The sequence below is a fragment of the Marinomonas hwangdonensis genome, from assembly GCF_003721245.1.
Lineage (GTDB): Bacteria > Pseudomonadota > Gammaproteobacteria > Pseudomonadales > Marinomonadaceae > Marinomonas > Marinomonas hwangdonensis.
Genome location: NZ_RIZG01000002.1, coordinates 1 through 57,671, shown reverse-complemented (window position 1 = coordinate 57,671; position 57,671 = coordinate 1). Strand labels below are relative to the sequence as shown.

The 57,671-nt window shown below is 44.9% G+C and carries 53 protein-coding genes, 4 tRNA genes and 1 other RNA gene (1 of these 58 running past the window's edge); 52 read left to right on the top strand and 6 right to left on the bottom strand.

The window, feature by feature from the left end; genetic code table 11:
- A protein-coding gene (gene secF / locus EBI00_RS03280; RefSeq protein ID WP_123094513.1) for a protein translocase subunit SecF crosses the window boundary here: on the top strand, nt 1-665 show its 3' portion. It extends 250 nt beyond the left edge of the window; only the last 665 of its 915 coding nucleotides appear in the window; its start codon lies off the left edge, out of view; it ends in the stop codon at nt 663-665.
- Nucleotides 666-818: 153 nt separating this feature from the next.
- Nucleotides 819-1,808, top strand: a complete 990-nt coding sequence (locus EBI00_RS03275; RefSeq protein WP_123094512.1) for a serine hydrolase domain-containing protein — start codon at nt 819-821, stop codon at nt 1,806-1,808.
- 148 nt (nt 1,809-1,956) lie between these two features.
- Here EBI00_RS03275 and asd read toward each other — a convergent pair whose 3' ends face one another.
- Both asd and EBI00_RS03265 read right to left on the bottom strand, forming a co-directional pair.
- Nucleotides 1,957-2,817: an archaetidylserine decarboxylase gene (gene asd / locus EBI00_RS03270; protein ID WP_123094511.1), complete on the bottom strand. Its 861-nt coding sequence runs from the start codon at nt 2,815-2,817 to the stop codon at nt 1,957-1,959.
- A 25-nt stretch (nt 2,818-2,842) separates the two neighbouring features.
- On the bottom strand, nt 2,843-4,336 hold the full coding sequence (locus EBI00_RS03265) for an HDOD domain-containing protein (protein ID WP_123094510.1): 1,494 nt from the start codon (nt 4,334-4,336) through the stop codon (nt 2,843-2,845).
- A 111-nt stretch (nt 4,337-4,447) separates the two neighbouring features.
- Between EBI00_RS03265 and motA the strand changes: the two genes are divergently transcribed.
- Nucleotides 4,448-5,302, top strand: a complete 855-nt coding sequence (gene motA, locus EBI00_RS03260) for a flagellar motor stator protein MotA (RefSeq protein ID WP_123094509.1) — start codon at nt 4,448-4,450, stop codon at nt 5,300-5,302.
- A gap of 32 nt (nt 5,303-5,334) precedes the next feature.
- On the top strand, nt 5,335-6,243 hold the full coding sequence (locus EBI00_RS03255) for a flagellar motor protein MotB (protein WP_123094508.1): 909 nt from the start codon (nt 5,335-5,337) through the stop codon (nt 6,241-6,243).
- On the opposite strand, the gene rsgA is transcribed toward EBI00_RS03255, so the two are convergent.
- On the bottom strand, nt 6,240-7,274 hold the full coding sequence (rsgA, locus tag EBI00_RS03250; RefSeq protein ID WP_123094507.1) for a small ribosomal subunit biogenesis GTPase RsgA: 1,035 nt from the start codon (nt 7,272-7,274) through the stop codon (nt 6,240-6,242). The two genes, EBI00_RS03255 and rsgA, sit on opposite strands and share 4 nt — an antisense overlap.
- 74 nt (nt 7,275-7,348) lie before the next feature.
- On the opposite strand from rsgA, the gene orn reads away from it, so the two are divergent.
- The 33 genes from orn (at nt 7,349) to mutT (ending at nt 44,401) form a co-directional block, all read left to right on the top strand.
- Nucleotides 7,349-7,897, top strand: coding sequence for an oligoribonuclease (gene orn / locus EBI00_RS03245; protein ID WP_123094506.1), 549 nt, complete (start codon nt 7,349-7,351; stop codon nt 7,895-7,897).
- A 76-nt stretch (nt 7,898-7,973) separates the two neighbouring features.
- On the top strand, nt 7,974-8,444 hold the full coding sequence (gene tsaE, locus EBI00_RS03240) for a tRNA (adenosine(37)-N6)-threonylcarbamoyltransferase complex ATPase subunit type 1 TsaE (protein ID WP_123094505.1): 471 nt from the start codon (nt 7,974-7,976) through the stop codon (nt 8,442-8,444).
- Nucleotides 8,445-8,530: 86 nt separating this feature from the next.
- Nucleotides 8,531-9,862 carry an N-acetylmuramoyl-L-alanine amidase gene (locus tag EBI00_RS03235; RefSeq protein ID WP_123094504.1) on the top strand — a complete coding sequence of 444 codons (1,332 nt, stop codon included), beginning with the start codon at nt 8,531-8,533 and terminating at the stop codon, nt 9,860-9,862.
- A gap of 75 nt (nt 9,863-9,937) precedes the next feature.
- Nucleotides 9,938-11,872: a DNA mismatch repair endonuclease MutL gene (mutL, locus tag EBI00_RS03230; RefSeq protein WP_123094503.1), complete on the top strand. Its 1,935-nt coding sequence runs from the start codon at nt 9,938-9,940 to the stop codon at nt 11,870-11,872.
- Nucleotide 11,873: 1 nt separating this feature from the next.
- Complete coding sequence (gene miaA, locus EBI00_RS03225) at nt 11,874-12,806, top strand: tRNA (adenosine(37)-N6)-dimethylallyltransferase MiaA (RefSeq protein ID WP_123094502.1); 933 nt, start codon at nt 11,874-11,876, stop codon at nt 12,804-12,806.
- 90 nt (nt 12,807-12,896) lie between these two features.
- Complete coding sequence (gene hfq, locus EBI00_RS03220; RefSeq protein WP_123094501.1) at nt 12,897-13,142, top strand: RNA chaperone Hfq; 246 nt, start codon at nt 12,897-12,899, stop codon at nt 13,140-13,142.
- Between the two features lie 35 nt (nt 13,143-13,177).
- A complete protein-coding gene (gene hflX / locus EBI00_RS03215) occupies nt 13,178-14,476 on the top strand; it encodes a ribosome rescue GTPase HflX (RefSeq protein ID WP_123094500.1) in 1,299 nt (432 codons plus the stop codon).
- 31 nt (nt 14,477-14,507) lie between these two features.
- The gene (hflK, locus tag EBI00_RS03210; RefSeq protein WP_123094499.1) at nt 14,508-15,752 is read left to right on the top strand and encodes an FtsH protease activity modulator HflK; all 1,245 of its coding nucleotides are present in this window, start codon (nt 14,508-14,510) and stop codon (nt 15,750-15,752) included.
- Nucleotides 15,752-16,636 carry a protease modulator HflC gene (hflC, locus tag EBI00_RS03205; protein ID WP_123094498.1) on the top strand — a complete coding sequence of 295 codons (885 nt, stop codon included), beginning with the start codon at nt 15,752-15,754 and terminating at the stop codon, nt 16,634-16,636. The genes hflK and hflC overlap by 1 nt, the downstream gene beginning before the upstream one ends.
- 260 nt (nt 16,637-16,896) lie before the next feature.
- Complete coding sequence (locus EBI00_RS03200) at nt 16,897-18,075, top strand: ATP phosphoribosyltransferase regulatory subunit (RefSeq protein WP_123094497.1); 1,179 nt, start codon at nt 16,897-16,899, stop codon at nt 18,073-18,075.
- Nucleotides 18,076-18,112: 37 nt separating this feature from the next.
- On the top strand, nt 18,113-19,411 hold the full coding sequence (locus tag EBI00_RS03195) for an adenylosuccinate synthase (protein WP_123094922.1): 1,299 nt from the start codon (nt 18,113-18,115) through the stop codon (nt 19,409-19,411).
- Nucleotides 19,412-19,619: 208 nt separating this feature from the next.
- Nucleotides 19,620-20,318, top strand: coding sequence for a response regulator transcription factor (locus tag EBI00_RS03190; protein WP_123094496.1), 699 nt, complete (start codon nt 19,620-19,622; stop codon nt 20,316-20,318).
- A gap of 6 nt (nt 20,319-20,324) precedes the next feature.
- Nucleotides 20,325-21,632, top strand: a complete 1,308-nt coding sequence (locus tag EBI00_RS03185; RefSeq protein WP_123094495.1) for a sensor histidine kinase — start codon at nt 20,325-20,327, stop codon at nt 21,630-21,632.
- A 75-nt stretch (nt 21,633-21,707) separates the two neighbouring features.
- Nucleotides 21,708-22,056, top strand: an RNA gene (rnpB, locus tag EBI00_RS03180) — RNase P RNA component class A.
- 206 nt (nt 22,057-22,262) lie between these two features.
- Entirely contained in the window at nt 22,263-22,718 is a 456-nt protein-coding gene (gene mraZ, locus EBI00_RS03175) for a division/cell wall cluster transcriptional repressor MraZ (protein WP_123094494.1), read from the top strand.
- Complete coding sequence (gene rsmH, locus EBI00_RS03170) at nt 22,715-23,653, top strand: 16S rRNA (cytosine(1402)-N(4))-methyltransferase RsmH (RefSeq protein ID WP_123094493.1); 939 nt, start codon at nt 22,715-22,717, stop codon at nt 23,651-23,653. The genes mraZ and rsmH overlap by 4 nt, the downstream gene beginning before the upstream one ends.
- Nucleotides 23,646-23,921, top strand: coding sequence for a cell division protein FtsL (gene ftsL, locus EBI00_RS03165; RefSeq protein ID WP_241556934.1), 276 nt, complete (start codon nt 23,646-23,648; stop codon nt 23,919-23,921). Before rsmH ends, ftsL begins: the two co-directional genes overlap by 8 nt.
- The gene (locus tag EBI00_RS03160) at nt 23,918-25,681 is read left to right on the top strand and encodes a peptidoglycan D,D-transpeptidase FtsI family protein (protein WP_123094492.1); all 1,764 of its coding nucleotides are present in this window, start codon (nt 23,918-23,920) and stop codon (nt 25,679-25,681) included. The genes ftsL and EBI00_RS03160 overlap by 4 nt, the downstream gene beginning before the upstream one ends.
- Complete coding sequence (locus EBI00_RS03155; protein ID WP_123094491.1) at nt 25,682-27,148, top strand: UDP-N-acetylmuramoyl-L-alanyl-D-glutamate--2,6-diaminopimelate ligase; 1,467 nt, start codon at nt 25,682-25,684, stop codon at nt 27,146-27,148.
- A complete protein-coding gene (locus EBI00_RS03150; protein WP_123094490.1) occupies nt 27,138-28,484 on the top strand; it encodes a UDP-N-acetylmuramoyl-tripeptide--D-alanyl-D-alanine ligase in 1,347 nt (448 codons plus the stop codon). Before EBI00_RS03155 ends, EBI00_RS03150 begins: the two co-directional genes overlap by 11 nt.
- Nucleotides 28,485-28,498: 14 nt before the next feature.
- The gene (gene mraY / locus EBI00_RS03145; RefSeq protein WP_123094489.1) at nt 28,499-29,581 is read left to right on the top strand and encodes a phospho-N-acetylmuramoyl-pentapeptide-transferase; all 1,083 of its coding nucleotides are present in this window, start codon (nt 28,499-28,501) and stop codon (nt 29,579-29,581) included.
- Between the two features lie 9 nt (nt 29,582-29,590).
- A complete protein-coding gene (murD, locus tag EBI00_RS03140) occupies nt 29,591-30,955 on the top strand; it encodes a UDP-N-acetylmuramoyl-L-alanine--D-glutamate ligase (protein WP_123094488.1) in 1,365 nt (454 codons plus the stop codon).
- Entirely contained in the window at nt 30,952-32,151 is a 1,200-nt protein-coding gene (ftsW, locus tag EBI00_RS03135) for a putative lipid II flippase FtsW (RefSeq protein WP_123094487.1), read from the top strand. Before murD ends, ftsW begins: the two co-directional genes overlap by 4 nt.
- Nucleotides 32,148-33,227, top strand: coding sequence for an undecaprenyldiphospho-muramoylpentapeptide beta-N-acetylglucosaminyltransferase (murG, locus tag EBI00_RS03130; RefSeq protein WP_123094486.1), 1,080 nt, complete (start codon nt 32,148-32,150; stop codon nt 33,225-33,227). Before ftsW ends, murG begins: the two co-directional genes overlap by 4 nt.
- Complete coding sequence (gene murC, locus EBI00_RS03125) at nt 33,217-34,638, top strand: UDP-N-acetylmuramate--L-alanine ligase (protein WP_123094485.1); 1,422 nt, start codon at nt 33,217-33,219, stop codon at nt 34,636-34,638. Before murG ends, murC begins: the two co-directional genes overlap by 11 nt.
- Before the next feature lie 4 nt (nt 34,639-34,642).
- A complete protein-coding gene (locus EBI00_RS03120; RefSeq protein WP_123094484.1) occupies nt 34,643-35,608 on the top strand; it encodes a D-alanine--D-alanine ligase in 966 nt (321 codons plus the stop codon).
- A gap of 3 nt (nt 35,609-35,611) precedes the next feature.
- On the top strand, nt 35,612-36,292 hold the full coding sequence (locus tag EBI00_RS03115) for a cell division protein FtsQ/DivIB (protein ID WP_123094483.1): 681 nt from the start codon (nt 35,612-35,614) through the stop codon (nt 36,290-36,292).
- A 75-nt stretch (nt 36,293-36,367) separates the two neighbouring features.
- Entirely contained in the window at nt 36,368-37,639 is a 1,272-nt protein-coding gene (ftsA, locus tag EBI00_RS03110) for a cell division protein FtsA (protein WP_123094482.1), read from the top strand.
- A gap of 38 nt (nt 37,640-37,677) precedes the next feature.
- Nucleotides 37,678-38,907, top strand: a complete 1,230-nt coding sequence (gene ftsZ / locus EBI00_RS03105) for a cell division protein FtsZ (protein ID WP_123094481.1) — start codon at nt 37,678-37,680, stop codon at nt 38,905-38,907.
- Between the two features lie 106 nt (nt 38,908-39,013).
- Nucleotides 39,014-39,931: a UDP-3-O-acyl-N-acetylglucosamine deacetylase gene (lpxC, locus tag EBI00_RS03100; protein WP_123094480.1), complete on the top strand. Its 918-nt coding sequence runs from the start codon at nt 39,014-39,016 to the stop codon at nt 39,929-39,931.
- 141 nt (nt 39,932-40,072) lie between these two features.
- On the top strand, nt 40,073-42,775 hold the full coding sequence (secA, locus tag EBI00_RS03095) for a preprotein translocase subunit SecA (RefSeq protein WP_123094479.1): 2,703 nt from the start codon (nt 40,073-40,075) through the stop codon (nt 42,773-42,775).
- 16 nt (nt 42,776-42,791) lie between these two features.
- A complete protein-coding gene (argJ, locus tag EBI00_RS03090; protein WP_123094478.1) occupies nt 42,792-44,012 on the top strand; it encodes a bifunctional glutamate N-acetyltransferase/amino-acid acetyltransferase ArgJ in 1,221 nt (406 codons plus the stop codon).
- Nucleotides 44,012-44,401, top strand: coding sequence for an 8-oxo-dGTP diphosphatase MutT (mutT, locus tag EBI00_RS03085; protein WP_123094477.1), 390 nt, complete (start codon nt 44,012-44,014; stop codon nt 44,399-44,401). The genes argJ and mutT overlap by 1 nt, the downstream gene beginning before the upstream one ends.
- Nucleotides 44,402-44,520: 119 nt before the next feature.
- Here the strand turns inward: mutT and EBI00_RS03080 are convergent, their stop codons facing one another.
- Nucleotides 44,521-45,318: a response regulator transcription factor gene (locus tag EBI00_RS03080; protein WP_123094476.1), complete on the bottom strand. Its 798-nt coding sequence runs from the start codon at nt 45,316-45,318 to the stop codon at nt 44,521-44,523.
- A gap of 133 nt (nt 45,319-45,451) precedes the next feature.
- On the opposite strand from EBI00_RS03080, the gene EBI00_RS03075 reads away from it, so the two are divergent.
- The 4 genes from EBI00_RS03075 to EBI00_RS03060 all read left to right on the top strand — a co-directional run bounded on the left by EBI00_RS03075 (nt 45,452) and on the right by EBI00_RS03060 (nt 48,308).
- Entirely contained in the window at nt 45,452-45,730 is a 279-nt protein-coding gene (locus EBI00_RS03075) for a peptidylprolyl isomerase (protein ID WP_123094475.1), read from the top strand.
- A gap of 23 nt (nt 45,731-45,753) precedes the next feature.
- Nucleotides 45,754-46,182 carry a protein tyrosine phosphatase family protein gene (locus tag EBI00_RS03070; protein WP_123094474.1) on the top strand — a complete coding sequence of 143 codons (429 nt, stop codon included), beginning with the start codon at nt 45,754-45,756 and terminating at the stop codon, nt 46,180-46,182.
- A 123-nt stretch (nt 46,183-46,305) separates the two neighbouring features.
- The gene (locus EBI00_RS03065) at nt 46,306-46,917 is read left to right on the top strand and encodes a helix-turn-helix domain-containing protein (protein WP_123094473.1); all 612 of its coding nucleotides are present in this window, start codon (nt 46,306-46,308) and stop codon (nt 46,915-46,917) included.
- Between the two features lie 44 nt (nt 46,918-46,961).
- Nucleotides 46,962-48,308, top strand: coding sequence for a class II 3-deoxy-7-phosphoheptulonate synthase (locus EBI00_RS03060; RefSeq protein WP_123094472.1), 1,347 nt, complete (start codon nt 46,962-46,964; stop codon nt 48,306-48,308).
- An 86-nt stretch (nt 48,309-48,394) separates the two neighbouring features.
- On the opposite strand, the gene EBI00_RS03055 is transcribed toward EBI00_RS03060, so the two are convergent.
- Together EBI00_RS03055 and EBI00_RS03050 are read right to left on the bottom strand one after the other, a co-directional pair.
- Nucleotides 48,395-49,093, bottom strand: coding sequence for a GIY-YIG nuclease family protein (locus EBI00_RS03055; RefSeq protein ID WP_123094471.1), 699 nt, complete (start codon nt 49,091-49,093; stop codon nt 48,395-48,397).
- A gap of 93 nt (nt 49,094-49,186) precedes the next feature.
- Complete coding sequence (locus EBI00_RS03050; RefSeq protein WP_123094470.1) at nt 49,187-49,813, bottom strand: O-methyltransferase; 627 nt, start codon at nt 49,811-49,813, stop codon at nt 49,187-49,189.
- 239 nt (nt 49,814-50,052) lie between these two features.
- Between EBI00_RS03050 and thrS the strand changes: the two genes are divergently transcribed.
- From thrS to EBI00_RS02995, 11 genes are all read left to right on the top strand, one after another.
- Nucleotides 50,053-51,990 (top strand): threonine--tRNA ligase, encoded by a 1,938-nt coding sequence (gene thrS, locus EBI00_RS03045; RefSeq protein WP_123094469.1) that lies wholly within the window; start codon nt 50,053-50,055, stop codon nt 51,988-51,990.
- 8 nt (nt 51,991-51,998) lie between these two features.
- Nucleotides 51,999-52,532 carry a translation initiation factor IF-3 gene (gene infC / locus EBI00_RS03040; protein ID WP_123094468.1) on the top strand — a complete coding sequence of 178 codons (534 nt, stop codon included), beginning with the start codon at nt 51,999-52,001 and terminating at the stop codon, nt 52,530-52,532.
- A 92-nt stretch (nt 52,533-52,624) separates the two neighbouring features.
- Complete coding sequence (gene rpmI / locus EBI00_RS03035; RefSeq protein ID WP_123094467.1) at nt 52,625-52,819, top strand: 50S ribosomal protein L35; 195 nt, start codon at nt 52,625-52,627, stop codon at nt 52,817-52,819.
- Nucleotides 52,820-52,866: 47 nt separating this feature from the next.
- Complete coding sequence (gene rplT / locus EBI00_RS03030) at nt 52,867-53,223, top strand: 50S ribosomal protein L20 (protein WP_123094466.1); 357 nt, start codon at nt 52,867-52,869, stop codon at nt 53,221-53,223.
- Between the two features lie 129 nt (nt 53,224-53,352).
- A complete protein-coding gene (gene pheS, locus EBI00_RS03025) occupies nt 53,353-54,348 on the top strand; it encodes a phenylalanine--tRNA ligase subunit alpha (RefSeq protein ID WP_123094465.1) in 996 nt (331 codons plus the stop codon).
- A gap of 22 nt (nt 54,349-54,370) precedes the next feature.
- Nucleotides 54,371-56,755, top strand: coding sequence for a phenylalanine--tRNA ligase subunit beta (gene pheT / locus EBI00_RS03020; protein ID WP_123094464.1), 2,385 nt, complete (start codon nt 54,371-54,373; stop codon nt 56,753-56,755).
- 4 nt (nt 56,756-56,759) lie between these two features.
- Nucleotides 56,760-57,056 (top strand): integration host factor subunit alpha, encoded by a 297-nt coding sequence (locus EBI00_RS03015; RefSeq protein WP_123094463.1) that lies wholly within the window; start codon nt 56,760-56,762, stop codon nt 57,054-57,056.
- Between the two features lie 209 nt (nt 57,057-57,265).
- Nucleotides 57,266-57,342, top strand: a tRNA-Pro gene (locus EBI00_RS03010).
- Between the two features lie 14 nt (nt 57,343-57,356).
- A tRNA-Thr gene (locus EBI00_RS03005) sits at nt 57,357-57,432 on the top strand.
- A gap of 41 nt (nt 57,433-57,473) precedes the next feature.
- Nucleotides 57,474-57,549 (top strand) — tRNA-Thr (locus tag EBI00_RS03000).
- 44 nt (nt 57,550-57,593) lie between these two features.
- Nucleotides 57,594-57,669, top strand: a tRNA-Thr gene (locus EBI00_RS02995).
- Nucleotides 57,670-57,671 lie beyond the last annotated feature (2 nt).

Below are 57,671 nucleotides of genomic sequence, written 5' to 3'. Positions count from 1 at the left end.
TGGTTCGTTTGGCAAATGCTTATACACCCACTTTGGGTGATGAGGTTCTGTTAACTCTGCAAGATGGCGCTGACACTCGTGTCACCCTAAAACGCTCTGAGTTTGTGGGCGCTCAGGTAGGCGAAGAGTTGCGTGAACAGGGTGGTCTGGGCATGTTACTCGCCCTGGCTGTGGTAATGATATACGTCGCTGTACGCTTTCAGTTTAAGTTTTCATTAGCGTCTGTAGCGGCTTTGGCCCATGACGTCATCATCACCTTGGGGTTCTTTTCGCTTTTCGAGGTGGAGTTTGATCTGACGGTGTTGGCTGCTTTGCTAGCAGTAGTAGGTTACTCCCTAAATGACACCATTGTTGTGTGCGATAGGATTAGGGAAAACTTTCGCGTCATGCGTGACATCGAACCCTATGATTTGATCAATGAATCGATTAACCAAACGCTAGGTCGAACCTTGATTACGTCGTTAACAACTATTTTTGTGTTATTGGTATTGTTTCTTTTTGGTGGGGAGGCAATTAACAGTTTCTCGCAAGCACTCTTGGTGGGCATAGTGATCGGGACTTACTCGTCAGTGTTTGTCGCAGCTAACTTATTGCTGGCGTTAAATATTACCAGAGAAGATTTAATACCCGCACCGAAAGAAGAACTTGAAGACGAAACACCATAGTGGATTGTTTAAACTTGAATGTTTGAAAAAGACGCGTAAAGATAATAAAAGCCCGCTTTGTGCGGGTTTTTTATTGTCGTTTTGAATTTATTATACTGTATGGGTGTTTATTGCTTAAATTGAGTAAGTGGTTTAAATCTTAGGTGGGTTAGTATGCGTTGTTTAGAACTCGGTTTGTGTGCGTTATTTGTCAGTGTCGAAGCTAGCGCTTTAGATCTAGGTGCTATGGACAAAACGGCGGAAGGGTTTTCTAATATCAAAACGATCCATGTCGCCCATAAGGGGGAATTAGTGTGGGCAAAGGCGTATAACAAAGCCGATATTAATGAGCTAGCTAATATCAAGTCTGCGTCAAAATCACTGATGTCCGCACTTGTAGGTATAGCCATTGATCGCGGTATTCTGGAGGGCGTTGATCAGCCAGTTGTAGCGTTATTGGCTGATCGCTTACCCAGTAACCCAGATTCGCGCTTAAGTGACGTAACGATTGGTCACTTACTTTCTATGCAAGCGGGATTGGAGCGAACATCTGGCCGAAACTATGGGCGATGGGTGACGAGCGATGACTGGGTGAAGTCAGCACTTTCAAGGCCCTTTGTCGAAGCGGTGGGCGGTGCTATGCAGTATTCAACGGGTAATACGCATTTGCTATCTGCCATTATTATGCGACAGAGTGGTCAGCACACTTATCGATTAGCCAATCAGTGGCTTGAAGGGTCTGGTGTGTGGGTGCAAAGTTGGGAGACAAGTCCGCAAGGTATTCCAATGGGAGGCAATCAAGTCGGTATGACGCCAGCTTCTTTGTTGGCTTTTGGTGAGCTGTATCGTCGAGGTGGTATTACTAAGACAGGTCAGCGCCTCATTTCTGAAGACTGGATAAAAGAAAGTTGGACGCCAAGAACGCAGTCTCGTTTTCATCGGGGGGAGTATGGATACGGATGGTTTATTCAGTCGTTTTCGGGGGTGCAGGGTTACTATGGATGGGGGTACGGTGGGCAAATGGTTTATGTATTGCCGTCACTAGAATTAACCATCGCCATCACGTCAGAAGAAAACTTGCCATCGGGACGAACAGGGTATCGGGATTTGCTTCATGACATGGTGAGTCGTGATATTGTGTCTGTACTTAAGGCGGAGGATTAGAATTATTATTGATCGTGATCTATCTTACTTTTCTGGTTTAGGTCGTGTATCACTAGATGTGTAGCTTAAGTGCCCCCCAATAGCTGGCTGACCAGGATTGGAGGGCTTTTTTATTGCATTTTTTATTGCATGAATGCGATGGTTGGTATTATTTTTCGACAATGCGGCCAAAGTGCATGCCCATTTTAGTGGGGGTTTCTGCTTGCAGAGATTCTTCCCAGTTGATGGCGTCTTTACCGAATAGAACAATGGCGGTTGAGCCCAATTTAAATCGCCCCATTTCTTCGCCTTTTTTGAGCTCTATATTATTTAGCGCGTCGTAGTTCCAGGTGACAACCTGTTTGTTAAAAGGAGTAACTTGTCCTGCCCAGACGGTTTCAATGCTTGCAACAATCATAGCGCCGACTAATATCACCGCCATTGGTCCTGCTTCTGTATCAAACAAACACACTGTGCGTTCATTGCGAGCAAAAACATTGGGGATTTGTTCTGCTGTGACTTTATTAACCGAGAATAGCTTGCCCGGAATGTGGATCATTTTTGTCAGTTTGCCCGTCAGTGGCATGTGCACGCGATGGTAATCTTTGGGTGAAAGATACACGGTAGCAAAAGAGCCGCCTAGAAATTGATTTGAGAGTGACGCATCTCCTCCTAACAAATCGGTCAGGCTGTAATTGTGTCCCTTGGCTTGGAAAAGAGTGCCATATTCGATGTTGCCAAGCTGGCTGATAGCGCCATCAGCAGGGCAGGCAATACCGTCGTCTTGATCGCAAATCGGTCGAAGCTCTGGACGAATAGCGCGAGTAAAAAAATCATTAAAATTACGATAAGACAAAGGGTCGCTGTTTATGGCTTCCGACATGTCAACCTGATATTTTTTAACGAATTGACTAATAAAAGTATTTTTGACCCAGCGGTTTTCACACTCTGCTATTTTGCCAATGGCGCGCGAAAGTGTTTTTTGTGGTGTGATGTGTTGAGCAAAAGCAAAAAGTTGATCTTTGGTCACGTTTGTTATCCTGATCTAAATGTATTTATTGAGTGTTGTCACTGATAAGAGACACAATCTGTTTAAGGTTTTTAAAATCGATTTCAGTAAATTCGTTGCGCGTTTCTAGCCAAAATAACAGCATTTCAGTTGCTGAAGTGTGTGTGGACACGAGCATGAGGTGGCTGGTGTTATCAATAATTTGGTCCGTGTTGTCAGGCAAGTCTTTTAAAATGCGAGTGAGTTTTTGGCCTGATAAGTGATTGGCGGAGCGTTTTCGTGACATAGTGTTGAAAACGACAGAAGGGGCATTCCACTTAATGGCTTTGATGGTTTCTAAGTTATAACCGTATTGGTAAGCTGGCAAGGTTTTTCCATTAGCGTGCTTAAAAATAATCGTATGCAATGCGTTGGGAATGGCAAGCTTAATGGTTTTTAGCGCCAGCTGGGCTTTTTGTTTGGTGTCTAGAATGCCGGCTTTTTTGACAGTCTTTTTTAGGTCGGCTATTGGTGACAAGGCGGCAGCGACCTTTTTCGTCTGCTTAGTTCTAGGGTCAGGTTTGCTTGTAAAAAGCGTCGTATCTAACAGTCTTTGAGCAAGTGAAGGAGTCTCGCTTATACGGTATTTTTTTGCGGATTCAACGCACGCGAGGTGCGCCATTTGGATGACCTCACCAATTCTGCGGTGCATAATGGTTGCCACAACGCGATAATAAAAAGGCAGGTTTCTAGAGTCCCACCTCATTAAACTGGCTTCATGAGCCACTTTGCTTGCGCAATATGAGAAGACCAAAGGATTATTGATAATCAGTGTCAGGCGCTTATCTTCGGTAAAGCCAGGTAATTCATCAGGGTGATGCGCCAGATGGGCAAGCACCTGTAATTCTTTCGCATTTGGAATGTGCTTCTTTAGGAATGAATCAATGATTTTTTGTGGGGTATGCCAGTGAGTGCAAAGGTGAGCTGTCAACTCGTCTAAACGGCACCCTAAAATACTTAATTCTGCTTGACTCGATTTTTCACCCTGTTGGATTTTTTTTTGCAGCGCTTGCATGACAGGGCTGGCATAAAACCACATTAACCATCGAGCGGTATCTCTAAAAAGTGTGGTCCAAAAAATATCATCTTCGTGACTAGTCAGCTTACCAATCGCCCAACTTCTTGCTATGGAGGCGGCTTCGTAACTGACTTGGACGTTTTCTAAAAAAGCGCTTATATGAGGTGTTTTTTGCTTTTTATCTTCATAAGGGGCAAATTGCGGTAAAAGCTTTTCAAGACCATTCATCCCCACCATGGTAGCAGCATGAAACGGTGTTTTAATGTCAGTACTCTTGTTGGGAAGAATTCGATTGGCTTCATTGAGAATGGCAAACGCTAAGAACGGGTCTGAGGCGATATTGGCTTGCATATTTTCTAAGGTGTCGTCAGCGCGTTTTACTTGAGTTTTGAGGCGAATCAAAACGCTGGCTTTGACAGGAAGCTTTTTATTTTTTAGAAAATGTAGCCATTCATTAAGGCCAAAGGGTGACTTGTCTATCATAGCTGGTTACATTAGTGGCTCGGAAGTTAGTATGCTCTTGTTTGTATAAACAATTTAATCATACTTGATAATGCAAACAGAAAATACGTTGTTGGTTGTAAGGAAGAGAATATGTTCGCTTTTGCTGGTTTTTTGGTGGTCATTGTCAGTGTGGTTACCGGTTATTTGGCATCGCATGGAAGTCTGCTGGCGTTATGGCAGCCCTTTGAAGTCGTTATTATTTGTGGCGCTGCACTAGGGGCTTTTATGGTGGCTAATCCATTTTCCGTGCAAAAGAAAGTGTTTGCTATGTTGCCGCAAGTGTTTTCTGGGAGTCGACACAATAAGCATTTTTATGCTCAGTTGCTTGGGTTAATGTACTGTTTATTTCAAAAAAGTCGTCAAAATGGCTTCTTGTCCATTGAAGAAGACATAGAGTCACCGCTGACCAGTGAATTGTTTAATCGTTTTCCAGAGGTCTTGCGGGACCATGAGGTTGTCCATTTTTTGACCGATAATTATCGTATTTTCACCTTAACAGGTCTGCCAGCGTATGAAATTGAAGCCATCATGGACAATGAAATTGAGCAAATTCAAGAAGAGTTGGCGGCGCCGAGTCACGCTATGACAAGAGTGGCGGAAGGGTTGCCAGGTTTTGGTATCGTGGCAGCGGTTTTGGGTATTGTGATTACTATGGGATCTATTGGCGGTCCAATTGAAGCAATAGGTGTGCACGTTGCAGCTGCCTTAGTAGGGACGTTTTTGGGGATTTTCCTTGGTTACGGTTTTGCGGGTCCGGCGGCCTCACACATGGAAAGCTTAGGGGCTCATGAGCTGAAAGCGTATTTGTGTGTTAAAGCCAGTTTGAGTGCCATCGTGTCTGGGTATGCCCCTCCTGTTGCGGTTGAAACGGGACGAAAACTGCTTCCTCCAGATATGCGCCCAAGCTTTATTGAGCTTGCTGATGATCTCAAACAATATCGATAAGCGCCTCTAACTTATTACACAGGAGAAAGTAGATGGCATTGGGTTCCAACTCGCTTGTTATTCGTCGCGTAAAAAAAGTAAAAAAAGGCGGGCATCATGGCGGTGCATGGAAAATTGCCTTAGCGGATTTTGCGTTGGCCATGATGGCGCTTTTTTTGGTGCTTTGGATATTGAGTGTGGCTTCTCCTGAGGAGTTGGCTAGTATCGAAGGGTATTTTCAGGATCCTATGGGTCAGTCAACGGCGGGCTTTAGTGCTAACCCGATTGATTTGGGCGGAAGTCCAGCAAAAAGTCCAGAGAAGAAGCTTGATCTTCAGTTGCCTGAGTCGGGCAGTGCGGACGTAAGAAATACAGACACTAGGCTGGGTAACGGTGCCGAGTTGGCTGAGGCGAATAGTTTAAACGATGTGTTGAACGACGAGCTCAATAAGATGAACATCATGGTGTCAAAACAAAATAATCTGCGTATTGAGATTACACCCTTAGGTGTGCGTATTACTTTGTTGGATAACCCAGATGCGCCTATGTTTGAGCGTGGCAGTGCGCGCATGATGCCGGATATTGAGAATACCTTGCTGTCTATTGCCCCAATCTTTAATAAAGTGACTAACCCTATCGTCATTACGGGACACACAGACTCTTCGAAATTTATTGGTGCGGGCGGTATTGATAACTGGGATTTATCTGCTCTCAGGGCCAACGCCGCCCGTTACATTCTTGAAGAGGGTGGTATCAAAGATGATCGTATTGCTCAGGTGATTGGTTTATCGGATACGATTCCATATAATCGCTTTGATACGGACAGCGCTGAAAACAGACGCATCAGCATTACGTTATTGACTGATGATGCCTACAAGAAGTTACTAGATCAGAACCGTCAAAACTTTGGTAATCCGTTTCAGCAGTCTGATCAAGAGTTGGCGCCAAGTTCCGTTTTTTAAAAGGCGTTATTGTCGCGAATGGACTGCTTAATCCGAAGAAAGCTTTGGAAGCGATGCTCGGTAACGTCACCTTTTTCCAAAGCCGCTAGAATAGCGCAGCCAGGTTCTTTTTCATGGGCACAGTCGCGGAATCGACAGTAGCCAATGTGTGGTCTGAATTCGATAAAACCATTCAAGAGTTCATCTTCAGAAATGTGCCATAATCCAAATTCTCGTATGCCTGGTGAGTCAATGAGATCTCCCCCCTTTGGCATGTGAAACAAGCGGGCAGTGGTGGTGGTATGGACGCCTTTTTTGCGTTTTTGTGATAATTCGCCAACGCTAATATCTATTCCTGGAAGTAGGGTGCCGATAAGAGATGACTTTCCAACACCTGATTGCCCAACAAAAACACTGGTTTTATCCTGAAGAAAGTCGTATAGCACTTCCATCCCAGCTTGTTCCTTAATAGATGTTCTGATGATCTTGTAATTCAGATCTTCATAGGTTTTTAGCAGGCTATCCAGACCAGCTTGATTGCTGCTATCAATTAGGTCGCACTTGTTCAGCAAGATAACGGGAGGAATACCAACTGTTTCAGCGGCCACTAAATAGCGGTCAATCAAATTGGCGTGGGCAACCGGTTCTGCCGCGATGACCACAACAATATGGTCAATATTCGCTGCAACGGGTTTTAATCTACCGTGCATGTCCGGACGAGACAGTGATGTGTGTCTGGGTGTCGTTGCAACGACGACACCGCCTTCATTTTGTTTTGGACGCCAGACGACCTTATCGCCGGTGACCAGCTGCCCAAGGTTAGCGCGCAAATTACAGCGTGTCGAAATGCCGACAAACGGTGCTTGAGTGCCTTCCACTTCGACTTGAGTGCCAAAGTGAGAAATAATAATTCCTTCTGTTTCAGGGCCAAGATCTGAAGACTGAAGAAGTTCTTCGGCGATATCGCCACGTTTTTGAGTGCGTTCAACGCGCTCTTTGTGAATTCTTTCGATTCGCCAAGTTTGTTGTTTAGTAAGTTTTCGCTTCGACATTATATTCGTCTGGTCATAAAGTAAGGCGCATAGAGTATAATGCTTGGCATTGATAATAAAGGACTTGGAAGACTATGAGCTTAAATGAAGAAAATTTAATTTGGATTGATCTAGAAATGACGGGGTTGAACCCAGACACCGATACGATTATTGAAATTGCGACGGTTGTGACGGACAAGCATTTAAATGTCTTGGCAAAAGGGCCGAATCTGGTCATCCATCAAGAAAAAGCCGTAATGGATGCAATGGACGAGTGGTGTACGCAGCATCATGGTGACTCTGGCTTGACAGCCCGAGTCTTGTCCTCTGATATTAGTATGACGCAGGCTGAAGAAGAAACTATTCAGTTTCTGGCGCAATATGTGCCAGCAGGTAAATCGCCGATTTGTGGTAATAGTGTCGGGCAAGATCGTCGTTTTTTATACCGTTATATGCCTAAGCTTGAGGCCTATTTCCACTACCGTTACTTAGATGTGAGTACGGTAAAAGAGCTGGCCAAGCGTTGGAAGCCAGAAGCCTTAGACGGTTTTCATAAGACGGGTGCTCATTTGGCCTTGGATGATATTTTAGAGTCCATTGGAGAGTTGCAGCATTATCGACGGACTATGTTTGGTATGGACTGAGTTTCCGGCTGCGATCAATCGAATATTAGTGATGCTTGTACAGGCTTTGTTATTATGATTTTAAAGGTTTATGCAAATGCAAATTGATAAAGAAGTGTTTGGTGAGGAGGCTATGGAAGGTATGGGTGGTGTGATCGCGTCTGCGCTCACCTCAGGAGGGGTAATCTATCTTTCGGGTGACCTAGGGATGGGAAAAACCACCTTGGTGAGGGGGATGTTATACGGCTTAGGATACAAAGGGCCGGTAAAAAGTCCGACCTACACCATAGTAGAGCCTTACGAACTAACCAATTTTGATGCCTATCATTTTGACTTATACCGAGTTGCCAACGCAGAAGAGCTCGAGTTTATGGGGATTCGTGATTATTTTGCAGAAAATACTTTGTGCTTAATTGAATGGGCTGAAATGGGGCTAGGTGTGTTGCCAGAAGCTGACTTAATCATTAGTTTGAGCCTTATTCGCCAAGGTCGTCATGTTTCGATAAAGGCGCAAACACAGAAAGGTTATGCTGCTTTATCTGACTTGCAAAATGCCATGGTGCTCTAATGTATAGAAGTCTTTACGACTAGTAAGATTGAGATACATTTAATCAACGGTTATAGTGTGCAACATATACTAGCTAGCTGTCTGATATGCATACTAAATTTCGTTATTGTCTTTCTGTTTTAATAAGTCTACTTCTTGCTGTTGCCAGCTTACCTATTTTGGCAGCTGAAGTTCGAGACATTCGCGTTGCCCAGCAAGAAGGGGTGACGCGTTTGGTTTTTGAGTTGTCCGATAATTCAGACCATCGAATTTTTCCTCTCTCAAATCCTGATCGTATCGTGCTCGATATCGGTGGGGCAATACTGACCCCATCTGTTGTCAACAGTTTGTCCGCCTTGTCTTCTGATGTTCTGATGCGTGTTCGTTATGCGAGGCGGGATGACGGAGTGCGTTTTGTGCTTGATTTGGGACAGTCTGTTAAAGCCAAAAGTACGGTGCTTGCACCTAACGATACGTATGGGCCGCGAATATTGGTTGAGTTGGAATATGGTATTCGTAAGCCCGCTACGATTGTAAAAAGTCTTGCGGACTTATCAAAAGAGAAGCGGGATATTGTTATTGCTATTGATCCTGGTCATGGTGGGAGAGATCCGGGTGCGCTCGGGCAGTTTAACGTTCGTGAAAAAGATATTGTGTTATCCATAGGAAAAGAGCTCGCCAGTCGTATTAATGCAGTTGATGGTTTTAAGGCGGTTATGACTCGTTCTACCGATACCTATCTGCAATTGCGTGACCGTTCGCGGGTTGCTCGTGAAGCGAATGCCGATCTGCTAATTTCAGTGCATGCTGATGCGTTTACTAAGCCTAGTGCCAGGGGTGCTTCTGTTTGGGCTTTATCCTTAAGTGGTAAAACCTCGGAAATGGGCCGCTGGCTAGCGCAACAGGAAAATTCCGCGGATCTTGTTGGAGGAATATCCCTAGACGATAAAGATCAACTGTTGGCGGAAGTGCTGTTGGATATGTCGATGAATTCGACTATTCAAATGAGTTTAAATGTTGGTGAAAGTATTTTAGGCAACATGAAGAATGTGGCGGTTTTGCATAAAGACAGTGTTCAGCAAGCCGGTTTTGTGGTGCTGAAGTCACCTGATATCCCCTCTATTTTGGTGGAGACAGGGTTTGTTTCAAATAAAATCGAGGCAAAGAACTTATCAAGTAGGTCTTATCGCGTGAAACTAGCGGCGGCGATTTCCAAAGGTGTGATTGACTATTTCACTGAAAACGCACCGGATGGTACCTTGGTCGCTTGGAAACAAAGGGCCCAGTCTGATTCAATATATACCGTAAGTAGTGGGGATACCTTGTCAGAAATAGCCCGGCGAAATCAGGTGTCTTTGCCTTTGTTGCGGCAAGCCAATAAGTTAACCAATGACGTTATTCGGATCGGACAAAAGCTGGTGATTCCAGCAGGTGGTTGATGGTGTTTTTTGTGTTCAGCCTTTTGTTTGCTCGTTTGATAAACAGTACTTTGATGTTTCTTTGAAAGGTTTTTCATGCCAAAAATTAGTTTACTTTCACCGCGACTTGCCAACCAGATTGCTGCTGGTGAGGTTGTTGAACGGCCTGCTTCGGTGGTGAAAGAATTACTTGAAAACAGTCTGGACGCGGGTGCTTCTCAGCTTGATATAGATGTGGAGCAAGGGGGAGTGCGACGCATCAAGATACGTGATAACGGCACAGGCATCATGAAAGAGGACCTTTCATTGGCTTTGAGCCGTCATGCCACTAGCAAGATAGTGACATTGGATGATTTAGAAGCCGTTAGAACCTTAGGTTTTCGTGGTGAAGCATTGGCCAGTATCAGCTCTGTTTCTCGTCTGCATCTGACTTCTCAGGCAGAAAATGAAACAGAGGCTTGGCGTGTTGAGGCGGAAGGCAAAGACATGGAGACAGCCATACGACCGGCGTCTCACCCGCAAGGTACTACGATTGACGTGCGTGACTTATTTTTTAACACGCCTGCAAGGCGCAAGTTTTTGCGTACAGAAAAAACCGAATTTGCTCATTTGGAAGAAGTGGTAAAAAGACTGGCGTTGAGTCGTTATGAAACGGGCTTTCGATTGAGTCATAATGGAAAACAGGTTTACGACCTTCGGCCGGTTAATGATCAGCTTCATGCAGAGCATCGCTTGGCGACCTTATTAGGTAAGAAGTTCATTGAAAATTCTTTAACTCTCGATGTTGAAGCTGCTGGCCTGCGTTTGTGGGGTTGGATTGGTTTGCCGACGTTTTCTCGTTCTCAAGCAGATTTACAATATTTCTTTGTGAACGGTCGAGTTGTAAAAGATAAATTGGTCGCCCACGCTGTTCGTCAGGCCTATCGAGATGTCTTGTATAACGGCCGTCATCCGACTTTTGTTTTGTATTTAGAATTAGATCCAGCGACGGTGGATGTTAATGTGCATCCAACCAAGCATGAAGTGCGTTTCCGTGATGGGCGACTGGTTCATGACTTTCTATTCAGTCGAATTCATAAAGCCATCGCGGATGTGAGGCCTGAATCAGACTCTGCCCCGACGGAAATGCAGGCGGCAGTCAGTGACGTGTCTACGGTTTATGGGGCCAATATGACGGAGCAATCCGCTCTGCCTTTGTTGAATCGTCAGGCTACAGCAGAGATGGATTGGATGAAGTCGGCATCAAGTGCGCCGGGTGCTTCCCAAATTCGTGGGCAGCTTGATGGAATGCGTCGGCTTTCGGGTTACGCCCAGCAATATCCCCCCCAGACGGAAGTCATTGATCCTGATACCGGTGAGATAAAAGAATTTTCTCCACCTTATTCGATTGGTCGAAATGAAGGGGAAGATTTTCCCCAAGGTGATTCTAATGCGGTCTATCAGACGGTTCCTCCTTTGGGTTTTGCGGTTGCGCAATTACACGGTGTCTACATTCTGTCTGAAAGTGAGCAAGGACTGATTCTAGTGGATATGCATGCGGCTCATGAGCGTATTGTGTATGAGCGTATGAAAACAGCGTTTTATCAGAAGACCATCGCTTCACAGCCATTGTTGGTTCCTATCAATATTGCCGTATCGCAAAGTGAAGCGGATTTGGTAGAGGAGAGTGGTGATGTGTTTAGTGCGTTTGGTTTTTGTGTTGAAAGAACCGGTTTGGAAAGTGTCATGGTTCGTGAAGTGCCAGTCATCCTTATTCGAGGCGATGTAGAAGGGCTGGTGCGTGATGTTATCAGTGATTTGTCGACCAATGGTGTGTCGGATTTGATTGAATCGCGAGCCAATGAATTGATGGCTTCTATGGCATGTCATGGTGCCATTCGGGCGAATCGAAAATTAACCACGACGGAGATGAACAGTTTGCTGCGAGATATGGAAATTACGGAGCGCAGTGGGCAGTGTAATCATGGTCGACCGACTTGGGCGCATTTGAGTATGTCTGATCTCGATAAGCTTTTTTTGAGAGGGCGTTGATATGACAAAACCACAGGTTGTGTGTCTAATGGGGCCAACGGCTTCTGGAAAAACAGGGTTGGCGGTAGAGCTGGCACAACACCATAATTTTGAAATTATTAGTGTGGATTCGGCTTTGGTTTACAAGGGGATGGACATTGGCACGGCCAAGCCAGACGCTGAGTTACTCGCAAAAGCCCCTCATAGGTTGATTGATATTATTGATCCTACAGAGTCTTACTCAGCGGCAGATTTCGTTTTGGACGCGGTGGATCATGTGCAGGATATTTTGTCTAAGGGTAAAACCCCGCTTTTGGTAGGGGGGACCATGATGTATTTCAATGCATTACAAAAAGGTCTGGCTGAGATGCCAAATGCCAATGCTGAGTTGCGCGCCACTATAGAGCAAGAGGCGTTAGAAAAGGGTTGGGCCTCATTGCATGAAGAGCTGCAGAAAGTTGATCCAGCGGCCGCGTTGCGTATTCACCCTAATGACCCACAGAGGTTGCAGCGAGCGATTGAGGTATATCGTTTGACAGGCAAAACCATGACGCAATTTTGGTCTGAGCAAGAATCTGTTTCATTGCCATTTGACATGATCAATATGGCGGTAATGCCGAAAGAGCGCAGTGTGTTGCATGAGCGCATTGAACAGCGCTTTTACCACATGATGGATCAAGGTTTTTTAGCCGAAGTGGAAGGGTTTTACCAGCGAAGTGACCTATCCATTGAAATGCCCTCCATGCGCTGTGTTGGTTACAGGCAATTGTGGCAATATTTAAACGGTGACGATTTGCTAGATGATGCTATCTTTAAAGGTGTCGTCGCCTCTCGCCAGTTAGCGAAAAGGCAACTGACTTGGTTGAGAGGGTGGGAAGATTTGATGATTTTCGATAGTTTGTCAAAAGATCTCGTGCCAGATGCCTTGAATTACATGCAAAGCAAGATTATATAGGGGGAAATCGGGATAAAAATCGTGTAGTATCTGCCGTATTGTTGTATCAATAATTGTTTTATTATCTAGCGTTTACTTAAGGAGATTCAAATGTCAAAAGGGCAGTCTTTACAAGACCCTTACCTAAATATTCTACGCAAGGAAAGAGTGCCAGTATCTATCTTCCTTGTAAACGGAATCAAACTTCAAGGCCAAATAGAATCATTTGATCAGTTTGTGATTTTATTAAAAAATACCGTCAGTCAAATGGTTTACAAACATGCCATTTCAACGGTTGTGCCGTCTCGTACCATTCGCGTCCCGTCGCCTGATCAGCCTGAAGACGCAGTAGAATAGTTTGCTTTTAATCAAGCAAGCAGAGGGATTTAATATTGTTTTTTGAACGTCCTGACAGTGGTGAAATTGCTGTATTAGTTCATATAGATTTTCATGATCAAAATGAGTCTTATGGGCCAGAAGAGTTTGTAGAACTTGCTATCTCTGCTGGCGCGGATCCTGTTGCCGTTGTATCAGGGTCTCGTCAGCGTCCAGATGCCAGATATTTTGTTGGTACTGGCAAGTTAGCTGAAATCAAAGACATTGTTGATAGAGAAGAAGCGCAAGTGGTTCTTTTTGATCACGCTTTGTCCCCTTCGCAAGAGCGTAACTTAGAAAGTGTCCTGCAATGTCGAGTGCTTGATCGTACTGGGCTGATTCTTGATATTTTTGCGCAGCGAGCAAGAACACATGAAGGTAAGTTGCAGGTTGAGCTTGCTCAGTTGCAACACATGTCTACTCGTCTTATTCGAGGCTGGACTCACTTAGAACGCCAAAAAGGCGGGATAGGGATGCGTGGTCCAGGTGAAACTCAACTTGAAACTGATCGCCGTTTGCTTCGTGAGCGTATTAAGTCTATTCAGAAACGATTAGGCAAAGTAGAAACTCAGCGTGATCAAAGTCGTCGATCTCGTGATAGGTCAGCAGTACCAACAGTGTCTTTGGTGGGTTACACCAACGCAGGTAAATCAACTTTGTTTAATCGCGCCACAGGAGCGGATGTCTTTGCAGCGGATCAACTGTTCGCAACACTGGACCCGACACTAAGGCGTTTAGAGGTTGAGCAGATCGGAGCCATTGTTTTAGCAGATACGGTTGGTTTTATTCGTCAGTTGCCGCATAGGTTAATCAAAGCATTTCAGGCCACACTGAAAGAATCTTCTGAGGCAGATTTGCTTCTGCATGTTGTTGATGCAGCAGATGCAGCAAGAGATGACAATATGTCGCATGTCGACACCGTTTTAGAGGAAATTGGTGCCAACGAAGTGCCAATGTTAAAGGTGTTTAACAAAATTGATGCTTTGCCAGCAGCGGAACCTAGAATTGATAGAGATGCCAACGGGAACCCTTTCAGAGTTTGGTTGTCTGCTCGTGATGGTCAAGGTATTGATTTGCTAAAGCAGGCGATTGCCGAGCTGTTGGCGGTTGATGTGTTTGATGAAACGCTCACTCTTTCAAGTAGCTATGGTCGCTTACGAGCTATGCTTTTTGAACACGGCGCGGTAAAGGCAGAGCGTTATGACGAAGCGGGGCGTTTTGTTTTAGATGTAAAGCTTCCTAAAAAAGATTATTTGCAGATTTTGGCTCGCGCTGAGCTTTCTGAAGATCAGATTGAATCGGTGTCAGTAATTTAGAATCATTATTAAAACTGAGTGGAGATGTAGTATGGCCTGGAATGAACCGGGTAATAACGACAAAGACCCATGGAATCCAGACAATAACCGTAATAACGGTGCTGGACGTCCAGAAGGGGGTCGTGAAAAAGAAACCGAAAACGATCCTTGGGGTCGCAAACCTGGTGGAAAAGATCAAAGTCCGCCAGATTTGGACGAAGCGTTTCGTAAATTAATGGGTATGTTCGGCGGCAAGAAATCCGGAAATTCCGGCGGCTCCAGTAATGGTGGTCCGGGTTTTGCGGATAAACTTAGCGGCGGATTAATTGCTATTGTATTGATTGCTTTACTGGCTTTGTGGGCGGCGACTGGTGTTTATCAGGTTGACCAGCAAGAGCGTGGTGTTGTACTTCGTTTAGGTAAGTACCACTCCACTGTTATGCCTGGTCTGCATTGGAATCCACCTTTGATTGATAGTGTGACGAAAGTTAACGTGACTCGAGTGCGATCTCATGATCACAAAGCACTTATGTTGACTGTTGATGACGCAATCGTGGAAGTCGGCGTGTCGGTGCAGTATTCGGTTCAAGAGCCAAAAGATTTTTTGCTTAATGTTCTTAATCCAGAAGAATCCTTGAAGCAAATTACGGAAAGTGCTTTGCGTCATGTTGTGGGTAGCTCTGAAATGGATCAGATTCTGACTCAGGGTCGTGAGTTGCTGGCTTCTGAAGTGAAAATCCGTATCCAAGACTACAGTTCAGCCTACGGTACGGGTGTTTTGATTTCAAAAGTTAACGTTGAAAACACACAGGCGCCAAATCAAGTGCAAGAAGCGTTTGATGACGTAATCAAGGCGAAAGAAGATGAGCTGAGATTCCGTAATGAAGCTGAATCTTATGCTAATGGTGTTATTCCAGAAGCACGTGGTCGTGCTCAGCGTATACGTGAAGAGGCTGAGGCTTATCGCTCTGAAATCGTTGCTCGAGCCAGCGGTCAAGCTGATCGTTTCGATCGTCTCTACCGTGAGTATACAAAAGCGCCAGACGTTACTCGTCGTCGTCTTTATATTGAGACAATGGAGGCTGTATACAAAGACGTAAACAAGGTTGTGGTTGACACTCAAGGTGGTAACAACATGATGTATTTGCCTTTGGATCAGCTAATGAAGCAGCGTGCTGAGTCATCAACTGGAACGGGCTCAACGAACTCAGCTAACATAGGTGCATTGACAGACCAAGTGTTGGATGAAATTCGTAAGCGTCAAAGTGCAACCATTCGTAGAGAGGGCAGAAACTAATGAAAAGCTTTTCTTTTTCAGTTTTATTTGTCGTTCTTTTGGGGATACTGGCGGCGTCACAAACATTGTTTGTCGTTCAGGAAACTGAGCGCGCAGTTGTGCTTAAGTTTGGTGAGATTGTCCGCGAAGATGTTCGGCCAGGACTTCACTTTAAATTGCCAGTTGTGAACGATGTTAAGAAGTTCGACGCGCGTATTTTAACAATGGACTCTAACCCACAGCGCTACTTAACGCTTGAGAAGAAAGCGGTGGTTGTGGATTCTTACGTTAAGTGGAAGATCGATAATGTCGCTCAGTTTTATGAGTCGACTTCTGGTGATGTATTTGTCGCTAACCGTGTCTTGTCTTCGCGTGTAGATACTGGTTTGAGAAACAAGTTCGGTGAGCGAACCATGCACGAAGTGGTATCTGGTCAACGAGATGAGTTGATGACAGAGCTTCGTGATGATTTAAATGTTGTTGCTCAAAATGAACTGGGTATCTCTATCGTTGATATTCGTGTTAAGCGAATTGATTTACCGCCGGATGTTAGTGAATCGGTTTATCAGCGTATGAGAACAGAGCGTGAACGTGAGGCTCGTGAGCACAGATCTAAGGGTATGGAGCTTGCTGAAGGTATTCGTGCGGATGCTGATCGTCAAGGTGTTGTGGTTGTTGCTGAAGCTCAACGTGATGCTGAAATGATCCGAGGTGATGGTGATGCGAACGCTGCTGCTATTTACTCGAATGTATACACGCAAGATCCAGAGTTTTATGAGTTCTATCGTAGTCTTCAGGCTTACCGTGAGAGTTTCAACGGGAATAATGATTTGTTCGTGCTTGAGCCAGACAGTGAGTTCTTCAAATATTTGAATAGTTCAACCTCAAATAGTGCCGCGAAATAGGGTGTATATTCACCATTTATCGCCCATGAAGTCTATTTGTTAAAATAGGAAACATGGTACTATTACACAAACCGGGCCTAGCCCGGTTTTTTAATGGTCAAAATAAAGAAAATCTAGTTAGAAACCGTGGTAGGCACTCTCTGCTGGTGTCGATATCTAACATAAGTGTGCGCTTAAATGAATAAAGTGACTTGTGTTGTGATTGTGAGGTTTCTTAGATTGTCACTTCTTTTGCTGACACAAGCTAAGAGGATAATGTAATGACATTGGCAGATCGTTGGTTGCTTCCAGAAGGCGTTGATGAGGCGTTGCCTGAGCAAGCGGCTAAAATAGAACATCTTAGAAGAACTCTGCTTAATCTCCATGAAAAATGGGGCTATCAATTAGTAATACCTCCTCTCTTAGAGTATTTAGATTCGCTTCTTACGGGTGCTGGTTCTGATCTAGAGATTGAGACGTTTAAAGTGACTGATCAGTTGTCAGGTCGACTTCTAGGTATTCGTGCAGACTTTACGTCTCAAGTTGCGAGAATCGACGCGCATTGCCTGAAAGGGAATGCGGTTGAACGTTTAAGTTACTGTGGTAGCGTGCTAAGAACCATGCCAGCAGGCTTAGATGGTACTAGAAGCCCTATTCAATTAGGTGCCGAAATTTTTGGTCACGGCGGTGTAGAAAGTGACATTGAAGTCTTGTCTTTGATGCTACAAACCTTGTCGTTGGCCGGTTTGTCTAATGTTGTTCTTGATCTTGGGCACGTAGATGTTGTAACTGGTGTTCTGACGGCGTGTGACCTCAATAAGGATCAAGAAGAAAAATTGATTGATCTTTATAAAGCCAAAGATTTGCCTGAGTTAGACAGATATGTTGATTCTCTTACGTTGTTAAGTGCAACACAAAAGGAATGGCTGGTTACCTTGCCTCGTTTGTGTGGTAACAAGGATGTACTGGATAAAGCAGCCAACTTGTTCGGTACAATCAGTCCGTTAATACAAAACGCTATTACCCAGTTAAAGCTGATTAGCGCGGCAATATGCCATCGTTTCTCTGGTGTTGGTTTGCATTTTGATCTCAGTGATTTGGTTTCCTATAGTTACCACACTGGGGTGGTGTTTGCTGCTTACGTTCCTGGGCATGGTAATGCCATTGCCAGAGGCGGGCGTTACAATAATATTGGTGAAGTGTTTGGTCGTTCGCGTCCAGCCACGGGCTTTAGTACAGATTTAAAAGCGCTCGTTGCTTTGTCGGACGTGGTTGTTACTCACTCAAAAACCGTATTAATGCCAACATCGTCTTGTAATGATTTATGGCAAAAAGCTAACAGTCTGCGAGCAGAAGGATATCGCGTTGTTGAGTCTCTTGGGGTTAATGACAAAAAAACGGCAGATTTTAAGTTGGATTTCGTAAATGAGGCTTGGCAGTTAGTGCCAGTCCAAAGCTAGACTTTTTTTAAGAACTATCTAAATGAGACCTGAAAATATGGGTAAAAATGTTGTAATTCTAGGCACTCAATGGGGTGATGAAGGCAAAGGTAAAGTCGTTGACTTATTGACAGAAGACGTTGCTGCCGTTGTTCGTTTTCAAGGTGGCCACAATGCTGGTCATACTTTGGTGATTGATGGTAAAAAGACAGTTTTGCACCTGATCCCTTCTGGAATCCTACGTCAAGGCGTGCAGTGCATTATTGGTAATGGTGTTGTGCTGTCTCCTGCTGCTTTGAAGGCGGAAGTTCTCGAACTGCTTGAGCAAGGTGTGCCTGCTGTTGAGCGTTTGAAAATCAGTGCGGCTTGTCCATTAATTCTTCCTTATCACATTGCGCTTGATCAGGCTCGTGAGCTTGATCGCGGTGAGAAGAAGATTGGTACGACAGGGCGTGGTATTGGGCCAGCTTATGAAGATAAGGTGGCTCGACGCGCTATTCGTGTGGGCGATCTACTGGATTCTGAGCGTTTTGCTGCCAAACTTAAAGAAGTGCTTGATTATTATAACTTTGTGTTAACCCATTATCATAAAGTTGACCCGATTTCCTACGATGAAGTGTACGCAGAAGGCCTAGAAATGGCTAAGTTTTTGCGTCCTATGGTGGCAGACACTATCACTTTGCTGCATGATTTGCGCAAAGCAGGTGCTAACATCATGTTTGAAGGGGCTCAGGGCTCATTGTTGGATGTCGATCACGGTACATATCCTTATGTAACGTCTTCCAATACAACAGCGGGCGGTGCGCCGGCTGGAACGGGCTTTGGTCCTTTGTACTTGGATTATGTGCTAGGGATTACGAAGGCTTATACAACGCGTGTCGGATCAGGTCCTTTCCCAACAGAGCTTTTTGATGAAGATGGCGAACGTCTTGGTCGTCGTGGTCATGAGTTTGGTGCCACGACCGGTCGTTCACGTCGTTGTGGTTGGTTTGATGCTGTGGCATTACGTCATGCGGTTCAAATCAACTCAGTGTCTGGCATATGCTTGACTAAGCTTGACGTGCTTGATGGTTCTTCCGTTATTAAAGTGTGTGTTTCTTATAATGATGCGAATGGCAATCCGGTATCAGGTTCTTTGGTTGATAGCGAAGGTTACGAGCAAGCGGTTCCAGTTTACGTTGAGTTACCCGGCTGGGATGAGCCTACAGTAGGTGCGGAAAGCTTTGATGCCCTGCCTAAAAATGCGCAAGATTATATTCGTTTCTTAGAGGCTCAAGTTGGTGTTCCGGTTGATATTATTTCAACTGGGCCGGATCGTAATGAAACTATCGTATTGCGTGATCCATTCAAGCAATAATTGATTAGTTATATTCGATAACATTGTTTGCTTTGAAAAAGCCGCTTTAAGCGGCTTTTTTTATGTTTATTGCATGCTGTGGTCAAGATGTCAGTATTCTTTGTAAATTGTGTGAAAAGGGACGGCGAAGTTCACTGGCCGCTAGGGTAATATTTACAGTTGTGTGTGAGGCTGTCTGTCTCGAAACGTAAATCAAGAGGAAAGGATTATGGTTAAATTGCTGCTTGCTGATGATGATGCTCGTTTATCGGATCTCATTAAGGAATACTTTGATGGGGAAGGGTACGATGTGTCACACGCTTGGAATGGGCGTGAGGCGTTGGATATGATGGCGGTAGAGATGCCTGATATTGTTATTCTTGATGTAATGATGCCTGAGTTGGATGGCTTTGAAACGTTAAAGCAAATTCGTAATAAGTGCTCGGTGCCTGTGATTATGCTAACGGCTAAGGGTGATGATATTGATCGTATTCTAGGATTGGAGATGGGTGCGGATGATTATTTGTCAAAACCTTTTAATCCGCGTGAATTGTTAGCCCGTATAAAAGCAATTTTGAGAAGATCAACTCAAGAGCGTGATGATGATCCAACAGCGGATATTGAATTGTCTGGTGTTTTGTTGCGTCGCAAAGATCGCACTGTGTATTTATTGGGTGAATTGGTAGAGCTAACGACTTCTGAGTATACCTTGTTGGAGTGTATGTTAATGGCTCCCGGTCAAGTGCTGACGAAGCAAGAGCTTTCGGAAAAAGCGCTGGGGCGCAAGCTCACCATGTATGATCGTAGTTTGGATATGCACATCAGTAACTTGCGTAAAAAAATTGGTTGCTTAGAGAATGGCGACCCTCGTATTAAAACCGTGCGCGGGGTTGGTTATATATTTGTTGCTAATGAGCAAGGTGCATAGCGTTTTATGAAGAATACTTTTCTGCGCGTTTTCCTAGTGGTTTTGTTGTCCAATATTATTGTGGTCAGTATTGGTTTGGGTTTGGTTGAGTTTTTGCAAAAGCGCAATCAAGTTTCGGCCGATGTGTTGGGTGATGTGGGCGTGCAGTTAGTGGCTGGTTATGAAAAATTTGGCATTGTTGCTTTGCAAGAGGAAACAAAAAAAGCCGAAAAACGCTTATCTGGAACCATCTATCTTTATAAAGAAAATGGCTTGCCGCTATTGAAGCCATTGCCGCGCAACTTCAGGGAGCAAAACACCCCCAGTCCAGCAGCCCGCCCTTCGGCTGATTTTTTGCATAGTCAGTTTATTCAGGTTATTGGCGGCAGTAACGTGCAATATTTGCTGATATTTAAGCCAAACGCTGAAATTGATGCCTTGTCACCCGAAGCCGTGGTAGGTTTTTCTCTCTTAGGGTTGTTGGTATCAAGTGGCGTATTGGCTTATTGGTTATTGGGGCCGCTGCTTAAATTACAGCGCGCGGCTCGATCGTTTGGGCATGGTGACATGTCGGCAAGGGTGGAAGAAAAATTGGCGCGGCGCAGCGATGCTGTGGGTAAATTGGCTCGCGAATTTAATGAAATGGCAGGGCGAATCGAGACATTGCTTTCTTCTAAAGAAAGGTTAATGCGAGATGTTTCTCATGAGCTTAGAACCCCTCTTGCGCGTATCGAGGTTGCACTTACTATAGCGGAAGATAAATATGGGATGGAGTCTCAAAAAGGCTATTTAGATCGTATTCGTGACGAGCTCCATGAGCTCGATGAATTAATTGGTCAGGTGTTAACCTTAAGTCGGTTAGAAGTGGCTTCCTTGGTAAAAGAAACTGTGGACTTCCAGAGTTGGCTTAAAGACATTGTGGATGATGTGAGTTTTGAGAGTCAGCTCAAGGGGATTAGTATTTCAAAAGTGGGGCGCTTGCCAAAAAGTATTCTGGGTGATCCCTTGCAGTTACGACATGCGATTGAAAATGTGCTGCGTAATGCCTGTTTTTATGCAGGAAATGAGGGGGTTATTGAAGTTGAAACACAGGAGAAAGCCGGTATGGCGTATATCTATGTACGAGATAATGGTCCTGGGGTTTCAGATGATAAGCTCGAAAAGATCTTTCATGCATTTTACCGTTCGTCTGAGGCAAGAGAGGCTAATAGTGGTGGGTTTGGAGTTGGATTGACTATTTCACAACGTATAGTGCGTGCCCACAAAGGCCAAATAACCGCTCGTAACCTTGAGAAAGGTGGTCTAGAAGTATGTTTTCAGCTGCCTGTTGCTTAGTGTATTCAATAGGTGTTGGGGTGGGATCTAAAAATAACTTGTTATTATACTGATAGATCAGTACCATGCGCCTCGCAAGTTGGCTAGGCAGTCGCCGCCCAATGTATTGGGGGGAGGAAAGTCCGGGCTTCGCAGGGTAAAGTGCCAGGTAACGCCTGGGGGGCGTGAGCCTACGGAAAGTGCAGCAGAAAATACACCGCCTAAGCAGTTTACTGCCGGTAAGGTTGAAATGGTGCGGTAAGAGCGCACCGCGCGACTGGCAACAGTTCGTGGCTAGGTAAACCCCACTTGAAGCAAGACCAAATAGGAACTCTTTGGCGTGACCCGCGCTGAGTTCGGGTAGGTTGCTAAAGACGTGCAGTGATGTACGTATTAGATGAATGACTGTCCACGACAGAACCCGGCTTATCGGCCAACTTGCACCCCTATTTTCTTCGTCACGACGCGTTCCTTTCTGGCATTACCCTTATTTTTTTCTTATTCCTATCTTTTACTTGATGCTTTTCGTTTCTATCTCGCTCTGATCTAAAACCGCCAAGGCTAATTTGCGCCTCTTGTGCGGTTTTTTTTTACTCTTTTACACAAATAGTGTTAAATTGTGGGATAAAGTGTCGATAAGTGGGTATGACAATGTTTCGTGGAATTCATCAAGTGAGTGTTGATGCAAAAGGGCGTATGTCCTTGCCAGCACGTTTGCGTGATGATTTTGCACTGTATGACGAGCAGGGTGTTGTGGTCACGATTGATCCGGCTTCGAGATGCTTGTTGTTGTACCCGTTATCTGAGTGGGAACAGATTCAAGAAAAGCTAGATAAGTTGCCAAGTTTTCAACCGCAAGCGCGTCGACTACAACGTTTACTTGTGGGGCATGCGACAGATTTGGAAATTGATTCCGCTGGGCGCATTCTGTTGCCAATACCACTGCGAGATTTTGCCAAGCTTGAACGAAAGGTTACGCTTTTGGGTCAAGGGAATAAAATTGAAATATGGAGTCAAGCTGAGTGGGACGCTCAGCGAGAAGAATACTTATCTCAAGACGCCATAGATGACTTACAACTGGAAACCGTGATGGATATTTCTTTATGACAAAGACGATGGCAGAACATATAAGCGTGATGCTCGATGAGTCCGTTGACATGTTGGTAACGGATAAGAACGGCCTGTATGTTGATGGCACGTTTGGCCGAGGCGGTCACACTCGCTTAGTGTTAGAACGTCTTGAAAACGGACGCTTACTTGGCTTTGATAAAGACCCTGTTGCGATAGAGCATGGCAAGATACTAGAGCAGGCGGATTCTCGCTTCACTATAGTACAAGACAGTTTCGCCAACATGGCTGAACATATACAGAGCACCTTTGATACCAACAAAGTGGATGGTGTGATGATGGATCTAGGGGTGTCATCGCCACAAATTGACGACGCTGAGCGTGGTTTTAGTTTTATGAATGATGGCCCGCTTGATATGCGGATGAATCCAAGTAAAGGCATGAGTGCGGCTCAGTGGATAGCCACCGTCAGCGAAAAAGACATGGCGGATGTAATGTTTCAATATGGTGAGGAACGGTTTTCTCGTCGTATCGCCAAAGCCATCTGTGAGTATCGCGCGCACACTCCAATCTTAACGACATTACAGCTTTCAAAAATTGTGGCAGAAGCCAACCCTTCTTGGGAAAAAGGAAAGAATCCGGCAACCCGTGCTTTTCAAGGGATAAGAATTCATATCAATAATGAGCTTGGTGATCTCGAAGTCGGCTTAGATGCTGCAGCAGACGCATTAAAAGTCGGTGGCCGCCTAGTGGTTATTAGCTTTCATTCCCTAGAGGATCGCATTGTTAAGCGTTTTATGAAGTTAAGAGCGAAAGGGCCAGAGTTGCCGCGACACTTACCTATTCGTAACGCCCATTTGGATATCAAGTTCAAAACCATCGGTAAAGCGATCAAACCGTCGCAATCAGAAGTCAGTGATAATGTTCGTTCGAGAAGCGCGGTATTGCGTGTTTTGGAGCGAGTGAGTGACTAAGCGTTTTATGCCACATGTGTTTTTTTTGGGTGTGGTGGTGTTGACCCTAGTGTCTATATCCGTTGTATTTCAAGTTTATGATTTTAGAAAAGATTTCTCATATCTTCAGACGCTAAAGCAGGATGAAGTGAACTATGAGGTGAGGTGGGGGCAGTTGCTACTTGAGCAAAGTGCCCTTACTCAGCCAAGTCGTTTGGAGCAAGCTGCAATTAGAGACTTGAAGATGAGAGCCCCTACTCAGGATGAATTGGTAATAGTGAAGCCATGAATATTGACAATAGACCACATACCCCAGAAAAATGGCGTTTCAGATTTGTCTACGGCATTGCCTTGTTGTTGTTTTTCATTGCGGGCGGTCGGCTTTTCTATTTGACTGCGGTGGATAATGCGTTTTTAAAAAACCAAGGTGAGATCCGTGCGGTGAGAACCGAGGCCATTCCAGCGACACGAGGCATGATTTTGGATCGTCGGGGTGAGCCCTTGGCGGTAAGCACCCCAACGTGGACGATAATAGCGAATCCAAGAGTCTTGTGGAATGTGCCAGTCGATGTTGAGAAAAAAACGGGTCCAGAAGAAGAAATAAAACGCCTTGCAGAAGTTATGGGGGTTGGTCGAGCGTGGTTGCAGGAGCGATTTGAAGCAAATAAAAGTCGTTCTTTCATGTACCTGAGACGTCAGATACCGCCCACTGAAGCGGATTCGATCATGGCGGCAAATGTTGTCGGTGTTAGTAAAACAAAAGAATATAAGCGCTTTTATCCTGCTGGTGAGGTCGCTGCACATGTTGTGGGGTTCACTAATATAGACGATAAAGGACAGGAGGGTATTGAGCTCGCTTTTGACACTGCTCTTGAAGGTGTGTCTGGGCGTCGTAGTTTTGTAAAAGATTTATCGGGTAACATTATTAGCGGTATCGGTGTCGATCAGACGGAACGCCCAGGTGAGAACATAGAGCTCAGTATTGATTTAAGGCTGCAATATTTAGCTTATCGAGAATTAAAAGCGGCGGTTACCGAGCACAGGGCGACTTCGGCGTCTGCGGTCATTCTAGATGTTAAGACTGGCGAGATTCTGGCTATGGTGAATCAACCGTCTTATAACCCAAATGATAGAGCCGTATTGGAATACGAAGATCTTCGTAACCGAGCTGTTATTGATCTTTTTGAGCCCGGCTCCACCATGAAGCCTTTTACGGTTTCTGCGGCTTTGATGTCAGGGCAATATACAACAGAGACAAAAATTGATACCTCGCCAGGTCATATGAGATTTGGGCGTTTTACTATTCGTGACGCGAGAAACTACGGTGTTATTGATTTTGAAGAATTATTGATTAAGTCAAGCAACGTAGGGGCATCGAAAATTGCGCTATCCTTGCCCCAAGACGCTGTCTGGAATATGGACTACGAATTAGGGATGGGGTCTCCTGTTGGTATCGGGTTTCCCGGTGAAGCAAGTGGTGTGTTGCCATCTCACCCTAAATGGCATCCTTCGGAAATTGCGACCTTGTCCTATGGTTATGGTTTGTCTGTTTCTACGCTGCAATTAGCGCAAGCCTATATGGCGCTGGGTAACGGCGGCTATCGAGTGCCGGTTACCATTTTTAAGCAAGATGTGCCTGCTCAAGGTAAGCAAATTATACCGAATAAAGTGGCCCAAGATGTGGTGGAGATGTTGGAGGCAGTCGTGCAGAAGGGTTCAGGTAGAACGGCGCAAATACCTGGTTATCGTGTAGCAGGTAAAACGGGTACAGTGCATAAAGTGGGCTCAAAAGGCTATGAATATGACCAATATATTGCCTTGTTTGCTGGTCTAGCGCCGGCCTCTGATCCTAGGCTTGCCATGGTAGTAATGATTAACGATCCGAAAGGGCGAGAATATTATGGTGGCGAAGTCGCAGCGCCGGTTTTTTCGAGGGTAATGGAAGGTGCCTTAACGACGCTGAATATTTATCCGGATTTACCTGAAGGGCTCAGAGAGGTTCGGATATCCCCTAAAAAGCCTCCTTATCAAGTGGTGCACGGTGGCTAAATGTCAGAAATAACACATAATCAGTTACTTGAATTAGCGGGCCTCTCTTTAGGGAGTGACCCGCATTTTGCGGTTTATAGCCATCTAGAAACAGACAGTAGAAAGGCGGACGATGGGTGCGTTTTTTTCGCTTTACCCGGTGTGACCTCGAACGGTTGGGGTTATTTAGATAATGTGGTTGCGCGCGGCTGTCAGGTCGCTGTGGTTCCTGCCGTATTAAACCTACAGCGCGATGATATTCTGCTGATTCCAGTCGCGGACCCTACTGCGCTGCTGGTGGCTTGTTTGCATGGTTTTTTTGGACGCATGCCAGCTCAAATGGTTGCTGTGACAGGTACAAATGGAAAGTCTTCTATCTGTTTTTATATGGCACAGCTGGCGCAAGTTGTGGGGTTGCCAAGTGGTTTGATCGGCACCTTTGGTGTGGGCCCTATACAGAGTTTAGCGGCTGCTCAGCAAACGACTCCAGATGTATTGTCTTTGCATAGGACTTTAATGGAGATGGCTGCATCGGGTGTAGACTTTGTTGCTTTTGAAGCGTCTTCTCATGCGCTTGATCAAGGTCGTATTGAGGGCGTGCCATTTCAAACCGCTGTATTCTCGAACCTTTCTCGTGATCATCTAGATTATCATGGCGATATGAACGCCTATGCACTGGCCAAACAGCGTTTATTTGCTTTTCCTAATGTGTCGCACGCTGTGTTTTGTCTTGATGATGATTATGCCGCTTTTATGGCAAGCGCTGCAGAGCATTCACAACATCATTATTACAGTGAGCAAAATACACAAGCGGATTTTTTCGTGAAAAATTTGTCATTAGAGCCGACAGGGTGTCGTTTTATTCTGTGTCATCCTAAAGGTGAAAGTGCCATATTTTTGCCTTTGATGGGGCGTTTTAATGTACAAAATGCTTTGGCGGCACTGACAAGTCTTTGGTATGGCGTTAGCGATAAGAAACGCTTGATTGACGGTTTATCTGTGTTGCAAGGTGCACCAGGTCGTATGGAGAAGATTCAATGGCCCGGTGCGCCACTGGTTGTGGTGGATTATGCTCATACCTCGGAAGCATTAAAAGTGGCTTTACAAGCATTACGAGAGCATTCAAGTGGTCGTTTAGTGTGTGTGTTTGGTTGTGGTGGTGACAGAGACAGAGGTAAGCGCCCCTTAATGATGTCTGCTGCCTTGCATTATGCTGACTACGTGTGGTTAACCTCGGACAATCCTCGTACTGAGCCAATAGAGCAGATTTTTTCTGATATTTTAGCGCAAACAAGTGCCGATGAGGCCTTTAGCTATGAACCTGATCGTCGTTCGGCAATACGACAAGCTATTTTGTCATCCGGCCCAGACGATGTCGTTTTGATTGCTGGCAAAGGCCATGAAACGTATCAAGATATAATGGGTATTAAACATCATTTTGATGATAGAGAAGAGGCGTTAGAGGTGGTAAAAGCCTATGTTAATTAATCTGACTCTTTCCGATATTGCTCATGCTTGCAACGGCGAGCTTGTTGGTGAAGATTCCACTGTACATTCCATTGTGACTGATACCCGACAAATATCGCCAGGGTGTGTGTTTGTTGCTTTAAAAGGTGGGCGTTTTGATGGTCATGATTATGTCGAACACGCCATGCAATCAGGCGCGGTTGGTGTGGTGTCTCAGCAAGTGCTTGACGTAACCTCTTATATCAAAGTGGCCGATACTAAGTTGGCCTATGGTGCGATAGCTCGACGAATAAGAGAGGCGTTTACGGGGCCCGTTGTTTGCATTACGGGCAGTAATGGTAAAACAACCGTAAAAGATTGGCTTGCTCAGTCCATTCATGACAAAAATGTGTTAAAAACACGCGCTAATTTGAACAATCAGATTGGTGTACCGCAAACCTTGTTAGAACTGACTTCTCTGCACGATACTGCTGTGATTGAGACGGGAACCAGTTTTTCAGGGGAAATTCCTTTGCTGGCGAATATTGCTTACCCAGATGTGGTGATACTGACGAATGCCAGTGGCAGCCATTTTGACGGTTTAGGCAGCCTTGAGGGAATCGCAATAGAAAAAGGCGGATTGATCTCTGGTGCTGCACCAAATGCGACCGTGGTTCTTAATTCAGATGATGATTTTTTCGAGTACTGGTGTGGCTTGGCTGCCAACCGAGCTGTGTATTCATTTGGGTTTACAGAGTCTGCTGATTTATTCGCTACGGATCTTGAGTTGGGGGCGGAGTCAAGTAACGCTGTATTCCATTTTCGTGGCGCCTCTTTGTCTGTCCATATCGCAGGTCCTGGGCAACACACTGTTGCCAATGCCATGGCGGTGGTTCTGGCTTTAATTGCCTTAGGTTATGATTTCAGCCACGCAGTAAAAGAGGTAGCGACTCCTGTATTAGTGTCTGGGCGCCTAGAAAGGTTACGGTCTAGCAGCGGTGCGTTGTTAATTAATGACTGTTATAACGCCAGTCCTAAGTCCGTTGAAGCGGCCATTGATGTTTTGTCCATGCAATCTGTTGAGCAGAAGTGGCTGGTCTTGGGGGCTCTAGGTGAGCTGGGTAACTTTCAGCAGGAAATACATCATTCTTTAGGCTTGTACGCGGCAAGCAAAAAACTATCTTGTTTGGTTTGTCTTGGTCCGATTGCCGGTATTGCCGGTAAGGCGTTTAAAGAGCAAGGTGGTCATGTGGTGTTTTGTGACACGCATGATGAAGCCGCGTCCATCGTGAGCGCGCTTGATGAAAAACATGCCATTTTAGTGAAGGGATCTCGCTCCGCTAAGATGGAAAATATAATTGAAGCATTAATTAATTAGGAAATACCTCACCCATGTTACTCCTGTTGACCGCCTATTTAAGTGAGTACTACACGTTTTTCAGAGTGTTTGACTATTTGTCACTGCGTGCCATATTGGGTGTGCTGACAGCTCTTACTATTTCTTTGATGATAGGAAATAAAGTCATTGTGTTATTACAGCGTTTGCAGATCGGTCAAGCCGTTCGTAGTGACGGCCCGCAATCGCATTTGTCGAAGGCGGGCACACCGACTATGGGTGGAGCGCTAATAATTTTCTCTATTAGTGTAAGTACCTTGTTGTGGGGCGACTTAAGCAATAAGTATGTTTGGGTTGTTTTGCTGGTAATGCTGTCTTTTGGTGTGATTGGTTGGGTTGATGATTACCGTAAAGTCGTCGAGAAAAACCCACGTGGATTGCCGGGACGTTGGAAATATTTTTGGCAGAGTGTGTTTGGTTTGGCGGCGGCAATATTTTTGTACTACACCGCCAGCACGCCCGCTGAAACGGCTTTAATTGTTCCATTGTTCAAAGATGTTGCTATTCCTCTTGGGTTGTTTTTTATTGTGCTGACGTACTTTGTCATTGTCGGTACTAGTAATGCAGTGAATTTAACCGATGGATTAGATGGTTTAGCAATACTGCCAACGGTCATGGTGGGTGGTGCGTTAGGGGTGTTTGCCTATTTAACGGGTAATATTCGTTTTGCCGATTATCTCCTTATACCCTATGTTCAGGGAACCGGAGAGCTTTTAGTGTTTTGCGCCGCATTGGCGGGGGCAGGGTTAGGTTTTTTATGGTTTAACACCTATCCTGCTCAAATCTTTATGGGAGACGTGGGTTCGCTGGCCCTTGGGGCTGCACTCGGTACCATTGCTGTTATTGTTCGTCAGGAGTTGGTGCTCTTCATTATGGGCGGTATTTTTGTGATGGAAACCGTGTCCGTTATTTTGCAGGTGGCATCCTATAAGTTAACAAAACGAAGGATATTTCGTATGGCGCCTATCCATCATCACTTTGAGTTAAAGGGTTGGGCGGAACCTAAAGTGATTGTGCGTTTTTGGATTATCACTGTATGTTTGGTTTTAATTGGTTTTGCTACGTTAAAAGTACGCTAGGGGTTTTGCATGTCGTTGATCGGATCAGATCGAGTAAGAGCGGTTGTCGGCTTAGGGGCAACAGGCCTATCTTGCGTACGTTTTTTGGCCAGTAAGGGGATCGAGTTCTACGTGGTAGATTCTCGAGATAATCCGCCTGGTTTGGAACAGGCGAAAGAGTATTGTCCTGAGGCGCGTATATTTGCAGGTGACTTAAATATATTGGAAACCTTGGGTGTGACGGAGCTTTTTGTTAGCCCTGGCATACCTTTAAGTACCCCTGTGTTATCTCGCTTGGCCGAGCAAGGTGTGGCAATGCGAGGCGATATTGATTTGTTTTGTGATTACGTGGATGCGCCTTTTGTGGCGATTACGGGATCCAATGCCAAGAGTACTGTTACTACTTTGGTGGCTTTGTTGCTGCAAGCTTGCGGTAAAAAAGCCAAAGCGGGAGGCAACTTAGGTCTGCCTGCCTTGGATCTTCTTGAAGCCAATACCGATTTTTATGTACTCGAGTTATCGAGTTTCCAGCTTGAAACAACCCCTGCTTTAAAAGCCGATTTGGCGTGCTTATTGAATGTATCCGAAGATCATATGGATCGGTATAAAGATCTGTATGAATATCAGCGAGTGAAGCAAAGAGTCTACCGTGGTTGTAAAGCGGCGGTATGCAACAAGCAAGATATTCTAACGGCCCCTTTGTTGCCTGAAGGTGTCCCTGTCCGTGCTTTCACAACAAAAAGTCCAGATCTCAAAGAGTTTGGTCTGCTGAAAGACAGCGAAGGGTCTTGGCTGTGTCGTGGTGTTGAGCGACTTTATCATACCTCGGATATTGCCCTAAAGGGTGCCCATAATTATGCGAATATTTTAGCGTCACTGGCGATGCTTGAGCTTCTTGGTGTAGACGTTAAATCTGCCGGTGTTGCCCAAGTGTTGAAAACCTTTTGTGGTTTGCCACACCGTTGCCAAACGGTGCGAGTTCATGACAAGGTGACTTACGTCAATGACTCAAAGGGCACCAATGTAGGTGCCACCTTAGCGGCTCTTCAAGGGCTTGGTACTAGCAACCGTAAAAATATCTTGTTAATTGCCGGTGGTGAAGGCAAAGGTGCTGACTTCAAAGCGCTTGCCAAGCCTGTGGCTGATTTTGTGCGGGTGGTTTACTTGTTTGGTAAAGACGCGGCTCGTATTGCTGACGTTGTTCCAAAAGGAACTGAAGTTAAATTATTGGAATCATTGGATCAGATTGTGTCGAGTGTTGATCAAGATGGTCAGGAAGGCGACATTGTGTTGTTTTCTCCCGCCTGTGCAAGTCTAGATATGTATAAAAATTATGAAGCGCGTGGTGATCACTTTGCTCAACTTGTTAATGCCTTGTTGGTTAATAAGCTATGAATGTGATGGCGCTATTTGATCGGGTGTCGCTCAGTGAGTTTGGTCGAGTTGATGCTCTTTTTCTTGGCTCTGTGGTCTGCATCATCTGTATTGGCATAGTAATGGTATCGAGCGCCTCGATTTCGATTTCTGACGGTATGTATGGTCATCCATTTTTCTTTATGGGTCGTCAAATTTTGTATTTAGTGTTGGGAACCACAATGGGCTGTATTCTGTTGTCGTTGCCGACCAGTCAGTTGCAAAAATGGGGCATCCTGATGATGGGGCTGTCTTTGATTTTACTGATTTTGGTGCTTGTGCCAGGTATTGGTAAAAGTGTAAATGGCAGTCGACGCTGGATTAATTTGGTGGTGTTTAACCTTCAGGCTTCCGAAGTAGCAAAAGTCTGCATGGTGGTGTACCTCTCAGGTTATTTAGTAAGAAGAGCCGATCGTGTTAGAGAAGGCTGGGGGGGCTTTATTCTGCCTCTTTCTTTGTGTGGTATCTTTTTGTTGTTTTTACTTTTAGAGCCAGACTTTGGTGCATCAGTGGTTTTGTTAGGCACCGTGATGGTGTTACTTTTTTTGGGAGGTGCACCGCTTTATCAATTTGTATTGTTGATGGGGGTTGCGCTTGGCGTCTTGGTCGTGGTGGCGATTTCCGCCAGTTATCGTCTCAAAAGATTGATGAATTTTATTGATCCATGGGCTGATCCCTTTGATCAAGGTTATCAACTGAGCCAGGCATTAATTGCTTATGGTCGAGGAGAATGGTTTGGTTTGGGGCTTGGCAATAGCGTGCAGAAGTTATCGTATTTGCCTGAGGCCCATACCGATTTTGTGTTTTCTATTTGGGTCGAAGAGACAGGCATGTTTGGCGGCCTTGTCGTTATTGGCCTGTTTGGTCTGATGTTGAGCCGAGTGTTTAAGATCGGCCGAAAAGCCATGGACCTTTCACGCCCTTTTGCTGCTTATGTATGCTTCGGATTTGCAATCTTAATTCTGGCCCAAGTCATTATCAATATTGGGGTAAATACAGGCTTTCTGCCGACCAAAGGGCTGACGCTTCCGCTGATTAGTTATGGAGGAAGTAGTTTAATTATTACCCTTTGCAGTTTGTTTGTTGTAGCACGCATTGATATTGAAAATCAGCGTACAGAGTTAGGGCTTGATCCCTATTTTAGAAAAGCCAGTGGAATGCAAGAGAGTCGTGCGTGAGTAAGCCGAAAAGAGTTGTTATCATGGCCGGTGGAACCGGTGGTCATATTTATCCTGCTTTGGCGTGTGCACATCGTTTTAGGGGGATTGGGCTAGAGGTTGAGTGGCTAGGTTCAAAAGGGGGAATGGAAGAAACGCTGGTAGCTAATCATGATATTCCGGTGCATTCTCTATCCATAAAAGGCGTAAGAGGAAAAGGTATTTTAGGGCTTTTGGCTGCACCTTTTCGGGTTCTTTATGCTATTGGCCAAGCGCTTGCTGTATTGCAAAAAGTCAAACCAGACGTTGTTTTGGGTATGGGTGGCTTCGTAGCGGGGCCTGGTGGTGTAGCGGCTAGGCTGTTGGGTATCCCTTTGGCAATACATGAACAAAACGCGATTGCTGGAACGACGAATACGTTGTTGTCTAAATTTGCCAAGGTTAGGTTGCAGGCTTTCGATGGTGCGTTAGCCAACGGGGTCAATGTAGGGAATCCTATTCGAGATAGCATTCTCGACCAACCCGTTCGAGAAACGTCCAGAGAAGCATCGCGTCCCCTTAGATTGTTAGTGGTTGGGGGAAGTTTGGGCGCAAAAGCGATCAACGATGTTATGCCGCAAGTATTGGCAAGCTGGTCTTGTTCTGTGCGGTTGGATATCTGGCATCAGACCGGTGTTCGGCATTTTGACGATGTACTGCTTGACTATAAAGCGGCCAATGTTGAAGCCAGAGTTGAGGCGTATTTAGAGAATATGGATCAAGCCTATTATTGGGCAGACCTTGTTTTGTGCCGTGCTGGTGCAATGACGGTGAGTGAGCTTGCGATAGTGGGTCTACCCTCTATTTTAGTGCCTTATCCCTATGCCATAGATGATCATCAAACCGCTAATGCCCGTCATTTAGAAAGTGTGGGGGCGGCCGTCTTGTTACCTCAAATGAAATTATCTGCGGATACCATCACTGAATTATTGTCTCGTTTTGCGGACAACAAAGAAACACTATTAAAAATGGGTGAAAGTGCCAAGTTGGTTGCTCGCCCAAATGCGACCCATGATGTGGTCGCGCACTGTTTAAGGTTAATCAATCATGATAAATAATAAAGCTCAGTACGACATTCCTACCATGCGTCGAATTCAAAACATTCACTTTATTGGTATTGGTGGAGTGGGCATGTGTGGTATTGCAGAAGTTTTGCATAATCAAGGTTATCAGGTATCGGGTTCCGATATAAAGGCCTCTTCAACGACAGAGCGTCTTGAGAAATTAGGTATTAAGGTTTATCTAGGGCACCTTGAGCAAAATGTTTATGATGTCCACGTTATTGTTGTTTCTACCGCAGTCAACCCTGAAAACCCTGAAATAATCTGGGGTAAGCAACATCGTATCCCCATTGTTCGCAGGGCAGAGATGCTCGCTGAGCTTATGCGTTACCGTCATGGTATTGCAGTTGCTGGAACCCATGGCAAAACCACGACAACCAGTCTTATGGCGGCAATATTAGTCGCGACGGGTGAAGCACCGACTTTTGTGATAGGTGGACGTTTGACCAGTGCAGGGACAAATGCTCAGCTTGGGAGTAGTGCTTATCTTGTTGCGGAAGCCGATGAAAGTGATGCTTCCTTTTTACACTTGCAGCCACAAACCGTCATAGTGACTAACATTGATGCTGATCATATGGATACCTATGATGGTGATTTTTCGAAGGTAAAACAGACATTTATAGAGTTTATACACAATTTGCCTTTTTATGGTTTGGCAGTGTTGTGTGTGGATGATGAGAATGTGAGAGAAATTCTGCCCTCTCTGAGTCGACCTATTTTGACGTATGGGATTGATCAAAAAGCGGATTTTTATGCAACAGACATTGTTCAAACAGGGCGTTTTTGTGAGTTCTTAGCGCATCGTCCTGATGGCGATCCATTAAAAATTCGTTTGCCTATGCCCGGCAAGCACAATGTTCTTAATGCTCTGGCAACCATTGCGGTGGCTACGGATCTAGGTGTAGACCCAGTCGCTATACAGGCTGGTTTGATGGGTTTTGAAGGCGTTGGTCGTCGTTTCCAAGAGCAAAAGCCCTTGTCTTTACCTAAGGGAGGGGAAGTGATGTTTGTTGATGACTATGGTCATCATCCTAGCGAGGTTTTGGCGACAATTAAAGCCATTCGTGCTGGCTGGCCAGAGAAACGGTTGGTGATGGTGTACCAGCCTCACCGTTATACGCGCACACGAGATCTTTATGAAGATTTCGTTCGAGTCTTGTCTCAAGTCGACGTTCTCTTGTTGTTAGACGTGTATTCTGCGGGAGAGGCAGCTATTAACGGCGCGGATAGTCGCTCGTTATGCGGTAGCATACGTCAACGTGGAAATGTTGACCCGATTCATGTTGGTAGCGAATCGGACTTGCGCTCGATATTAAACAATGTGCTGCGTGACGGCGATCTTTTGATTACTCAGGGGGCGGGTGATATTGGTACCGTGTCTAAAAACTTGTCAATAAGCGGGATCTGATTTTATGTCTTCACCAAAAAGTCTATCGTTGAAAGAATCGATCGTTGCGGTTATCTATGGGGGGCGTTCTGCAGAGCGAGAGGTGTCTTTGCAAAGTGGCACCTTGGTGGCAGAAGGGTTGCGTTCTAAAGGCTATCAGGTGGCAGAAATTGACTTGTATGGTCCCAATGCCTTACTTGACCCTATTGTGCAGCTCCAATCTGTCGAGTTTGATCTTGCTTTCATTGCGTTGCATGGGGGGGAGGGTGAAGATGGCAGTGTGCAAGCGCTACTTGAAATGCTGGGTAAGCCTTACACAGGCAGTGCACCGCTGGCATGTGGCTTTGCGATGGATAAAGTGTTGACGAAGCGCTTTTGGAAAGGCATCGGGATACCAACGCCAGCGTATTTGTCCTTTGTGGGCAGTGCGGATGCGAATGTGATTGAGCAAGCCATGTCTTATCCTATGATCGTTAAGCCCTCTAGAGAGGGGTCAACTATTGGGATTAGTAAAGCGATGAATCGTGTTGAGTTAGATGAAGCGCTTGTCAGTGCGCTTTCTTATGACTCCGACATCTTGGTTGAGGCCTTTGTAGATGGCCCAGAATTTACCGTCACTATCATTGATGATGTGGCTTTTCCGGCCATCGGTCTTAAGCCTGCACCAGAGCATAAACTGTACGATTTTGACGCCAAGTATATCGCAATGGATACGGAGTATTTATTGCCTTGTGGTTTGAGTGAAGATGATGAGAACGAGTTGCAGATGTTGGCGCTTGACGCTTATCGATCTCTAGGGTGCTCAGGCTGGGGGCGTGTTGACATTATGCGTGATCAAGACGGCGTATTTTGGGTGTTAGAGGTTAATACCGCTCCAGGAATGACGTCCCACAGTTTGGTGCCTATGGCGGCAGCCTATGTTGGAATTGATTATGCTGCGTTGGTTGAAAAAATAGCGCAGAGCGCCTGGGAAAAAGCAGGTTATAAATAACGTATGAGGATTGCGGCGCTAATCGGAGCCATCACACTGATTTTGGTTGCCATTTTCCAAGGTGAAAAATCGCCAAACGCGTGGTTTACAATTCAAAAGCTCGACATCAAAGGGGATTTGAAATATGTCACTGAAGGGGAATTACGTGACGATTTTTCTCCCTTATTAGGTCAGAGTCTTCTTAGTCTTTCATTATCGGACGCACTGACGGTTGCGACGTCCTCAGAATGGGTGTCAAGAGCAGAAATTCGTAAAGTATGGCCAAACACTTTGCAGGTGCTTGTGTATGAACATACGCCTCTCGCATACTGGGGGGATCGGCAACTTATCTCCACATCGGCGTCAGTGTTTTCGCCGTTAAGAGTGCCAGAGTTGCCGCTAACCAGTCTGCTTGGTCCGGTAGGTACCAGTGATGTTGTTTTAGAGCAGTTTGGTTTGGTTAGCCAAGTGCTTGCACCCACCTCTTTGCGAGTGGCTGTGTTAACGCTAGAGCCCCGTGGTGCTTGGACTATAGCCTTCACTAATGGGCTTGTTGTACAGCTTGGCCGCCAAGAAATATTAGAGCGGCTACAACGCTTTATCGCAGTGTATAAAAGCGATTTATCGGGTAGAATAGACCAGATAACCTCTGTTGATGCACGCTATCCTCATGGGGTGGCTGTGGGTTGGAAAAAAAATGAATGATATTGGCCTGTTTGTTGCTTTTTCAAACAAGGCGATAGGTCATATAACAACGATACGTGATGCCGGGAAGGTGAAATGATAGTCGGTTTGGATGTAGGCACATCAAAAGTTATTTGTTTGGTTGGCGAAATTCTGGCTGATGGTAGCTTGGAAATAGTTGGCATTGGATCTCATGTATCTAAAGGGATGAAACGCGGCGTCGTTATCAATATAGAATCTACAGTGCAGTCCATTCAGCGCGCAGTAGAAGAAGCTGAATTAATGGCAGGGTGCAATATTCACTCTGTCTATGTCAGTGTGGCAGGCAGTCACATACGCAGCTTGAATTCTCATGGCATTGTTGCCGTTAAAAACGGCGAAGTACAAAAAGAAGACATAGACAGAGTAATCGATGCAGCGCAAGCCGTGCCAATTTCTTCTGATCAGCGTGTGCTTCATATTTTGCCGCAGGAATATCATATTGATTCACAAGAAGGCATTAAAGATCCCCTTGGTATGTCAGGCGTACGGTTAGAGGCAAACGTGCATTTGATATCCGGTGCGGTTAATGCCGTGATGAATATTGAAAAATGCATTAAGCGCTGCGGCCTAGGAGTCGATGGTGTCATCTTGTCCCAGCTTGCTTCCAGTGAATCTTCTTTGAGTGATGATGAGAAAGATTTGGGTGTGTGCTTGGTTGATATTGGTGCTGGCACGTCAGACATCGCCGTCTGGTTAGATGGCGCTTTGCATCATACCGCCGTTGTTCCTGTTGCAGGAGATCAGGTGACCAACGATATATCGATGGCACTTAGAACGCCAACTCAGCATGCAGAAGAAATAAAAATCAAATACGCTTGTGCTATGTCATCTATGGCCTCTGCAGAGCAGGTCCTACAGGTGCCCAGCGTGGGTGATCGTCAACCTCGATCAATCAGTCGTCATGCATTGACGGAGGTTGTTGAAGCCAGGTACGAAGAAATTTACAACTTAGTTTTGGAAGAATTAAGACGCAGCGGATACGCAGAACGAATCCCTGCAGGCATTGTAATTACTGGGGGTACGTCGTTAATGGAAGGCGCGGCGGAGCTGGCTGAGAAAGTTTTTCAGATGCCAGTTCGATTATCTTTGCCAGATTGTACTAAAGGAATGTCTGATATTGTCGATAACCCTATATATTCAACAAGTGTTGGTTTATTGGCTTATGGTAGCAAAGAGGCTGAAGTCACTGAAACCTCTAAGCGGACAATGTCTAAGACTCAAATTAAACGAGAAGCATCTGTTCTGGCTCAAAAAGAAACTAGGCCTTCCTTCAGTGTAGCGAAGGCGTGGCACAATTTGAAACACTGGTTTCAGAGTCATATTTAGTTGGAATAGATTGTAATTTATTGAGGAGCGATAAGCCCATGAATGTCTTTGATTTAGCTGAGGATAACCTTTCAGATAACGCTGTAATAAAAGTGATCGGTGTTGGTGGTGGCGGTGGTAACGCAGTGCGTCACATGCTAGAAAACCGCCTGGAAGGTGTTGAATTTATTTGTGCCAACACGGACTCTAAAGCGTTAATTGGGTTTGAAACAGGCGTTTCATTGCAGCTTGGTTCCACCATTACCAAAGGTTTAGGTGCGGGCGCTAATCCCGATGTGGGACGTGACTCTGCTTTGGAAGATCAAGAAAAGATCACGCAGCTTTTGACCGGTGCTGACATGGTGTTTATTACAGCGGGTATGGGTGGTGGTACCGGTACGGGTGCTGCACCGGTTATCGCCAAAGTGGCTCGTGAGCTTGGTATTTTAACCGTAGCTGTAGTGACTAAGCCTTTCCCATTTGAAGGGCGTCGTCGCGCAAAAGTGGCCGAAGAAGGCGTTAAAGAATTACGAGATAATGTCGATTCATTAATTACGGTGCCAAACGAAAGATTGCTACCGGTTTTAGGTAAAAACATAACGCTTCTTAAAGCGTTTGGTGAAGCGAACAACGTGTTGTTTAACGCGGTTCAAGGTATTACCGACCTTATTATGCGACCAGGTTTGATTAACGTCGACTTTGCAGACGTTAGAACGGTTATGTCAGAAATGGGAATGGCGATGATGGGTACTGGTTCGGCTTCAGGTGAAGACCGTGCTCGAGTTGCGGCTGAAGCGGCCATTCATAACCCTCTTCTTGAAGACATTAATCTCAAGGGTGCTCGCGGTGTATTGGTAAACATTACAGCAAACGAAGAAGTTGGTCTGTCTGAGTTTACTGAGGTGGGTAGTATCATCGAAGAATATGCATCAGAAGATGCAACTGTTGTGATCGGTTGTGCGATTGACCCAAGTGTTGGGGATGAAATGCGCGTCACGGTTGTCGCAACAGGATTGGAAGGACGTCCAGCGGTTGAAGTAAAAACCGCTGAGTTAAATGTGCCTCAGCAAGTTGTAGAAAAAGTTGAGCAGGTAGTGGGAAGTAGTGTTGATGTTGGCAGAACGGCTGTTGCTCAGCCAGAGCCAAAAGCTCCACCCGCTCCGGGTGTGAAAACGGTAGAAAGAAGCTCGAGTGAAAAGGGCGATTCTTTAGAATCAAACTCTACTTCGAGTGGCGATAAACTATCGTACTTGGACATTCCAGCGTTTTTACGTCGTCAAGCTGACTAGTTTTAGCAAAAACGATGCAAGAACACCTCGTTGGATTGTATAAAAAATGAGTAATTGATACTATTTATCATTAAATAGTATCCTGTCATAATATTGTAGGAATAGAATGGTACGCCAACATACATTAAAAAACATTATTCGAGCAACTGGAGTGGGTTTACACTCCGGCGAGAAAGTGTATCTGACACTAAAGCCTGCCCCTGTTAATACAGGTATTGTTTTCGTACGGACTGATTTGGATCCAGTTGTAGAGATTCATGGAGACGCACGTTCAGTAGGTTCAACAAATTTTGCAACGGCTTTATGTCAGGGTGATGTAAAGGTTAGTACCGTAGAGCATTTGTTATCTGCAATGGCGGGTTTGGGTGTCGATAACGCTTACGTCGAAGTTAGCGCTAGCGAAGTCCCGTTAATGGATGGAAGCGCGAGCCCTTTCGTTTTCTTGTTGCAGTCTGCCGGTCTAGAGGCACAAAATGCTCCAAAGCGTTTTATTCGAGTTAAAAAGCCTATTCGTGTTGATGAAGGGGATAAATTTGCCTCTCTAGAACCACATTCAGGTTTTAGACTGTCTTTTACCATTGATTTTGAACATCCAGCTATCGGTGAAGATGTTCAAAGTACGTCATTTGATTTTTCAACGACCACTTTTGTAAAAGAAATAAGTCGTGCAAGAACGTTTGGTTTCATGAAAGATCTTGAGTATTTCAAAGACAATAATCTTGCTCGTGGCGCCAATATGGAAAACGCCATAGTGCTTGATGATTACCGTGTCTTGAACGACGAAGGACTTAGATACCGTGATGAGCTAGTTCGTCATAAGATACTTGACGCTATTGGTGACTTGTATCTTTTAGGTCATAGTCTGATTGGTGAATATAAAGCCTACAAGTCAGGTCATGCTCTGAATAACAAATTGCTTCTCGCATTGCTTGAGCATCAAGATGCTTGGGAATATGTCGTCTTCGAAGATGAAGCTCAGGCACATCCAATATCTTACGTTGAGCCTGCTTTCGCTGGCGCATAAGTATTAAATATTGTCAGAGATTGATTAAAAACCAGACTATATGTCTGGTTTTTTTGTGTTTAGGGTATTGATATTCCATGATTTGTTTCACCTTACCATGGTAGACTCTAAGGATTACTAATTGGCTACGTTGAGTTCAAGATGTTAGGAACTGTAATTAAAAAGATTATCGGCACAAAGAATGACCGAGAAGTAAAACGCTACAAAAAAATGGTTGCACAGATCAACCAGTTAGAAAAAAGCCTTGAGTCATTATCTGACGATGAGCTTGCTGGAAAGACCAGTGAATTCAGGGCTCGTCTAGAAAATGGCGAGAAGCTTGATGCGATCATGCCAGAAGCGTTCGCCGTTGTTCGTGAAGGCAGCCGTCGAGTGATGAATATGCGTCATTTTGATGTTCAGTTAATCGGTGGCATGGTATTGCACGAAGGTCGCATCGCAGAAATGAGAACGGGTGAGGGTAAAACACTCGTTGCTACTTTGGCCGTTTATTTAAATGCGTTAACCTCTAAAGGCGTTCACGTTGTTACCGTGAATGATTATTTGGCTAAGCGTGATGCTAATTGGATGCGCCCGCTTTATGAATTTTTAGACATGAGTGTTGGCGTTGTTTTCTCCGGACAAGAGCGTGATGAAAAGAAAAGTGCTTACCTGTGTGATATCACTTACGGCACCAATAATGAATTCGGTTTTGATTATCTTCGTGACAACATGATCTTTCGCCTTGAGGATCGAGTTCAGCGAGATCTGAACTTTTCTGTTGTCGATGAGGTGGATTCCATATTAATTGATGAAGCCAGAACGCCCTTGGTTATTTCTGGTGCGGTTGAAGACAGTTCTGAGCAATACAAAAAGATAAATCTTCTTGCGCCTCTATTAACTAAGCAGGTAGAAAACGAAGGTGAGGAGCCATCAGGTCATTATATTTTTGATGAGTCGCAGCGCAGCATAGAATTGACAGAAGAAGGACATTCTTTTGTTGAGGAGTGGCTGGTTGAGCAAGGTTTACTTGGCGAAGGTGAGAGTCTATATGCGGCAAGTAATTTATCTCTTCTTCATCACGTCCACGCATGTTTAAAAGCGCATGTCATATTCAAAAAGAATGTGGATTATGTAATACAAGACAATCAAATTGTGATCGTCGATGAGCATACTGGTCGTACCATGGTCGGTCGTCGTTGGTCTGAAGGGATTCATCAAGCGGTAGAAGCCAAAGAAGGTGTAACAATTCAAGCCGAAAGCCAAACGCTTGCTTCGACTACGTTTCAAAACTTTTTCAGATTGTATGAGAAGTTGTCTGGTATGACAGGGACAGCGGATACAGAGGCTTTTGAATTTCAGCAAATTTATGGTTTGTCCGTTGTTGTTATTCCTACCAACAGTGTTGTTCAGCGTAAAGATTTTAATGATCTTATCTTTATGTCAACAGAAGACAAGTTTGAAGCCATCGTTGTTGATATTGAAGAAAACGTAAAACAAGGCCGTCCCGTGCTTGTGGGTACAGCGTCAATTGATTATTCAGAACTTTTATCGAGCTATTTAACCAAGAAAAACATCCCTCACAATGTGCTTAACGCAAAACAGCATGAACGTGAAGCTGAAATAGTGGCGGATGCTGGGCGTCCTGGTGCGGTTACTATTGCCACAAATATGGCGGGTCGAGGCACAGATATTGTGCTAGGTGGTAACTTACAAGTTGAATTAGCTCGACTTGGTGCCAATGCTTCTGAGCAGGCAGTAGAGAAGTTGAAAGCCGATTGGGCTGAACGAAATCGCTCTGTATTAGACGCGGGAGGTCTGCATATTATTGGTACCGAGCGTCACGAATCTAGACGTATAGATAATCAGCTACGCGGTCGTGCGGGTCGTCAGGGTGATGTGGGCTCTTCACGCTTCTATTTGTCTCTCGAAGACAGCTTAATGCGTATCTTCATGTCTGATCGTGTCAAAAAGATGATGGTAGCGCTTGGCATGGAAAAAGGCGAAGCGATCGAGCACAAGATGGTGTCTAATGCCATTGAAAAAGCTCAGCGTAAAGTAGAAGGGCGAAACTTCGACATTCGTAAGCAGCTACTCGAATATGACGATGTGGCCAATGATCAACGCCAGGTTATTTACCGCCAGCGTTATGACATGATGACATCGGATGATTTATCAGAAGCTGTGATGGCGATGCGCGAAGAAGTGGTGGCAGGAATAATAGACCAATATGTGCCGCCGCAAAGTATTTTTGATATGTGGGATCTACCAGGTCTTGAAGAGAAGATCCGTAATGAATTTGGTCTTTCTTTGCCGATTGTGCAATGGGTAGAAGATGACAAGAAACTCTATGAAGAGCCTTTGCGTCAAAAGATTCTCGACAGCTTTATAGAAGATTATCAAGCGAAAGAAGCGATTGCGGGCAAAGAGCCTTTCAGATCGTTTGAAAAGCAGGTTTTATTGCAAGTGCTTGATACCTTGTGGAAAGAACACCTTCAGACAATGGATATGCTCAGACAGGGCATTCATCTTCGTGGTTATGCTCAAAAAAATCCCAAGCAGGAATACAAGCGTGAAGCGTTCGAGTTATTCCAAGGCTTACTTGAGCAAATAAAGTACGAAGTGATTCAAATTATAACCCGTGTCAAAGTTCAGTCTGCGGATGAAGCCGAAAAAATTCAAGAAGCACGCCTAAAGCAGGAAGAAAAAATGAGAATGAACATGGTTCATGACTCATCTAATGCTTTGTCTGATGGTTCCGATAAGGCTGGCGATGCGGCAGAATTCCCTAAAGTGGGTCGAAACGAGCCTTGCCCATGCGGTTCAGGGAAAAAATTTAAACAATGTCATGGTCGTCTAGTGTAATTAGGAGAATATTGAAATGGCGGTAGGTTTACATGATTTCCCTCGCATTCCAGAAATAAAAGGAGTTCGGATTGGGGTCGCTGAAGCTGGCATAAAAAAACCAAACAAGAAAGATGTGGTTATATTTGAGTTGTGTGAAGGGGCGTCGGTTGCTGGTGTTTTTACTAAAAATGCCTTCTGTGCAGCCCCCGTTCGTATTTGTCAGCAGAACTTAACCACTACGGCGAGTCGTTACTTGTTAATCAATACGGGTAATGCGAATGCGGGAACCGGTAAATCTGGTATAACGACAGCACTAGCAACGTGTGAGTCTTTGGCAAGCAAAGTGGGTGTCGATGCGGCAGCCATATTGCCATTTTCGACTGGCGTTATTGGTGAGCCATTGCCTGTTGATAAGATTATTGCGGCTATTCCGGCCGCACTTGACAATTTATCAGCGGATAACTGGCATTCTGCAGGTATAGGTATCATGACAACCGATACTTTGCCAAAAGGCTCAGTGCGTAGTTTTGATTTTGAAGGTCGTACTTACACTATCGCAGGTATCTCGAAAGGCGCTGGCATGATACGTCCTAATATGGCGACCATGTTGGGGTATGTTTGCAGCGATATAGCGATGGAAGTTGATCTACTACAGCAAATTTTGAAAGACGTTGTAAATCAGAGCTTCAACCGCATCACGATTGACAGCGATACCTCAACGAACGACTCTTGTATTGCTGTCGCGACTGGTATGGCGGGTAACGATAAAGTTACGTCGATGGAAGATCCCTTGGCGCAAGCTTTCATAGCGACATTTACTGAAGTGATGCAAGAACTTGCTCATGCGATTGTCCGTGATGGCGAGGGTGCGACCAAGTTTGTTACCGTTGAAGTAGCTGGTGCGATAGAGCAGGGCGATGCGACGAAAGTGGCATTTGAAATTGCTCATTCACCATTAGTGAAAACAGCGCTGTTTGCTTCAGATCCGAACTGGGGACGCATTTTGGCGGTTGTGGGTCGTGCTGGAGTGGATAATCTGGATGTGGATCGGGTTCAGCTTCACATTAACGGTTTTGAAATCGCCCGAGACGGTGGCCGTTCGCCCGATTACTTGGAAGAGCATGGCAAGCAGGCGATGGCGCCGCAAGAGATCCATATTGTGGTCGATCTTGGTATGGGGCAAGCCACAGATACGGTATGGACAACCGACTTTTCTCATGAATACGTCACCATCAATGCTGAGTATCGCACTTAATGTTGGTAAAAGTTGCCGTTGGTATTATTTTGCGCGATAGTGCTGTTTTTATCGCTTTGAGGCAGTCGAACCAGCACCAAGGCAATCTTTGGGAATTTCCAGGCGGTAAGTGTGAGCCGTCTGAGCCAGCAGACGTTGCCTTGGTGAGGGAATTAAAAGAAGAGTGCGGAATAATGGTTACTGAGTATGCGTATTTTAAGACGATTGCTCATGACTATGGTGATAAACAGGTTGAGCTTTGTTTTTACAAAGTGACTGGCTTTGACGGTGATCCTGTTGGTAAAGAGGGTCAAGAAGTGCGTTGGGTGGATATCTCTGATCTCGCGTCTTATGACTTTCCTGATGCCAATAAAGTGATCGTTAACGACCTTTTGAAAGCGTCGTCGTAGCGACCCTGATCACTGCTTAGTGTTTTATTGCCATCTGTGCTAAAAAAGGAGCCTCTATCGATGCTCCTTTTTTGTTTTCTGCTTTGTTGTATTGAGATGGTTGTTTTGACGCTGTAAAACTAACTCAGAATTTTGGCGAGTAGTTTTCTAACAATACTTGGTTCAAAGGGTTTGCCGCAAATAGCGTCCACACCTTCTTGTGTGATATTGGATAGCTGACTGCTGTCTGAATTAGAGCTGACCATTAAAATTGGAATGTGGGCGAGTTCAGGGTCATTACGAACGGCTTCTGTGAGCTCTCTGCCGTCCATTTCAGGCATGTTATAGTCTGTGACGATCAAATCGAAAGTGATTTCATGCAGTAATAGAATGGCTTCTTTTCCGTTTTCTGCAAATTCAATTTCCTCAATTCCCATGCTGTTTAATGTTTTGGCGACGTGTTTTTGCGCCATTGGACTATCATCTGTCACCAGTACTCTAAGTGTTTTGGGATCAAACATTTCTAGATCAAGCTCTTCTTCCGTAATCAGATCGAGCGTTGCATAGATAGCTCTTTTTAAGTCTTTTTGACTGAAAGGCTTAGGCAGTAAGGCTAGCACGCCAGCTTGTTTCAGATGTTCTAAGTGGTCTCGGTTTCGATCGCTCGAAATCAACATAAAACATTGATCTTCCGTCGACTTATTGTTTCGGATTTGGTCAATTAAGTCATTCGCGCTGCCATCCGGTAAATACATCGAAGAGATGACCAAGTCGGGCGGGAACGAAGAGAGAAGCTCCATGGTCTCTTGAATGGTATTGGCGTATTCAATTTGCGTGATGCCTGCGTCTTCCAGTGCTTTTGTGATTATTTTCTTTTGCGTATCGGAGGGTTCAACTAGAAGGAAAGATAAGTCACTGACGGCTGCATAACTATTCATGAGATGGGATCACCTATATATTTGAGTTAATTCTAATTTTAGTGTTGATACCTAATGATCGATAACGGTTAATTCCTTTATACTAAATAGGTTATCTTATTATATCCAGTGTATTTGAAATAGGAGGTAAGAAGTGTCTACCGCCAGTGCTTGTCATATATTAGTAAAAACCAAAGCAGAAGCTGAGTCTTTGAAAGCAAGACTCGATAAGGGTGAAGATTTTCACAAGTTGGCAAAGCAGTATTCAACTTGCCCGTCAGGGAAAAAAGGCGGTGATTTAGGGGAGTTTCGTAAGGGCGATATGGTGGCGGCTTTTGACAAAGCTGTTTTTAATGGACCCTTATTGAAAGTGCAAGACCCAGTTAAAACACAATTCGGATTTCACTTAATCAAAGTGTTATACCGTTCTTAATCCATTGAATAAGAGTGTAGATTATGAATAACCCGATTGAGCTTGACCAACAATACTTTGTAACAGATCAGCTAGCAGTGTCAGATATTACGGTCCTTAAAGAGCATGGTTTTGAGCGAATTATTAATAACCGTCCAGAGCTTGAAGCAGATGATCAACCTAAGGGCGACACCCTGCGAATAGCAGCTGAAGCGCTAGGGATGGAGTATGTGGCGAACCCTGTGGACCTGTCAAAACTGTCTAAGGTCGAAGTGGATCTTCAAGCCAGCGTGTTAAAGAGCGACAAAAAAACCTTAGCTTTTTGTCGAACAGGTACGCGCTCTTCCGTGCTGTGGGTATTGACGGAAAATGCGAAAGGAAAATCTTATGATGAGCTTGTCGCACAGGTGAACAAAGCAGGGTTTGATCTTACTCGATGTGTTCCAGCTATGACGCCATTAATACAAAACTAGTGGCTGTGTTTGCTGGGTGGCAGGGTTTTATTTGAACTGTGCTGATTAGTGGATACCTTTTTTGACCAAAGTGGTCGATCGGTGTGCGTATTTTGGCTAGAAAAAGAGTTAATTGGATAAATTATGGTTAGTCGTCCATCGCTAGAAACGGCCACAGCGTCTGATCCAGATCGGTTTGTTGAGCCGCTTGAGCTGGGTCGGCGCGTCAAAAAGATACGTCTTGCTAAAGGCTGGACGCTGGAAGAGGTCAGTAAGAAAACGGGGATTGCGCGTTCAACCTTGTCTAAAATCGAGAATGATCAAGTGTCTCCAAGCTTTACCATAGTGCAAAAGTTGATTGGCGGTTTAGAGATGGATTTGCCACAACTCTTTGTAGAAGCGAGTGAGCATTCTATCGCGGGTAGAAGAGATGTCACTCGAAAAGGGAGAGGGGAGCCGCATCCTACTTCCACTTACGAGCACGAATTACTGAATTATTCCATTAGTCGAAAAAAGATGGTGCCTTTTAAAACGATTGTGCGCGCCAGATCGTTTTCCGAATTCAAGGAGTGGGTTCGCCATGATGGTGAAGAATTCTTGTTGGTTTTGCAGGGTAAGGTGAATTTTTTCTCCGAATTGTATGAACCGATAGAATTAAAAGAAGGCGATAGTGTGTATTATGACGCCACAATGGGTCATGCCGTTGTCTCTACGTCTTCAAAAGACGCGGAAATTTTGTGGGTTGTTGCGCGTTGACGTAGAGAAAGAATTAAAATTTATTGAGATAGGTTGTAGACGTTATGAAGCAGTGGGATTTAACCAGTTGGAGAGGTAAAACGGCATTACAGCAGCCGGTGTACCCTGACCTTGAGCATTTGGCTAGAGTAGAAAATACGCTGGGAAAAATGCCACCTCTCGTTTTTGCTGGTGAAGCACGCCAGTTAAAAAAAGCCTTGGCGCAGGTGGCCAGTGGTCAGTCATTTTTATTGCAAGGCGGAGACTGCGCGGAAAGTTTTGCAGAATTTCACGCGAACAATATTCGCGATACGTTTAAAGTCATGTTGCAAATGGCCGTTGTCTTGACTTATGCGGGCAAGTGTCCTGTTGTTAAAGTGGGGCGCATGGCGGGTCAGTTTGCTAAGCCAAGATCGGCGGGTACTGAGATAATTGATGGTGTTGAGTTGCCAAGTTATCGCGGCGATATCATTAATGGTATTGAATTTACTGAGCAAGCTAGGGTTCCCGATCCTGAGCGTTTGGTGCAAGTTTATAACCAGAGTGCATCGACCATGAATTTACTTCGTGCCTTTGCTCAAGGTGGTTTTGCTGACCTTCATCAGGTGCATCAATGGAATTTAGATTTTCTTAATGCCAGCCCTGCAGGCAGTCGTTTTCACAGTTTGGCTGAAAAGATTGATGATGCCATGCAGTTCATGGAAGCATGTGGTGTTGGTTCTGGTTTGGCTCAACTTAGAGAAACAGATTTCTACACTTCTCATGAGGCGCTTTTGTTGCCATACGAGCAAGCTTTAACACGTAAAGATAGTTTAACAGGGGATTGGTACGATTGTTCCGCGCATATGTTATGGATTGGTGATCGGACTCGTCAGTTAGATGGTGCACACGTTGAATTTCTGCGTGGTGTGAAAAATCCTATTGGCGTTAAAGCGGGCCCGTCAATGGATCCTGAAGATTTGGTGCGTTTATGTGATGTATTGAACCCAGAGAATGAGCCTGGTCGTCTTAATATCATAGTGCGCATGGGGGCGGATAAGGTGGCAGAAGGCATGCCTAAATTGATCCGTGCCATCGAAAAAGAAGGGAAAAACGTGGTGTGGAGTAGTGATCCAATGCACGGTAACACGGTAAAGGCATCAACAGGTTATAAAACTCGCCGTGTTGACGATGTGCTCAAAGAAGTGCAGCAGTTCTTCCAGGTGCATAATGCGGAAGGGACGTATGCTGGTGGTGTGCATTTTGAAATGACTGGGCAAAACGTAACAGAATGTGTTGGCGGTTCTTTTGAAGTGACAGAAGCTGACTTAGCGGACCGTTACCACACGCATTGTGATCCACGCTTAAATGCAGATCAGTCTTTAGAGTTGGCCTTTATGATTTCTGAGACGCTGAAAAAAGCCAGATCCTAAATTCGAGCCATAAAAAAGCCCAGTTTTGATTTTATCAAGCTGGGCTTTTTTTCGGCGCTGTTTACGAAAATCTATTGTTCAGAGTATCAGCTTTTACGGCGACGAAATGCTGACGTGGCTGATTTTGATGTGACATCAATTTTCGCCATAATGAGTGCCATTTCATCCGCTTCAGCTTGTTGTTGCGCTTTTAGCTTTTCTTCGCGCTCTTTTTTTGCAACGCGTTCCGCTTCGTTCAGCATTTTCTGGATGCTAGCCTTGCTTTTTGCGCGAGCGGGCGCCTTTTTCTTTTCAGGTGCAGAAATAACCGGCGCATCTATTCTGTCTTCACCAATCAGCTCGCCAAAAAAAGCGCTAGCCGTTGGGGTTGGCTCTAGTGTTTTTTTTGGGAGACTGGTGGTTTTTTTTTCCGCTACTTTACGAGTTTTCTTTGGTTGCTCAGCCGTAGAAACGCCGTTAGAGTCAAAAAGCGCTTTTTTGCCAAATTGAATGCCAGCAGCCTTTTCAGCAGTTTGAGCAATCTTGTAACCACGTAAGCTTTCACCGTTATAAATAGAAATATAGTCCGTTTCTAATTCATAAAGTTCTTGCTTATCTGATGTCTCGAATAATTCTTCAACAGCAAATGCTTCAATGCCATTCTCCCTAATGTCATTGTATAAAGGGAAGTCAAGGCCTTCATTCGCTGCTTCAACGTATTGTTCAAATCGTTGAAAGCCACTATTGAAAGAAGTGCCAATATAGTGCTTCCCAGTGATGTTATTTGTGATTTTAAAAACGACCAAAATCGCTGCCTCTTACGTAATATCTTTTAATAGCACATAAACCCCATTCACCTGAGGTGACCCAAAGGTGAATGGGGTTTATAAGAAATAGGGTTAGTGTTTTACGACGATATTTAGACCGTCACGAACGTTCAGGTGAACGTTCTCAACTCGGATGTCTTGCGCAATTAAGCGGTTGACCTGGTTGACAGCGATGTCGCTGTTTTCTTTCGGGTCTAGAACTCTTCCTTGCCATAGGGAGTTATCAATAATAATAAGACCGCCTGATCTTACAAGCGGTAAGACTGCTTCGTAATAGTTCAGGTAGTTACGCTTATCAGCATCAATAAAGACAAAGTCGAATTCCCCTTCAAGGGTTTTGATTGTCTCGAGAGCGGGGCCAAAAATAACCTGTATTTTTTTACCGTGCTCGCTGCGATCAAAAAAAGACTGAGCAAACTCAATCGCTCTAGGGTTGGTTTCACAACAAATAAGTTGGCCATCTGAAGGCATGCCTTCAGCAATCGACAGGGCAGAGTAACCTGTGAACATGCCGATTTCGAGCACGCGTTTAGGTTGGGCAATCTTTGCTAAGAGTTTTAAAGTACGGCCAATAGTTTTTCCTGATAACTTATTTGGGTAGCCCATATCAGAATAGGTTTTTTCAACCAGTTCGATCAATAGGTCTGGTTCTGCTTGAGTGGTGTCAATGCAGTAGTCGTCAAGATGAGAAAGATCCATAGAGCCTTTTAATATCTGAAGTCTGTGTGAAACGAACCGTAATTTTACTCTGCGTGAAGAGAATGTCTATGGCTTATAGTGAGAAAAAAGGCTTGATTTTTGTGGATGGCGGCTCTGTCGGTGTAAAGTGCGTGAATTAAATTAGATTCGCATGAATATTCGAAAAATGATAGTTTATGCCCTGAAATTTACATGTGCTCTTTGGTATGGAGCACCACTGACTCCGATAGGGGAATAAAATGCCTGTAATTACTTTGCCTGATGGCAGCCAACGCTCTTTTTCCAATCCTGTAACTGTCATGCAAGTGGCCGAAGACATTGGTCCTGGTCTTGCTAAAGCCACAGTGGCTGGTCGCATAGATGGCACGCTGGTAGATGCGTGCGAGCTTATTACCGATGATGCTAAATTAAGCATCATTACGGGTAAGGATCCTGAGGGTGTAGAAATCATTCGCCACTCTTTTGCGCATCTTGTAGGGCACGCAGTGAAGCAGCTTTACCCAACGGCTGAAATGGCCATTGGTCCCGTGATAGACGAAGGTTTCTATTACGACATCGCATACGAGCGACCATTTACGCCAGAAGATTTAGCGGTGATTGAAAAGCGTATCGGTGACTTAATCAAGACAGATTACGACGTTGTCAAGACAATGACGCCGATTGCAGAGGCTCGCCAGCAGTTCATTGACCGCGGTGAAACCTATAAGGTTGCTTTGATTGATGACATGGACGAGTCAATTCAAGAAGTTGGTTTGTATCATCACGAAGAATACATGGACATGTGTCGTGGTCCCCATGTGCCGAACACACGTGTATTGCGCCATTTTAAATTGATGAAGCTTGCTGGAGCGTACTGGCGTGGTGATTCAAGTAATGAAATGTTGCAACGCATTTACGGTACTGCATGGAATGACAAAAAAGAGCTAAAAGCTTATTTAACCCGTATCGAAGAAGCTGAAAAACGCGACCATCGAAAACTAGGCAAAAAGCTTGACCTGTTCCACGTGCAAGAAGAAGCTCCAGGGATGGTGTTTTGGCATCCTAAGGGATGGCGCTTGTATCAAGTGGTTGAGCAATATATGCGTCAAAAACAGCTCGATAACAATTATCAAGAAGTTAAAACGCCGCAAATCGTTGACCGCGTGTTGTGGGAAAAGTCAGGGCACTGGGGTAAGTATCATGAAAACATGTTTACTACTCACTCTGAGAATCGTGATTATGCCGTTAAACCGATGAACTGCCCTTGTCATATTCAGGTTTATAATCAAGGCCTGAAAAGCTACCGTGATTTGCCTTTCCGTATGGCAGAGTTTGGTTCATGTCACCGTAACGAGCCTTCTGGCGCTTTGCATGGTATTATGCGCGTACGAAATTTTGTTCAGGACGATGGTCACATCTTTGTGACAGAAGGACAGATTCAGCAAGAAGTGTCTGAGTTTATCGCCTTGCTACACGAGGTGTATGCCGATTTTGGTTTTGACAACATCATCTACCGTTTATCGACACGTCCAGAACAGCGTGTTGGCTCTGATGAGGTGTGGGATAAAGCGGAAAAGTCTTTGTCTGATGCTTTGGATTCAGCTGGGCTCGACTGGGAAGAATTACCAGGTGAAGGGGCTTTTTATGGCCCTAAGATTGAGTTTTCTTTGAAAGATGCCATCGGCCGTGTCTGGCAGTGTGGTACCATTCAAGTAGATTTCTCGATGCCAACTCGTCTAGGTGCGCAGTATGTATCGGAAGACGGTTCTCGCCAAACGCCTGTTATGTTACACCGCGCTATCGTAGGTTCGTTGGAGCGTTTCATTGGTATTTTGATCGAAGACACGGAAGGTGCTTTTCCGGTCTGGCTTGCGCCTGAACAAGTTGTTATCATGAACATTACAGATCGCCAAGCAGATTATTGTGCTGATTTGGCAAAAACATTGAATTCAAATGGCTTTAGAGCAAAACTTGACTTGAGAAACGAGAAGATCGGGTTTAAAATCCGCGAGCATACTCTTCAACGAGTGCCGTACATGATCGTCGTTGGTGATAAAGAGGTCGAGCAACAACAAGTTGCTGTTCGTACTCGAACTGGTGAAGATCTTGGAGTGATGAGTATTTCCGAATTTGAAGGTTTTCTTCAAAAAGAAGTAGCTCGCCGTAGCCGTAAACAAGAAATGGAGATAGTACTATAAAAGGTAATATGAATCGTGGGCGTACCGCTAGTAAGCAGCGTCCTCTAATCAACGAAAACATTCGAGCTACCGAAGTGCGTTTGATCGCTGCTGATGGTGAACAAGTTGGCGTTGTCTCTCTAGAAGAGGCACTAAAAGCAGCTCAAGAGGCTACTTTAGACTTAGTGCAAATTGCTGATTCAGATCCGATTGTTTGCAAAATAATGGACTACGGTAAGCATATTTTTGAAGCGAAGAAAGCGAAAGCAGCGCAGAAGAAAAATGCGAAGCAGATCCAAGTTAAAGAAATGAAATTCCGTCCAGGGACGGAGGAAGGGGATTATCAGGTAAAACTCCGCAACCTGATACGTTTCCTTGAAGGCGGGGATAAGGCCAAAGTATCGCTAAGATACCGCGGTCGTGAAATGGCCCATCAGGAGCTTGGCATGCAACTTATGAATCGAGTCGCTAACGACTTAGAGAATTATGGTGTAGTAGAGCAAGCTGCGAAAATGGAAGGTCGCCAATTGACTATGGTGCTAGGCCCCAAAAAGAAGAAGTAATTTTAAATAGACTGGCTTTTAGAGTATAAATTCTTTAAGCCATGATATTAAGAAATTGCATTAACATTAACGAATGCGAGAGTGGTTTTATCATGTCCAAAATTAAGTCACACAGTGGCGCAGCTAAGCGCTTCAAACGTACCGCGAATGGTTTTAAACATAAGCAGTCTCATACTAGTCACATTTTGACTAAGAAATCGACTAAGCGTAAGCGTCATCTTCGCTCTATGAAGCAGATAGCGCACAGCGATAAAGCGTTAATTGTACGCATGTTGCCATACATCTAAGTCTCGATTTTTTAGTTCATTAATTTTATTAGTATAAGGTTTATATTATGCCTCGCGTAAAACGTGGTGTTCAGGCTCGTCGCCGTCACAAGAAGATTTTAAAGCAAGCTAAAGGTTACTACGGTGCACGTAGCCGTGTATTTCGTGTAGCGAAACAAGCTGTTATCAAAGCTGGTCAGTATCAATACCGTGACCGTCGTCAGCGTAAGCGTCAATTCCGCGCATTGTGGATTGCTCGTATCAACGCTGCTGCACGCATCAATGGTATGTCTTACAGCCGTTTCATTGCTGGCTTGAAACAAGCAGCGATTGAAATTGACCGTAAGGTTTTGGCTGACCTAGCTGTGTACGAGAAAGAAGTTTTTGCTGCAATCGTTGAAAAAGCGAAAGCAAGCTTGGCTTAATTTCTGACGTAGCCTTAGGGTGATTCAATCTTGAGAGATGTTGTCTTAATAGAACGAGTCACTCAATGCAGTCTTTGATAGGGGGAGAGCCAGCGGCTCTTCCCCTATTTTATTTTTTGGAGTGTATAAATGGAAAACCTAAAGCAGATTCTTGCTGATGCGCTAAGCGCGGTGGCTGCGTCTGAGAGTGAGTCCGCACTAGACGATGTGCGTGTGCATTATCTGGGTAAGAAGGGCGCTCTGACTGCTTTGTTGAAACAGCTTGGTAATGTTTCTGCAGAGGACAGACCGAAATTTGGTCAAATGGTCAACGAAGCAAAAGATCAAGTTCAGGAAAAAATAACCGAACGTAAAACGGCACTTGCTGAGGCGGCACTAAACGCGAAATTGGCAACTGAAACCATCGATATTTCTTTGTCTGGTAAAGGGCAAGAAGTGGGTGGCTTGCATCCTGTGACTCGTACCATGGAGCGTATCGAAACTTTTTTCCGTGGCATTGGCTTTGACGTGGCTTCTGGCCCAGAGATCGAAGACGATTATCACAACTTTGAAGCGTTAAATATACCTGCGCATCATCCTGCGCGTGCTATGCAAGATACCTTTTATTTTAATCCAACAACCGTACTAAGAACCCATACATCACCGGTTCAAGTGCGTACCATGGAAACCACGCAGCCACCAATTCGTATTATTTGTCCGGGTCGCGTATACCGCTGCGATTCGGATCAGACGCACACGCCTATGTTCCACCAGGTTGAAGGTTTGTTGATTGACGAAAACATTTCTTTCGCTGATCTAAAAGGTATATTGCAACAATTTTTGAATGTCTTTTTCGAAGACGATCTTAAAGTACGCTTTCGTCCTAGCTACTTTCCATTTACTGAGCCTTCCATTGAGGTGGATATCATGCGTACCAACAGTAAAGGCGAAGAGTCTTGGCTGGAAGTGTTAGGATGCGGCATGGTTCACCCAAAAGTATTGGAGATGTCGGGAATTGACTCTGAGAAGTATACCGGTTTTGCCTTTGGTATGGGGGTAGAGCGGTTTGCAATGTTGCGCTACAAAGTAGACGACCTGCGTATGTTCTTCGAGAACGATTTACGCTTCCTTAAGCAGTTCAAGTAACCCGTCGATCTAGGATGTTTTTATGAAAATTAGTGAGAATTGGCTAAGAGAGTGGGTCAATCCAAACATCAGTAGCGATGATTTGGTGGCGCAAATAACATTAGCTGGCCTTGAAGTGGATGAAGTTTTACCTGTCGCATCCGCGTTTTCTGGTGTTGTGGTGGGTGAAATTGTCAGTGCAGAACCTCATCCAAATGCAGACAAGCTGCAAGTCTGTCAAGTGTCGGACGGTAGCGAACTTTTTCAAGTTGTCTGCGGTGCGCCTAATGCGCGTCCGGGTATTAAAATCCCCTTTGCAAAAATCGGTGCGGTGCTGGGTGTCGATTTTAAAATTAAAAAAGCCAAACTGCGCCAAGTCGAATCCTTTGGCATGTTGTGCTCTGCTTCAGAATTAGGGTTGAGCGACGATCATGATGGCATAATGGAGTTACCTGCTATTGCAGAAGCGGGTGAAGATTTCCGCGCTTTTTTAGGTCTAGATGATCAAATCATCGATGTGGACTTAACGCCTAACCGCAGCGACTGTTTGAGTATTGCTGGTTTGGCTCGCGAAGTCGGAGTATTAAACAAGACGGATGTGACGCCTGTTGACGTCATAGCATCTGATGTTGCCATCGATGATGTTTTCCCAGTGCGAGTCGAAGCGACAGAGGCTTGTCCTCGTTATGTGGGTCGTATTGTGCGTGGAGTGAATGTTGCCGCTTCTACGCCTTTGTGGATGGTTGAAAAACTTCGTCGCAGTGGTATTCGTTCCATTGATCCAATCGTCGATATTACGAACTACGTCATGCTCGAGCTGGGTCAGCCAATGCATGCTTTTGACTTGATGAATCTCTCAGGCTCAATCGTAGTCCGTATGGCGAATAAAGATGAAAAAATTGTCTTGCTGGATGGTCAGGAAGTGACCTTACGTGAAGATACTCTCGTCATCGCAGACGAAAAAGCACCATTGGCCATCGCGGGCGTGATGGGTGGCGAAGGTTCAGGGGTGAGTGCCGACACGAAAGATATTTTTCTTGAAAGTGCTTTTTTCGCGCCATTAGCGTTAGCGGGTAAAGCGCGTTCTTATGGCTTGCATACTGACTCTTCTCATCGTTTTGAGCGCGGTGTTGATGCGACGCTTCAAGAAAAAGCCCTTGAGCGAGCAACCGCCTTGGTTGTTGAGATTGCTGGTGGTCAAGTAGGTCCTATTACTCATGTCGTGAGCGATGTGGATTTGCCTGAAGCGGCCATTGTTACCTTGCGCCGCAAAAAGCTTGATCAGTATTTGGCAATGTCCATCGACAAAGATTTAGTGACAGATATTTTGACTCGTCTTGGTTTAGACATGGTTGAAGTGACGGATGAGGCTTGGACGACAAGAGCGCCATCTCATCGCTTTGATATTGCTATTGAAGCCGATTTGATTGAAGAAGTGGCGCGTATCTATGGCTACGACAATCTTCCTTCGTCTATGCCGCAAGCCGCCGTTAATTTTACGCCGCTATCTGAAACAAAAACTCAGATACAAGTGCTGCGATCTATTTTGGTGTCGCAAGGCTACCAAGAGGCTGTGACTTACAGCTTTATTGATCCAAATTTGAGTAAGCAGTTTTTGCCAGGTATTGAGCCTATACCTTTGGCAAACCCAATATCAGCGGATATGGGGGTGATGCGACCGAGCCTGGTGCCTGGTTTGGTGAAAGCGTATTTGTACAATCAAAATCGCCAGCAGTCTCGTGTGCGCTTATTTGAAACAGGTCGTCGTTTTATTGGTTCTGTTGATGCTTTGGCAGAATTGGATCAGCAGCAACAAGTGGCTGGCCTTATAGCGGGAACTCGTCATCCTGAAGCTTGGTATCACGGTAGTGAAAAAGTCGATTTTTATGACTTAAAAGCCCATGTGGAAGCTTTGTTTGCTCTAAATAATGGTGGAAAGCCTACTTATGAGCGCTCTGAGTGTGAGTTTTTGCATCCTGGTCGGTCGGCTGATATTTTTCTAGACGGTCAGTTTGTTGGTTTAATGGGTGAGCTGCATCCTCAACTATCAAAATCGTTAGGCGCGAATCAGCCTATTTATGTTTTTGATATTGCTTTGCATGCGGTATTAGGCGCCAAATTGCCTGAGTACACCGCTGTATCGCGCTTTCCTGAAGTGCGTCGTGATTTGGCCTTACTTGTTGATCGCTCTGTGCCTGTCAGTGCATTAGAAAAAGTGATCTCTGATGCGGCCGGTGAGGCGCTTAAAAATGTCTTAGTATTTGATGTGTATCAGGGCCAAGGCATTGATGAAACGAAAAAAAGTGTTGCTTTGGGCTTGACGTGGCAACATCCTTCACACACTCTTAGTGATGAAGAAGTAAACAACTCTGTCGAGCAAACTGTCTCAGCTTTATCTGAGCAGTTGGGAGCCGTTGTAAGGGGGTAGATATATGGGATCGTTGACAAAAGCGGACCTTGCTGAAAATTTAGTGGACTCGATTGGTCTAAGTAAAAAAGACGCGAAAGACCTAGTAGAAGGGTTCTTTGATGTTGTACGTCATTCACTGATAGAAAGGCAGCAAGTTAAGTTGTCGGGCTTTGGTAATTTTGAAGTGCGAGAAAAGAGTCAGCGTCCTGGTCGAAACCCAAAAACGGGCGAAGAAATACCCATTACTGCACGCACCGTTGTCACTTTTAGGCCGGGCCAAAAGCTTAAGTCTAAAGTAGAAGACTACATGCAAGAGTAATTCAGGTTGTTGTTATGCATCCTAAAAGCCACCTTTTATAGGTGGCTTTTTTCTTTGTTTGAGGTTAAACCGCAAGCAGTGGATCTAATGGATAATTTTGTCACAATAAAAAGTAAAAAAAATCTAGAAAAGGCTTCCCTTTTCAATTTGTTATAGTAATATACGCACCCGCTGACAGCGACAGAGTTTAACTTTTTAGTTGTTAGTTTCGGGGCGTAGCGCAGCCTGGTAGCGCACTAGCATGGGGTGCTAGTGGTCGCAGGTTCAAATCCTGCCGTCCCGACCAAAATTTGAGTATATGCCGCTATAGCTCAGTTGGTAGAGCACCTGACTTGTAATCAGGGGGTCCCGAGTTCGACTCTTGGTGGCGGCACCATCTTTAATTAGATTGGCAAAACAAACTGCGTAAATAGGTATGCCGCTATAGCTCAGTTGGTAGAGCACCTGACTTGTAATCAGGGGGTCCCGAGTTCGACTCTTGGTGGCGGCACCATGACTTAGTTTATATTGAGTCATAAAAATTTGATTTAGCGTTAAGCCGCTATAGCTCAGTTGGTAGAGCACCTGACTTGTAATCAGGGGGTCCCGAGTTCGACTCTTGGTGGCGGCACCATT

Coding starts and splice junctions, on each gene's coding strand:
- EBI00_RS03190 (WP_123094496.1), top strand. CDS start 19,620: ATGGTTAAATTGCTGCTTGCTGATGATGATGCTCGTTTATCGGATCTC.
- EBI00_RS03150 (WP_123094490.1), top strand. CDS start 27,138: ATGTTAATTAATCTGACTCTTTCCGATATTGCTCATGCTTGCAACGGC.
- hflC (WP_123094498.1), top strand. CDS start 15,752: ATGAAAAGCTTTTCTTTTTCAGTTTTATTTGTCGTTCTTTTGGGGATA.
- rpmI (WP_123094467.1), top strand. CDS start 52,625: ATGTCCAAAATTAAGTCACACAGTGGCGCAGCTAAGCGCTTCAAACGT.
- mutT (WP_123094477.1), top strand. CDS start 44,012: ATGTTGGTAAAAGTTGCCGTTGGTATTATTTTGCGCGATAGTGCTGTT.
- mraY (WP_123094489.1), top strand. CDS start 28,499: ATGTTACTCCTGTTGACCGCCTATTTAAGTGAGTACTACACGTTTTTC.
- hflK (WP_123094499.1), top strand. CDS start 14,508: ATGGCCTGGAATGAACCGGGTAATAACGACAAAGACCCATGGAATCCA.
- hfq (WP_123094501.1), top strand. CDS start 12,897: ATGTCAAAAGGGCAGTCTTTACAAGACCCTTACCTAAATATTCTACGC.
- rsmH (WP_123094493.1), top strand. CDS start 22,715: ATGACAAAGACGATGGCAGAACATATAAGCGTGATGCTCGATGAGTCC.
- EBI00_RS03015 (WP_123094463.1), top strand. CDS start 56,760: ATGGGATCGTTGACAAAAGCGGACCTTGCTGAAAATTTAGTGGACTCG.
- ftsZ (WP_123094481.1), top strand. CDS start 37,678: ATGAATGTCTTTGATTTAGCTGAGGATAACCTTTCAGATAACGCTGTA.
- EBI00_RS03050 (WP_123094470.1), bottom strand. CDS start 49,813: ATGGATCTTTCTCATCTTGACGACTACTGCATTGACACCACTCAAGCA.
- murD (WP_123094488.1), top strand. CDS start 29,591: ATGTCGTTGATCGGATCAGATCGAGTAAGAGCGGTTGTCGGCTTAGGG.
- mutL (WP_123094503.1), top strand. CDS start 9,938: ATGCCAAAAATTAGTTTACTTTCACCGCGACTTGCCAACCAGATTGCT.
- ftsW (WP_123094487.1), top strand. CDS start 30,952: ATGAATGTGATGGCGCTATTTGATCGGGTGTCGCTCAGTGAGTTTGGT.
- pheS (WP_123094465.1), top strand. CDS start 53,353: ATGGAAAACCTAAAGCAGATTCTTGCTGATGCGCTAAGCGCGGTGGCT.
- EBI00_RS03065 (WP_123094473.1), top strand. CDS start 46,306: ATGGTTAGTCGTCCATCGCTAGAAACGGCCACAGCGTCTGATCCAGAT.
- EBI00_RS03120 (WP_123094484.1), top strand. CDS start 34,643: ATGTCTTCACCAAAAAGTCTATCGTTGAAAGAATCGATCGTTGCGGTT.
- EBI00_RS03160 (WP_123094492.1), top strand. CDS start 23,918: ATGAATATTGACAATAGACCACATACCCCAGAAAAATGGCGTTTCAGA.
- secA (WP_123094479.1), top strand. CDS start 40,073: ATGTTAGGAACTGTAATTAAAAAGATTATCGGCACAAAGAATGACCGA.
- motA (WP_123094509.1), top strand. CDS start 4,448: ATGTTCGCTTTTGCTGGTTTTTTGGTGGTCATTGTCAGTGTGGTTACC.
- EBI00_RS03115 (WP_123094483.1), top strand. CDS start 35,612: ATGAGGATTGCGGCGCTAATCGGAGCCATCACACTGATTTTGGTTGCC.
- tsaE (WP_123094505.1), top strand. CDS start 7,974: ATGCAAATTGATAAAGAAGTGTTTGGTGAGGAGGCTATGGAAGGTATG.
- miaA (WP_123094502.1), top strand. CDS start 11,874: ATGACAAAACCACAGGTTGTGTGTCTAATGGGGCCAACGGCTTCTGGA.
- EBI00_RS03195 (WP_123094922.1), top strand. CDS start 18,113: ATGGGTAAAAATGTTGTAATTCTAGGCACTCAATGGGGTGATGAAGGC.
- thrS (WP_123094469.1), top strand. CDS start 50,053: ATGCCTGTAATTACTTTGCCTGATGGCAGCCAACGCTCTTTTTCCAAT.
- pheT (WP_123094464.1), top strand. CDS start 54,371: ATGAAAATTAGTGAGAATTGGCTAAGAGAGTGGGTCAATCCAAACATC.
- EBI00_RS03155 (WP_123094491.1), top strand. CDS start 25,682: ATGTCAGAAATAACACATAATCAGTTACTTGAATTAGCGGGCCTCTCT.
- EBI00_RS03265 (WP_123094510.1), bottom strand. CDS start 4,336: ATGATAGACAAGTCACCCTTTGGCCTTAATGAATGGCTACATTTTCTA.
- EBI00_RS03080 (WP_123094476.1), bottom strand. CDS start 45,318: ATGAATAGTTATGCAGCCGTCAGTGACTTATCTTTCCTTCTAGTTGAA.
- ftsA (WP_123094482.1), top strand. CDS start 36,368: ATGATAGTCGGTTTGGATGTAGGCACATCAAAAGTTATTTGTTTGGTT.
- infC (WP_123094468.1), top strand. CDS start 51,999: ATGAATCGTGGGCGTACCGCTAGTAAGCAGCGTCCTCTAATCAACGAA.
- argJ (WP_123094478.1), top strand. CDS start 42,792: ATGGCGGTAGGTTTACATGATTTCCCTCGCATTCCAGAAATAAAAGGA.
- EBI00_RS03185 (WP_123094495.1), top strand. CDS start 20,325: ATGAAGAATACTTTTCTGCGCGTTTTCCTAGTGGTTTTGTTGTCCAAT.
- EBI00_RS03275 (WP_123094512.1), top strand. CDS start 819: ATGCGTTGTTTAGAACTCGGTTTGTGTGCGTTATTTGTCAGTGTCGAA.
- orn (WP_123094506.1), top strand. CDS start 7,349: ATGAGCTTAAATGAAGAAAATTTAATTTGGATTGATCTAGAAATGACG.
- EBI00_RS03235 (WP_123094504.1), top strand. CDS start 8,531: ATGCATACTAAATTTCGTTATTGTCTTTCTGTTTTAATAAGTCTACTT.
- mraZ (WP_123094494.1), top strand. CDS start 22,263: ATGTTTCGTGGAATTCATCAAGTGAGTGTTGATGCAAAAGGGCGTATG.
- EBI00_RS03255 (WP_123094508.1), top strand. CDS start 5,335: ATGGCATTGGGTTCCAACTCGCTTGTTATTCGTCGCGTAAAAAAAGTA.
- murC (WP_123094485.1), top strand. CDS start 33,217: ATGATAAATAATAAAGCTCAGTACGACATTCCTACCATGCGTCGAATT.
- rplT (WP_123094466.1), top strand. CDS start 52,867: ATGCCTCGCGTAAAACGTGGTGTTCAGGCTCGTCGCCGTCACAAGAAG.
- EBI00_RS03070 (WP_123094474.1), top strand. CDS start 45,754: ATGAATAACCCGATTGAGCTTGACCAACAATACTTTGTAACAGATCAG.
- lpxC (WP_123094480.1), top strand. CDS start 39,014: ATGGTACGCCAACATACATTAAAAAACATTATTCGAGCAACTGGAGTG.
- EBI00_RS03060 (WP_123094472.1), top strand. CDS start 46,962: ATGAAGCAGTGGGATTTAACCAGTTGGAGAGGTAAAACGGCATTACAG.
- EBI00_RS03200 (WP_123094497.1), top strand. CDS start 16,897: ATGACATTGGCAGATCGTTGGTTGCTTCCAGAAGGCGTTGATGAGGCG.
- rsgA (WP_123094507.1), bottom strand. CDS start 7,274: ATGTCGAAGCGAAAACTTACTAAACAACAAACTTGGCGAATCGAAAGA.